The organism is Brevibacillus sp. FSL K6-2834 (assembly GCF_038592925.1).
In the GTDB taxonomy this organism is placed as follows: domain Bacteria; phylum Bacillota; class Bacilli; order Brevibacillales; family Brevibacillaceae; genus Brevibacillus; species Brevibacillus borstelensis.
Map to the genome: position 1 here is coordinate 1,508,185 of NZ_CP151945.1, position 57,671 is coordinate 1,565,855.

The 57,671-nt window shown below is 53.9% G+C and carries 54 protein-coding genes, 1 pseudogene and 1 other annotated feature (1 of these 56 running past the window's edge); of the genes and pseudogenes, 38 read left to right on the plus strand and 17 right to left on the minus strand.

The features are described 5' to 3' along the window. Positions 1–4 precede the first annotated feature (4 nt). Both NST96_RS07555 and NST96_RS07560 read left to right on the plus strand, forming a co-directional pair. A complete protein-coding gene (locus NST96_RS07555; protein ID WP_243014672.1) occupies positions 5–4,417 on the plus strand; it encodes a lamin tail domain-containing protein in 4,413 nt (1,470 codons plus the stop codon). A gap of 185 nt (positions 4,418–4,602) precedes the next feature. Then, positions 4,603–5,439: a helix-turn-helix transcriptional regulator gene (locus NST96_RS07560; RefSeq protein ID WP_003388064.1), complete on the plus strand. Its 837-nt coding sequence runs from the start codon at positions 4,603–4,605 to the stop codon at positions 5,437–5,439. A gap of 331 nt (positions 5,440–5,770) precedes the next feature. Here NST96_RS07560 and NST96_RS07565 read toward each other — a convergent pair whose 3' ends face one another. Together NST96_RS07565 and trpS are read right to left on the minus strand one after the other, a co-directional pair. Then, positions 5,771–7,483 (minus strand): hypothetical protein, encoded by a 1,713-nt coding sequence (locus NST96_RS07565; RefSeq protein WP_243014685.1) that lies wholly within the window; start codon positions 7,481–7,483, stop codon positions 5,771–5,773. Positions 7,484–7,782: 299 nt separating this feature from the next. Next, positions 7,783–8,769, minus strand: a complete 987-nt coding sequence (gene trpS / locus NST96_RS07570) for a tryptophan--tRNA ligase (RefSeq protein ID WP_003388062.1) — start codon at positions 8,767–8,769, stop codon at positions 7,783–7,785. A gap of 59 nt (positions 8,770–8,828) precedes the next feature. Then, positions 8,829–9,091, minus strand: a binding site (T-box leader). Positions 9,092–9,233: 142 nt separating this feature from the next. On the opposite strand from trpS, the gene NST96_RS07575 reads away from it, so the two are divergent. The 10 genes from NST96_RS07575 (at position 9,234) to NST96_RS07620 (ending at position 18,126) form a co-directional block, all read left to right on the plus strand. Continuing rightward, positions 9,234–9,782, plus strand: a complete 549-nt coding sequence (locus NST96_RS07575) for an HXXEE domain-containing protein (RefSeq protein ID WP_172921056.1) — start codon at positions 9,234–9,236, stop codon at positions 9,780–9,782. A gap of 128 nt (positions 9,783–9,910) precedes the next feature. Further along, positions 9,911–11,209, plus strand: a complete 1,299-nt coding sequence (locus tag NST96_RS07580; protein WP_243014673.1) for an ArsR family transcriptional regulator — start codon at positions 9,911–9,913, stop codon at positions 11,207–11,209. A 72-nt stretch (positions 11,210–11,281) separates the two neighbouring features. Then, positions 11,282–11,752, plus strand: coding sequence for a hypothetical protein (locus NST96_RS07585; RefSeq protein ID WP_243014674.1), 471 nt, complete (start codon positions 11,282–11,284; stop codon positions 11,750–11,752). A 144-nt stretch (positions 11,753–11,896) separates the two neighbouring features. After that, positions 11,897–12,172, plus strand: a complete 276-nt coding sequence (locus NST96_RS07590; protein WP_003388057.1) for an autorepressor SdpR family transcription factor — start codon at positions 11,897–11,899, stop codon at positions 12,170–12,172. Between the two features lie 5 nt (positions 12,173–12,177). After that, complete coding sequence (locus tag NST96_RS07595) at positions 12,178–12,825, plus strand: SdpI family protein (protein WP_003388056.1); 648 nt, start codon at positions 12,178–12,180, stop codon at positions 12,823–12,825. Then, positions 12,822–13,616 (plus strand): CPBP family intramembrane glutamic endopeptidase, encoded by a 795-nt coding sequence (locus NST96_RS07600; RefSeq protein ID WP_003388055.1) that lies wholly within the window; start codon positions 12,822–12,824, stop codon positions 13,614–13,616. Before NST96_RS07595 ends, NST96_RS07600 begins: the two co-directional genes overlap by 4 nt. A gap of 314 nt (positions 13,617–13,930) precedes the next feature. Further along, entirely contained in the window at positions 13,931–15,160 is a 1,230-nt protein-coding gene (locus NST96_RS07605; RefSeq protein WP_171506190.1) for a Zn-dependent hydrolase, read from the plus strand. A 34-nt stretch (positions 15,161–15,194) separates the two neighbouring features. Continuing rightward, positions 15,195–16,376 (plus strand): M20 family metallopeptidase, encoded by a 1,182-nt coding sequence (locus tag NST96_RS07610; protein WP_172921053.1) that lies wholly within the window; start codon positions 15,195–15,197, stop codon positions 16,374–16,376. A gap of 76 nt (positions 16,377–16,452) precedes the next feature. Further along, positions 16,453–16,650, plus strand: coding sequence for a DUF3311 domain-containing protein (locus NST96_RS07615; RefSeq protein ID WP_003388052.1), 198 nt, complete (start codon positions 16,453–16,455; stop codon positions 16,648–16,650). After that, the gene (locus NST96_RS07620; protein WP_003388051.1) at positions 16,651–18,126 is read left to right on the plus strand and encodes a sodium:solute symporter; all 1,476 of its coding nucleotides are present in this window, start codon (positions 16,651–16,653) and stop codon (positions 18,124–18,126) included. 131 nt (positions 18,127–18,257) lie between these two features. On the opposite strand, the gene NST96_RS07625 is transcribed toward NST96_RS07620, so the two are convergent. Next, complete coding sequence (locus tag NST96_RS07625; protein ID WP_342405913.1) at positions 18,258–18,932, minus strand: MerR family transcriptional regulator; 675 nt, start codon at positions 18,930–18,932, stop codon at positions 18,258–18,260. A 157-nt stretch (positions 18,933–19,089) separates the two neighbouring features. Here NST96_RS07625 and NST96_RS07630 point away from each other — a divergent pair, with 157 nt between their 5' ends. The 4 genes and pseudogenes from NST96_RS07630 (at position 19,090) to NST96_RS07645 (ending at position 21,945) form a co-directional block, all read left to right on the plus strand. Beyond that, entirely contained in the window at positions 19,090–19,923 is an 834-nt protein-coding gene (locus NST96_RS07630) for a sugar nucleotide-binding protein (protein WP_342405916.1), read from the plus strand. A gap of 150 nt (positions 19,924–20,073) precedes the next feature. Next, positions 20,074–20,283 carry a hypothetical protein gene (locus NST96_RS07635; protein ID WP_003388047.1) on the plus strand — a complete coding sequence of 70 codons (210 nt, stop codon included), beginning with the start codon at positions 20,074–20,076 and terminating at the stop codon, positions 20,281–20,283. Positions 20,284–20,509: 226 nt separating this feature from the next. Next, positions 20,510–21,146, plus strand: a pseudogene (locus tag NST96_RS07640) (cyclase family protein). Between the two features lie 106 nt (positions 21,147–21,252). Continuing rightward, positions 21,253–21,945: a metal-dependent hydrolase gene (locus tag NST96_RS07645; RefSeq protein WP_035989379.1), complete on the plus strand. Its 693-nt coding sequence runs from the start codon at positions 21,253–21,255 to the stop codon at positions 21,943–21,945. 4 nt (positions 21,946–21,949) lie between these two features. On the opposite strand, the gene NST96_RS07650 is transcribed toward NST96_RS07645, so the two are convergent. Then, positions 21,950–22,819 (minus strand): LysR family transcriptional regulator, encoded by an 870-nt coding sequence (locus NST96_RS07650; RefSeq protein ID WP_039071192.1) that lies wholly within the window; start codon positions 22,817–22,819, stop codon positions 21,950–21,952. Positions 22,820–23,040: 221 nt separating this feature from the next. On the opposite strand from NST96_RS07650, the gene NST96_RS07655 reads away from it, so the two are divergent. Together NST96_RS07655 and NST96_RS07660 are read left to right on the plus strand one after the other, a co-directional pair. Continuing rightward, positions 23,041–23,673, plus strand: coding sequence for an ankyrin repeat domain-containing protein (locus NST96_RS07655; protein ID WP_311068478.1), 633 nt, complete (start codon positions 23,041–23,043; stop codon positions 23,671–23,673). A gap of 86 nt (positions 23,674–23,759) precedes the next feature. Beyond that, the gene (locus NST96_RS07660; RefSeq protein WP_279041621.1) at positions 23,760–24,218 is read left to right on the plus strand and encodes a TspO/MBR family protein; all 459 of its coding nucleotides are present in this window, start codon (positions 23,760–23,762) and stop codon (positions 24,216–24,218) included. A 93-nt stretch (positions 24,219–24,311) separates the two neighbouring features. On the opposite strand, the gene NST96_RS07665 is transcribed toward NST96_RS07660, so the two are convergent. Beyond that, positions 24,312–25,091 carry a MerR family transcriptional regulator gene (locus NST96_RS07665; protein WP_003388041.1) on the minus strand — a complete coding sequence of 260 codons (780 nt, stop codon included), beginning with the start codon at positions 25,089–25,091 and terminating at the stop codon, positions 24,312–24,314. A gap of 161 nt (positions 25,092–25,252) precedes the next feature. On the opposite strand from NST96_RS07665, the gene NST96_RS07670 reads away from it, so the two are divergent. Then, positions 25,253–26,515 carry an MFS transporter gene (locus NST96_RS07670; RefSeq protein ID WP_339186467.1) on the plus strand — a complete coding sequence of 421 codons (1,263 nt, stop codon included), beginning with the start codon at positions 25,253–25,255 and terminating at the stop codon, positions 26,513–26,515. A 202-nt stretch (positions 26,516–26,717) separates the two neighbouring features. On the opposite strand, the gene NST96_RS07675 is transcribed toward NST96_RS07670, so the two are convergent. Continuing rightward, positions 26,718–28,010, minus strand: a complete 1,293-nt coding sequence (locus tag NST96_RS07675) for an amidohydrolase (protein WP_339167536.1) — start codon at positions 28,008–28,010, stop codon at positions 26,718–26,720. Between the two features lie 297 nt (positions 28,011–28,307). On the opposite strand from NST96_RS07675, the gene NST96_RS07680 reads away from it, so the two are divergent. Continuing rightward, positions 28,308–29,567 (plus strand): PQQ-binding-like beta-propeller repeat protein, encoded by a 1,260-nt coding sequence (locus NST96_RS07680; protein WP_327970089.1) that lies wholly within the window; start codon positions 28,308–28,310, stop codon positions 29,565–29,567. A gap of 73 nt (positions 29,568–29,640) precedes the next feature. On the opposite strand, the gene NST96_RS07685 is transcribed toward NST96_RS07680, so the two are convergent. Then, positions 29,641–30,525, minus strand: coding sequence for an IS3 family transposase (locus tag NST96_RS07685; RefSeq protein ID WP_155808033.1), 885 nt, complete (start codon positions 30,523–30,525; stop codon positions 29,641–29,643). Next, complete coding sequence (locus tag NST96_RS07690) at positions 30,465–30,791, minus strand: helix-turn-helix domain-containing protein (RefSeq protein ID WP_024985204.1); 327 nt, start codon at positions 30,789–30,791, stop codon at positions 30,465–30,467. Before NST96_RS07690 ends, NST96_RS07685 begins: the two co-directional genes overlap by 61 nt. Positions 30,792–30,984: 193 nt before the next feature. On the opposite strand from NST96_RS07690, the gene NST96_RS07695 reads away from it, so the two are divergent. The 9 genes from NST96_RS07695 to NST96_RS07735 all read left to right on the plus strand — a co-directional run bounded on the left by NST96_RS07695 (position 30,985) and on the right by NST96_RS07735 (position 40,015). Further along, positions 30,985–31,836, plus strand: a complete 852-nt coding sequence (locus NST96_RS07695) for a MurR/RpiR family transcriptional regulator (protein WP_024983159.1) — start codon at positions 30,985–30,987, stop codon at positions 31,834–31,836. Positions 31,837–31,853: 17 nt separating this feature from the next. After that, complete coding sequence (locus NST96_RS07700) at positions 31,854–32,900, plus strand: serine hydrolase domain-containing protein (RefSeq protein ID WP_342405922.1); 1,047 nt, start codon at positions 31,854–31,856, stop codon at positions 32,898–32,900. A gap of 38 nt (positions 32,901–32,938) precedes the next feature. After that, positions 32,939–34,261 (plus strand): extracellular solute-binding protein, encoded by a 1,323-nt coding sequence (locus NST96_RS07705; RefSeq protein WP_122958637.1) that lies wholly within the window; start codon positions 32,939–32,941, stop codon positions 34,259–34,261. Positions 34,262–34,336: 75 nt separating this feature from the next. Beyond that, the gene (locus NST96_RS07710) at positions 34,337–35,284 is read left to right on the plus strand and encodes a sugar ABC transporter permease (RefSeq protein ID WP_052259723.1); all 948 of its coding nucleotides are present in this window, start codon (positions 34,337–34,339) and stop codon (positions 35,282–35,284) included. Between the two features lie 95 nt (positions 35,285–35,379). Continuing rightward, positions 35,380–36,204, plus strand: coding sequence for a carbohydrate ABC transporter permease (locus NST96_RS07715; RefSeq protein ID WP_003388031.1), 825 nt, complete (start codon positions 35,380–35,382; stop codon positions 36,202–36,204). Continuing rightward, on the plus strand, positions 36,191–37,177 hold the full coding sequence (locus tag NST96_RS07720) for a BadF/BadG/BcrA/BcrD ATPase family protein (RefSeq protein WP_024983163.1): 987 nt from the start codon (positions 36,191–36,193) through the stop codon (positions 37,175–37,177). The genes NST96_RS07715 and NST96_RS07720 overlap by 14 nt, the downstream gene beginning before the upstream one ends. Continuing rightward, positions 37,170–38,072 carry an N-acetylmuramic acid 6-phosphate etherase gene (gene murQ / locus NST96_RS07725; protein ID WP_327927234.1) on the plus strand — a complete coding sequence of 301 codons (903 nt, stop codon included), beginning with the start codon at positions 37,170–37,172 and terminating at the stop codon, positions 38,070–38,072. Before NST96_RS07720 ends, murQ begins: the two co-directional genes overlap by 8 nt. Before the next feature lie 332 nt (positions 38,073–38,404). Further along, complete coding sequence (locus NST96_RS07730; RefSeq protein WP_003388027.1) at positions 38,405–38,737, plus strand: DUF3870 domain-containing protein; 333 nt, start codon at positions 38,405–38,407, stop codon at positions 38,735–38,737. A gap of 63 nt (positions 38,738–38,800) precedes the next feature. Then, positions 38,801–40,015 (plus strand): GGDEF domain-containing protein, encoded by a 1,215-nt coding sequence (locus NST96_RS07735; RefSeq protein ID WP_003388026.1) that lies wholly within the window; start codon positions 38,801–38,803, stop codon positions 40,013–40,015. Position 40,016: 1 nt separating this feature from the next. On the opposite strand, the gene nhaC is transcribed toward NST96_RS07735, so the two are convergent. Next, on the minus strand, positions 40,017–41,363 hold the full coding sequence (gene nhaC, locus NST96_RS07740; RefSeq protein WP_031932227.1) for a Na+/H+ antiporter NhaC: 1,347 nt from the start codon (positions 41,361–41,363) through the stop codon (positions 40,017–40,019). Positions 41,364–41,686: 323 nt separating this feature from the next. On the opposite strand from nhaC, the gene NST96_RS07745 reads away from it, so the two are divergent. Continuing rightward, positions 41,687–42,103 (plus strand): VOC family protein, encoded by a 417-nt coding sequence (locus tag NST96_RS07745; protein ID WP_024983165.1) that lies wholly within the window; start codon positions 41,687–41,689, stop codon positions 42,101–42,103. Between the two features lie 190 nt (positions 42,104–42,293). Here the strand turns inward: NST96_RS07745 and NST96_RS07750 are convergent, their stop codons facing one another. Continuing rightward, the gene (locus NST96_RS07750; protein WP_003388023.1) at positions 42,294–43,244 is read right to left on the minus strand and encodes a cation diffusion facilitator family transporter; all 951 of its coding nucleotides are present in this window, start codon (positions 43,242–43,244) and stop codon (positions 42,294–42,296) included. A gap of 289 nt (positions 43,245–43,533) precedes the next feature. On the opposite strand from NST96_RS07750, the gene NST96_RS07755 reads away from it, so the two are divergent. The 4 genes from NST96_RS07755 to NST96_RS07770 all read left to right on the plus strand — a co-directional run bounded on the left by NST96_RS07755 (position 43,534) and on the right by NST96_RS07770 (position 46,000). Beyond that, positions 43,534–44,457 (plus strand): FAD-dependent oxidoreductase, encoded by a 924-nt coding sequence (locus NST96_RS07755; RefSeq protein WP_003388022.1) that lies wholly within the window; start codon positions 43,534–43,536, stop codon positions 44,455–44,457. Between the two features lie 25 nt (positions 44,458–44,482). Next, the gene (locus NST96_RS07760; protein WP_031932228.1) at positions 44,483–44,728 is read left to right on the plus strand and encodes a glutaredoxin family protein; all 246 of its coding nucleotides are present in this window, start codon (positions 44,483–44,485) and stop codon (positions 44,726–44,728) included. Between the two features lie 42 nt (positions 44,729–44,770). Beyond that, positions 44,771–45,319 (plus strand): peroxiredoxin, encoded by a 549-nt coding sequence (locus NST96_RS07765; RefSeq protein ID WP_024983167.1) that lies wholly within the window; start codon positions 44,771–44,773, stop codon positions 45,317–45,319. A gap of 132 nt (positions 45,320–45,451) precedes the next feature. Further along, the gene (locus NST96_RS07770) at positions 45,452–46,000 is read left to right on the plus strand and encodes a hypothetical protein (protein ID WP_024983168.1); all 549 of its coding nucleotides are present in this window, start codon (positions 45,452–45,454) and stop codon (positions 45,998–46,000) included. 72 nt (positions 46,001–46,072) lie between these two features. On the opposite strand, the gene NST96_RS07775 is transcribed toward NST96_RS07770, so the two are convergent. The 6 genes from NST96_RS07775 to NST96_RS07800 form a co-directional block, all read right to left on the minus strand. Continuing rightward, complete coding sequence (locus NST96_RS07775; RefSeq protein WP_003388018.1) at positions 46,073–46,801, minus strand: hypothetical protein; 729 nt, start codon at positions 46,799–46,801, stop codon at positions 46,073–46,075. 170 nt (positions 46,802–46,971) lie between these two features. Then, complete coding sequence (locus NST96_RS07780; protein WP_003388016.1) at positions 46,972–47,442, minus strand: GNAT family N-acetyltransferase; 471 nt, start codon at positions 47,440–47,442, stop codon at positions 46,972–46,974. A 6-nt stretch (positions 47,443–47,448) separates the two neighbouring features. Beyond that, positions 47,449–48,762 carry a YheC/YheD family protein gene (locus tag NST96_RS07785; protein WP_003388015.1) on the minus strand — a complete coding sequence of 438 codons (1,314 nt, stop codon included), beginning with the start codon at positions 48,760–48,762 and terminating at the stop codon, positions 47,449–47,451. A gap of 38 nt (positions 48,763–48,800) precedes the next feature. After that, positions 48,801–50,174, minus strand: coding sequence for a YheC/YheD family protein (locus NST96_RS07790; RefSeq protein WP_003388014.1), 1,374 nt, complete (start codon positions 50,172–50,174; stop codon positions 48,801–48,803). 15 nt (positions 50,175–50,189) lie between these two features. Next, on the minus strand, positions 50,190–51,269 hold the full coding sequence (locus NST96_RS07795; RefSeq protein ID WP_039071185.1) for a YheC/YheD family protein: 1,080 nt from the start codon (positions 51,267–51,269) through the stop codon (positions 50,190–50,192). A gap of 4 nt (positions 51,270–51,273) precedes the next feature. Continuing rightward, entirely contained in the window at positions 51,274–52,689 is a 1,416-nt protein-coding gene (locus NST96_RS07800) for a YheC/YheD family protein (protein ID WP_122958642.1), read from the minus strand. Positions 52,690–52,782: 93 nt separating this feature from the next. Between NST96_RS07800 and NST96_RS07805 the strand changes: the two genes are divergently transcribed. Together NST96_RS07805 and NST96_RS07810 are read left to right on the plus strand one after the other, a co-directional pair. After that, complete coding sequence (locus NST96_RS07805) at positions 52,783–53,940, plus strand: DUF445 family protein (protein ID WP_003388011.1); 1,158 nt, start codon at positions 52,783–52,785, stop codon at positions 53,938–53,940. A gap of 207 nt (positions 53,941–54,147) precedes the next feature. Then, a complete protein-coding gene (locus NST96_RS07810) occupies positions 54,148–55,458 on the plus strand; it encodes a DRTGG domain-containing protein (RefSeq protein ID WP_003388010.1) in 1,311 nt (436 codons plus the stop codon). A gap of 443 nt (positions 55,459–55,901) precedes the next feature. Here NST96_RS07810 and NST96_RS07815 read toward each other — a convergent pair whose 3' ends face one another. Beyond that, positions 55,902–56,213, minus strand: a complete 312-nt coding sequence (locus NST96_RS07815; RefSeq protein WP_342406535.1) for a YtpI family protein — start codon at positions 56,211–56,213, stop codon at positions 55,902–55,904. 181 nt (positions 56,214–56,394) lie between these two features. Here NST96_RS07815 and NST96_RS07820 point away from each other — a divergent pair, with 181 nt between their 5' ends. Both NST96_RS07820 and NST96_RS07825 read left to right on the plus strand, forming a co-directional pair. Next, entirely contained in the window at positions 56,395–56,487 is a 93-nt protein-coding gene (locus NST96_RS07820; protein ID WP_221175480.1) for a putative holin-like toxin, read from the plus strand. A gap of 255 nt (positions 56,488–56,742) precedes the next feature. Next, positions 56,743–57,671, plus strand: partial view of a DNA polymerase III subunit alpha gene (locus NST96_RS07825; RefSeq protein WP_031932233.1) — the beginning only. 2,500 nt of this gene lie beyond the right edge of the window; 929 of the gene's 3,429 nt are visible here — the first part of the coding sequence; it begins with the start codon at positions 56,743–56,745; the stop codon falls past the right edge of the window.

Genomic DNA, 57,671 nt, shown 5'->3' on the forward strand with positions numbered 1-57,671 from the left:
CACGATGAATCCGTTGATGAGGAAGGGAAAACGGAGCTGGCGTCACCTGGTGCTGGCCGCAGTGCTCATGATTGCGACAGTGCTGCCGTTCGGACTTGCGCCAAAAGCCGAGGCCGCTGTCGCCGGGCACGTAGTGATCAGCGAGATTTACGGCGCTGGCGGGAACAGCGGGGCAACTTACCAGCACGATTACGTCGAGCTGTACAATCCGAGCGGACAAGCCGTTTCGCTGAACAACTGGTCCGTTCAGTACGCCGCTGCAGACAGGGAAAATTGGCTCGTAACGCCGTTGTCGGGCAGTATTTCCGCCCACAGCTACTACCTCGTCCGGCTGGCGAGCGGCGGAGCCAATGGAAGTGCCCTCCCCAGCGCTGATGCGACCGGCGGCACGAACATTTCCGCCACGCGAGGAAAAGTAGCGCTGGTCAGTCATGCGACAGCGCTTTCCGGCAATCCCGTGACTGATCTGGCCGTGATCGATTTTGTCGGCTACGGAACGGCAAATGCGCACGAGGGAGAAAGCCCGGCCCCCGCTCCTTCGGCTGCGAAAAGCATTGTCCGGAAAAGCAGCGAGTCCGGATTCGTGCCCGGGAAAGGCAGCGCCTGGGATACGGATCATAACGGCGCTGACTTTCTCGCCTGGGAGCCGCAGCCGCAGAACAGCCAGAGCTCCCCGGAAGAGCCGGGAGAAGGCGGCGGAGAGCCGGGAGGAGAGGTGCCGGAGGTCAAGCCGATCAGCGAGGTGCGGACGTCGTCTTCGGGAACGCTTGCATCCGTCCAGGGCATTGTCACTGCCGCTTTCGAAGCTGGCGGCAAGACGAACGTCTTTCTGCAGGACGAGACGGCGGGCATGCTGGTGCGTGCGGCGGGTCTCGGCAATATCGTTCGGATCGGCGATGAAGTCCGGGCAACCGGGAAAGTGAATGATTACTACGGGCTGCCGCAGATCGAGCCGGCCAGCACAAGCGATGTCGTGATCGTACAGGAGAACGCGGGCGTCCCCGAGCCGCAGGAGGTCATCTCGACAGACTTTAGCGCTGCAGCCGGGGAACAGTTCGAGGCCGAGCTGGTCACAATCAAAAATGTGACCGCAGGCGCAAGGGACAGCAAAGGGAATGTCACTTTGACCGATCCGCATGGGGCCTTCATTGCCAAGCCGTACGATGCTGCTCTGCTCAAGCCGGGGGCGTTTTACGAACGCTTGACCGGGGTCGTCACCTACGATTTTAACGAGTATAAGCTGGTCCCCCGCTTGGCCGAAGACGTGATCGGCGATGGTGGAAGCCAGCCGGACGCCCTGCGCATCCGCGACATTCAGGGCAAAGGGCACCGTTCTCCGTATGAGGGAGCAAACGTGTCCCGCGTGGAGGGCATAGTGACAGCAGTGGTAAACGGCAATTCGGGAACGGTCGGGTTCTACATGCAGGACCCTGAGCCGGACAACGACCCTCGCACTTCGGAAGGCATCTATGTCTACGAACCGGGTGCAAATGTCCGGGCGGGCGACAGAGTAGAGGTCAGCGGAGCGGTCAAGGAATACGTCAGCAAGAGCCGGGAAGCGACCGACCTGACGCTGACGGAAATCGACGCCGCTTCCGTAGCAGTCAAGGAGAGGGGCTTGCCGCTCCCTGCTCCGGTCGTTCTGGGCGAGGGCGATTATCCATACCCGAAAACGGTGATCGACAATGACAGCTTCTCCCTTTTTGATCCCGAAGAAGACGGCATCGACTTCTGGGAAAGCCTGGAGGGAATGCTCGTTCGGGTCGATCAGCCGCGCGTCGTAGGGGCGACCAAGACCTTTGCCAATCCGCCGAGTGTGGAATTCGTCATTCTCTCTGACAAGGCGAATCCCGATAAAGAACGCACTCCTGCCGGAGGTATCCCGATTGCGGCAGACAATTACAATCCCGAGCGAATTACCATTGCCGACAAGTTCGTTGCGGGAGCTCCCGAGGTCAAGGTGGGGGATGCGTTCGCCGGGCCGATCGTCGGGGTGATCGACTACAGCTTTGCCAACTTCAAGCTGTACAACACGGAGCCCCTGCCTGCCGTCGTAGATAGCGGCTACGAGCGGGAGGTGACCACGCTCGAGCCTGCCGAAGACCGCTTGAGCATCGCGACCTACAATATCGAGAACTTCTCCGCCCGGGACAAAGCCGACAAGATAAACGGTATCGCAGAATCTATCGTTCACAATCTGAAGCAGCCTGACATCGTAGGTGTAGTAGAGATGCAGGACAACAACGGACCGGAAGACAATGGCGTGACAGATGCCAGCCAGTCGGGCCAGGCGCTGATCGACGCCATCGTGCGGGCAGGGGGAGCAGCATACCGCTACGTCGATATTGCCCCGGAGAATAAAAAGGACGGCGGACAACCGGGCGGCAATATTCGCGTCGGCTTCCTCTACAATCCAGACCGTGTCAGTCTGGCGGACCGGCCGGCGGGTGATGCGGTGACAGCGGTACAGGTCGAAGCGGAACAGGGGACAACCCGCCTTTCCCACAATCCTGGACGCATCGACCCGCTCAACCCGGCCTTTCATGAAAGCCGCAAGCCGCTCGCTGCTGAATTTATTTTTGACGGCAAGCCGGTGTTTGTCATTGCCAACCACTTTAACTCAAAGGGCGGAGACGATGCACTGTTTGGCGTGAAGCAGCCGCCTGTTCTGGTGAGCGAACAGCAGCGCGTCGAGATCGCCAAGGTCGTCAATGGCTTTGTCAAGGAGATTTACGAGGCTGATCCTGAGGCAAACGTAGTCGTGCTGGGAGATTTCAACGATTTTCAATTCTCCCGTCCGCTGCAGGTGCTCGAAGGAGACGAACTGACCAACATGATAACCACGCTGCCTTTGAGCGAGCAGTACACGTATAACTATCAAGGCAATGCTCAGGTACTGGACCACATTCTCGTAAGCAATCACCTTGCCGAGAAAGCAGAGATCGACATCATTCACATCAATGCCGACTTTACGAAAGAGGACGGGCGGGTGAGCGATCATGATCCGGTGCTGGTGCAAATCGAGCTGCCGGGCTCTGACACGAACCCCGGAGATGTCACGCTGGAGAAGCAGAAGGCGTTGAACAGGCAAGCGGCAAGGGAAATTCTCTCGGCTGCAGATGAGGAGAGCGTCCTCAGCCAGGCAGATCTTGCTGGAAAGAGCCTGCAAAAGCTGATCGGAGCTTCGAGCATAAAGGCAGTAGACAAATGGGCAGCTATCGAGGATACGATCCAGACCGTACTGAAGGCAGTCGTCGAGCAAACAAAAAGAGGGATCGTCGACGAGAGCACGCTGTCGGCACTCACAGCGGACTTCCTGCAACGGGCTTTTGAGCCTGCCATTCGCTCAGGAGCCCTGACAGACGCCGGCCAACAGGCGCTTGGGGCCTTGCAGGCTCTCCTGGAGACAGTCGTTCTGTCCATTGACGAGGATGAACGGACTGACGACCTGCTGGAGCAGCTGCAATCTGTTGCCGATACTTTGCTTGCAAAGGCCGGCGTCATTGCTGTGGAGCGGGGCGAGGAGCTGGATGCCGGGGACGAACAGGTGAAGCTTGTTCTCTTGGTACTGGAAGCCCTCGATAAGGCGTTCGATGACAGGGACGAAAAAGTCGGATTCGAGCCATCCTTGTCCATACAGGTGCTGAAAGCGGATGAGGAAAAAGACCAATCCGAAGCTGCGGTCACGCTCGGCAAAGAGGTGACGGAGCGATTGGCCGAGATCGAAGCGACCGCCCGTCTGGAGGACGCCAGCGGAGCATGGGTGCTGCTGTCAAAAGACGCGATCGACAGCTTCGAGGGCGAGCGTCTGGGCATTACAGTAGAGCCGTCTGATTCTCCCGAGGCCCCTGCAGCTTTCAAGGCGGCAAGCGAAGTATATACGTGGGAGCTTAAGGTAAACGGAGAGCCAGTCAAAAGCCTTGACGAAGGCGCCGCCATGCTGGGAATTCCCGTGAAAACGGAAGTCTCGCGGAATGTGAAGGTGTTTCTGTATGAGAATGAAAAATGGAAACCACTCACAGACAAAAAAGGCAATCCGGCAAGAGTAACCCTGACCCATGATGTCGCCGTATTTACGACGGAAAAGGCGGGACTTCTGGTGCTGGGAGAGGAGCAAAAAGAGCAGGAAAAGCCGCCGGTGGTGCGAGCCCTGATCGTCAAGGATCGCAACTACAAGCTGAAGCCCGGCGAGGAAGCACAGCTCCAGGTCACAGCCAATCTGGGCAATGGCGGGAAACACGATGTGACCAGAGACGCCCAGATCGAGTATGTATCGGATCATCCCGAGCTCGTCGCCGTCAGCGACGAAGGATTGATCCAGGTCTCGGATTCGGCCAAGGACAAGGACAAGGCCGTGATCACGATTACCTACGGGGGCAAGTCAGTCGATGTCCAGGTCAGTGTGAAAAAGAAATAGAGTGGGAAACGCAGAGGGTGTCCCAACGTCTCGCGCAGACGGAGGGGGACCCTTTTTGCTGTCAAAGAAGGCACAATGAACGACTACCTCAAACGCAAGACAATTTGGACAATTTTTGCGGAGTGTGATAGAAATGGGAGAGAAACGATTATACTGGAACATGGGAAAATGGAGGCGGAAACCAAGTGACGGATCATCACAATGAATCACACACCGAAACGGTTACACAAGTCATCGGCGCCATGCAAAATCAAATGGATGATTCCTCCACGACTCTGAACAAGCTGGCGAAAATCGCGATGTACAGCCCGTTCCATTTCGACCGCATGTTCAGATCGGTCACCGGCGTCCCGCCCCGTCAGTTTTTGGCTGCCCTCCGGATTGACCGGGCCAAGGAATACCTTGCGACGAGCGATTTGCCCATTACGGAAATCGGACAGCGGGTGGGGTACAGCAGCTTTGGCACGTTTTCCACCCGTTTTGCCAAGCTGGTCGGCATCTCGCCGCAAAAATTCCGCCAGCATATGGACGTCTGCAAGGAGCGTGTACGAAAGCACTACGAGAATAAGCGAGAAGCCGTTTGTCCGCCATCGCCTTCGGTCGGAATCAGCGGCAGTGTATGGGCCCCTGACAGCTTTGACGGCTTGATCTGTATCGGGCTTTTCGCCAAGCCCATTCCCATGGGTACGCCAAAAGCCTGCACGATGGTGTTTCAATCCGGCTCCTTTTGGCTGCCACCGGTTGCCGATGGGACCTACTACCTGCTGGCGGCGGCGTTCACTTGGGATGAACCGCTGATGGAGTATTTCCTTCCCCGCAACAATCTGCGCGGAAAAGCGGCGGGAGCCATTCGCGTGAAAGAAGGGCAGTTCTTTGGCGACACCCGGATTTTCCTGCGGCCGCCAAAGGCGTATGACCCACCCGTTCTCGTCTCTTTGCCCCTTTTGATCACGCGATTTTTGGACGAGGCCGAGCGTCTGCCAGACGACGGAAACAGACAAGAGGCCATCGGTGCAATCTGACTAGAGGACTTTAAATAAGCCCGTAAAAGACCTGCAGTTGTAGAGATGAAACGAAAGAGAAATAAGCAAAGGTCTTTGGGACACCTACCCAGGCGGAATGGAAAAAGCGGAACACGCACTTAGCGTCCAACCTCTGAGACACCCCCAGAAATCGCTGCTTTTGGACGCGTTCCGCTTTTGGAGTGGAGCCGGCCAGTCCACTCCCCCGGCAAGTGTCCCACCGTACCCTGAGCGTTTTCTCTTTCGTTTCACTCCTCCCCGAAAGCCCGATCCAAGCGCTTTTTCTTCAAAGCCCGACTAAAGCAAATTTCTTTAAACCCGACTGAGAAGCCTACTCTTTCGCTCTCTGCCAATACTCATAAGCATGAACCGCATTCCCCTTGTAAGAAGAATGCTCCTCCAAAAGCCCGGGAAGCATGTCCAACTGCCGCCGCATTTCCGCTTTTCCCTCCTCATGGAAAGAGACATAATCCCCCTCATGGCTTTCCTTCATCTCCACAGCGATGATCATCTCCTTGCCGAGTTCATTGGCAAACCGCAGCTCATCCTGGACAATGGCGGCAATCCCTCCTGCACCCTCGGCGCGGTCGCGGAAAGCCATCAGCGTGATGTGGTCGTGCTGCTCAATCATCCATTTGCTGAAAGACGTGTCAGGATCGCCTGGCACGTGAAAGCGGTCCAGCCAGACTGCAAGGTCGCTGCTGGTCACGAGGCTGCCGCCGCCTTCCTTGCTTTCGGACACGAACGCTTCGATATTGCTCATCCACTGCTTCAATACGCCCTCCGGATCTTCCCGCCAAAGGGGGAGGACGTACGGCTCGATGTCCAGATGAATGCCGCGGAACTGCTCTTCGGGTGCGGCACTCCTGTTGTACGCTTTTACGTAGCGGACCAGCCTCAGCATTCGTTCCCTGTTTGCCTCCAGCGCCCATACCGGGTGGCCGCCCATCGCGTGGACTTCGATACCCGCCGCTGCCGCTTTTCCTGCCAGTTCGCGGTATGCCTCGAAAGGCTGCTCCAGATCGAGCCGGACATACAACAGGTTGATGCCTTCCTGTTTGGCAAAGGAAACGATTTCATCCGCTTGGGTAATGGCTACATCCGCATGCCACACGTATGTACCGAGCAAAGGCTTGTCGTGAGGCAGCGGCTGGATAGGCGGTGTTTCTGTCTGGTTCAGACTCTGCCAGTAGAGGTAATCATGAACGGCTGTTCCGGCAAAAGAAGGGTGCTTGCTCAGTCGTTTCTCCACCAGGTCTAGCTGCCGCTCCATGACCTCAGGCCCTTCTTCGTAAAAGGAAGTGTGCCGCTGGCTGGGCATCTCCTTTACGTTTACCGCGACGAGAACCTGTTTTCCGAGCCGATCCGCTATGCCAAGCTCATCTGAGACCAGCGCCTCGATCCCGTTGGGTCCATCCACACTGTCTCGATAAGCCATCAAGGTAACGTGGTCGAATGTATCGATCATCCATTCGCTAAGAGTGGTGTCCGCAACCCCGGGTACAGGGATGTTGTCGAACCAGACGGCGAGATCTGTGCTTACTTCCAGCGCCGGATCGTTCCGGGCTTGCTCGACGAAAGCTTTCATGTTGGCCGTCCACTGCTTCAGCACCTCTGCTTGATCGGTGTTCCACTCGGGCAGGAGGTAGGGCTCGATGTCGAGGTGCACCCCATCGATTCGTTCTTTGGCGTCGGCCTCGCTGTTGTAGCGCGATACCCAATCCAGCAGGTCCAGCATGCGTCCGCGGTGGCTGGCAAGAGCCCAGGCGGGGTGTCCTCCCAAGGCGTGCACTTCGATACCGGCTGCATGCGCCTCTTGCAGAAACGGGCGATAGTAGTCGAACGGCTTTTGCCTTTCGATGCGAAGATAGATCGTGTTGATGCCGTTTTGCTTGGCAAATCCGAGAATGTCCTGCCGCTTGGCATCGATCAGCTCTGCTTGCCAAATCCACGTCGCTTTTTTGGTTTTGTCGGGAGAGGAAAAGCCGAAGAGAATACTCGCTGCTACACAGAGAAGCACGTACAAAAACCGGGACTGTCTCATCATTTTGTTCCTCCATCAAAAATGCGTAGTAGGCTGTCATCAGGTGAAGTTCTTGCCGTGTCGGCCGAAACGAATAAGAGTCTCGGCAACAAATTTTTACCATCGTAGTACAGGGAGGCAATGGCTCACAAGCACAGAAAAGACTAGTTTCTTGTGAAAAAGAACCCAAAGAGCAGACGGAACAAAAAAACAGGGCCGACCCTCCCGGATCGCCGCGACAGCAGTCACGGCGAAGGAAAAGAGGGGCAGCCCTGTATCTGAATGATTCAATCCGGTTGTCGTATACGGAAAATGGTCTATTACAGACGGGCCATGCCCATCGCTTTCTCTGCCTTGTACAGCATCTCGTTTGCCACATCTGCCGCTTTTTTGGCGCCAGCGGTGAGAATATCGTCCAGCTCCGGCGAACCAAACAGCTTGTGGAAGCGATCCTGGATCGGTTTCAGTGTTTCGACCACTACTTCGGCCAGTTCGGTTTTGAACGCTCCATATCCTTTGCCGTCATACATGGCTTCCAGCTCCTGAATCGATTTGCCGGAGCAGAGGGAGTAGATGGTCAAGAGGTTGGAAATTGCCGGTTTGTTCTCTTTGTCGAAGCGGATCGAGCCTTCGGAATCCGTCTGCGCCCGTTTCACCTTTTTGACGATGGTGTCGGGATCGTCCAGCATCGAGATGAAGCCGCCCTGGTTGGGGTCGGACTTGCTCATCTTTTTGGTGCCGTCCTGCAGCGACATGATGCGAGCGCCGACCTCGGCCACCCGAATGTCCGGAATTTTGAAGACTTCGCCGTAGCGGTTGTTGAAGCGGGCAGCCAGATCGCGGGTCAGCTCCAGATGCTGTTTTTGATCCTCGCCGACAGGGACAAAATCGGTGTTGTACAAGAGGATGTCGGCTGCCATCAACGGCGGATATGCCAACAGGCCGCCCGGGATCGATTCGCCCCGTCCCGAAGCTTTGTCCTTGAATTGTGTCATGCGCTCCAGCTCTCCGACGTAGGAGGTGCAGAGCATGATCCAGCCGAGCTTGGCATGAGCAGGAACCTCGGATTGAACAAACAGGGTGACCTTCTCAGGGTCCAGGCCGACAGCCAAATAGAGCGCGGCCAGACGGCGCACATTGTCCTTCAGTACGGCAGGCTCTTGCGGCACGGTGATCGCGTGCTGATCGACAATGCAGTAAAAACAGTTGAATTCATCCTGAAGCGGCACAAAGTGCTTCATCGCTCCAAGATAGTTGCCTAGCGTGAGGATGCCGCTGGGCTGAATGCCGGAAAAAATCGTTTTCATGTCAACATTTCTCTCCTTTCCAAAATGGGAACGAAAAATAAAAAAGGTCCATTCGTCCGAATAGGGACGAATGAACCGTGGTGCCACCCTTGTTATTCCGGGCAAACACAGACCGTGCTTGCGTGGAATCTCTTTACCCGTACCAGTGATACGGTGCCCGTTGTAACGTGTGGACTATTCACGCCAGAGCCTACTGCCGGTAAGCCCGGGTTCGGTCTGGAGCTCGGAAGCCCATTCAACATCCATTTGACACTGATTCGCACCAACCATCAGCTCTCTTAAGTCTCCTGTGATGTCTACTCTTCTTCCTCATCGCCGAGTTGTCATCCTTTGAGGAGTTATTTTACTCTCAACTGAAAAAAAAATCAACCGGATTATTGACAGCAAGATTCATCAGGTATAAAACTAACTCATAAGTTATATAGCTCAAAAGTTAGTTTTAAGGAAGTAAAGGGGGAAAGGACATGATTGCGTGGCTTGATTCCATATGGGAGCTATCCGTTGTTTTATGGCTGCTGCCGATCGCTTTTATTTGCCACGATCTGGAGGAGATCATCACGGTAGAAAAATGGCTGGCCGGAAACAGGGAACGAGTGCTCAAGGTGCTTCCGCCCAAAGCAGCCCGTTTTTTAGAGCCGTCCCTGTCGATGAATACCGCGCAGTTTGCTGCCGCAGTGGCCTGTATCTTTCTCGTCATCTCCAGCGCTACGGTATTGGCAGTGACAACGCTGTCGACCGGAGCTTATTTGCCCTTTTACCTGGTGTGCGTGCATGTCATGTTCCTGCATGTCTTTACCCATGTGGGGCAGTCGATCCTTCTTGGCAGCTATACCCCCGGAGTTGTGACGGCGGTAGTGGTCATATTGCCGTACTCCTTGTACGCCTATTATCGCCTGCTGGCATCGGGAGCGGTCAGTTGGGAGCTGTTGTTTTCCACCCTGCCGTTTGTCCTTTTGATCATCCCGGTTTTGTTCTCGGCTCACTGGCTAGGCGAGCGTCTGGTGAAGCAATAAGCGATTATCAATATTCATTGTCCATTGTTTATTGTTCATTGGTCTTTGACTTGATTCCCTCTCAGCCGCAAATTTGCTATGGTAAGAGGAAGGATAAAAAGACTGCCAGCACGAAAGAGGGAGCTTACTTGAAGCTGCGTTTGGGGATCATGGGAGCCGATGATTCACTGGATATCATCCGTTCCGTCGTAAATGACTATGCCGAGATCGAATGCCTTCCCATCGTTTATTGGACGGAAGAGGAAATTTTTGACCTGCTCGAGCCTCATGTGGGCCAGGCGGACATGTGGCTGTTCTCCGGCCAGGTGCCGTATTCCATGGTAAAGGAATGGGGCAGGATCAAGACGCCGATGGCCTATGTTCCGCATATCGGCGCCAGCCTGTACCGGACACTGCTCCATATTTCTCACGAGAAAAGCATTACTGTCAGCGAGCTCAGCTTTGATACGTTTTCGTCTGACGAGTTTTCGCGTTTGCTGGAGGAGGCGGGTCTTTCCACTTCCCGAATCTGGCTGAAATCGTACGCGGGAGCGATTCATGCAAGCGAGCTGGCTGACTACCACGAGACGCTGTGGCGGGAAGGCAAGACGAAGGCGGCCGTCACTTGCCTGCGAACAGCCCAGATGGAACTGGAAAGACGCGGGGTGCCGGTTTACCGCGTATTGCCGACCCGCGCAGGCGTAGAGGCCGTCCTCAGTATGCTGCTGCGGACCTATGAAATGCTTCAGTTCAAGGATACGCAGATTGCCGTCCAGATGATGGAGATCGATTCGTTCAAAGGCTTGACCAGCGGAACATTTTCTACAGACGAGCTGTACAATCTGGAGATCAAATCGACGGAAAAGCTGCTGCGCTACGCAAAGCAGCTGCAAGGCTCCCTGAAGATTGCGGGGCCGGGCCGGTACGTCATTTTTACGACAAGAGGCATCCTGAGAGACTTTACCCGTGACTTTGTGGCGGCTCCCCGCCTGGAAGAGCTGTCGGGCATCCAGGACGAGATGGTCACCTGCGGCATCGGGATCGGCAAGACGGCCTACGAAGCGGAAATCCACGCAGGAACGGCGCTGCTCCACGCCAAGGAGAGCGGACCGGGCTCCTGGATGGTGTTCTTCGACGACAAGCGAATCGCCGGACCTCTGGGGAAAAGCGAGCAAATTACGTTTAGCGGCGCTTCCGGCCAGATCCAGGAGATCAGCCGGCAGACGTCGCTTAGCGTCCAGACGCTCAGCAAGCTTCAATCGATTTTGAAGAAGCGCGGCTCGGCCGAGATCAACGCGCATGAGCTGGCCATGCACATGCAGATCATGCCGCGCAGCGCCCGCCGCATCCTGATCGAGCTGGAGACGAAGGGTATTGCGACCGTCGTCGGAGAAGAGAGTCCGCATCCGCGAGGAAGGCCGCGAAAGGTGTATCGGATCGAGCTTTGAGAGAGAGTTTGAGCGTGTTTTTGAACAGGTCCTCACGAGACTTTCGGCGGAAAGAGGAAAGGGGGAACGAGGGTGGGCACGTGGAAGGGGAGCAAGTGGCGGCGTTTTGTCAGTTATTTGGCGTATTCGATTTTCTGCGGCATTCTTATTTTGCAGATGCTGCGTGTGCAAGTTCTTCTCCAGGAGCAGGTCAGAGTGACATTTAAGTCGATGCCGCTTCTTGTCTACTCTGCGTTTTTTCCTGTCATCATCGGGATATTGCTCGGGATACCCGGCTTTGTCCGCACCTGCAGACAGCCAGCGGCCTGGAGCTTTGACTGGGTGAAATTCATTGCTGTCGGAGTCCCGTCTCTGTACGGTTCGCTTTTTATCTGGCTGTATTTTTCTCCTGTCGGAAGCAATTTGCCATTTGCTTCCATCGTACTGGGCTTCGGCGGTTCGACTTTCCCGGCGATCTGCGGGATCGTTTTCGGCTATATATTTATCGGGTGTTTTCGGAAAGCGGAACGGAAGGATGCGAAGCAGAGCGCGCCAATCTCTTAAACAAAAAACAGATGCCATTTCCTGGAGGAACAAAACAGCGATTGACAACAGCCGAGAAATGGCATACTTTTAAATTAGATATTTAGATGATTGTCTAAATGTCTAATAACCAAGATTTTATGTTCCCAAAAAGGTCGTGGTTTTGTGAATGATACCTTTAAAGCGCTGGCTGACCCTACGCGCCGACAAATCATCCGGCTGTTGAAGGAGAGAGATATGACAGCAGGCGAAATCGCCGATCACTTTGCCATGACAAAGCCCAGCATCTCCCATCATCTCAGTTCATTGAAACAGGCGAAGCTGATTTTGGATGAGCGGCAGGGGCAGAACATCGTGTACTCCTTGAATACGACAGTTGTGCAGGATGTCATGGGCTGGTTTTTGGAGATTATTGGGGACCGGAAACCTGAGAAGGAGTGAAAGGCATGAATCAAGCGGTCAGTATCATGATCCTGTTGGTACCCATCCTCATCGGATTGTTTACGTACAAGGACTTGCCCGAACAGATGGTCATCCACTTTGGGCCGGGCGGGGAGCCGGACGGTTTTCAAAGCAAAGGAACGTTCTTTTTGACCTACATTCTGATCAGCATCGTGATTTTTGCAATCGTTGCATATACCCGCAAAATTGACCCGAAGAAGCAAAATTACGAGAAATTCGAGAAAGCGTACGGCATCATCCGGCTGCTCACCGTCCTGATTTTGAGTGCAGCCTTCAGCCATCTGCTGGCTTATAACCTCGGGATGCGGGCGATAGGCGCGGACGTATTTGCCAACCTGATCATCGGGGTCCTCTGGCTCGTGATCGGAAACTATCTGCCGCAGGTGAGAAGCAATTATTTCATTGGAATCAAAACGCCATGGACACTGGCGAGCGAAGAGGTGTGGCGCAAAACCCACCGGATGTCGGGGCCGCTCTGGGTAATTGCGGGACTGTTTGCGATCTTGTCGGCATTCCTCCCTGCCATGCGTGACGCGAGCTGGCCGCTGCTGGTCGTGATCGGCTTGTCCGTCGGGGTACCGGTCATTTACTCTTACATGGCGTATCGCAGGCTGGAGGGGACGAAGGGATGAAAAGTGGAAGCATGCACGGCTACCCCTCATACGGCAAAGCATATGTGCCCCTGTTTGTTGCCGGACTGATCGGCGTGATTGCACTCGTTCCCACATCTGTCAGGCAGCTTCAAAATGTGCCCGGATTGCCTGACATGCCGGTAGCGGTGCTGGCCGCTCTGTCCATGCTGCAGCCTCTGATCCTGCTGGCGATCTCGGTTGCTGTGGGAACATGGCTGGCTCCACGGGTCGGGCTGACATCGCTTGTCGCCGACAAGGCGACGAAAGGCGAGCCGTTTTGGAGCCGATTGCGTCCGCAGATGCCTGCTGCCATCGTTTTTGGCATCGCGGCAGCGGTCATTTTGCCTCTGCTCGACATTTTCTTTCAGCCGTGGCTGCCCGCAAGCCTTGCGGGCGGGGCGCCTCCGCGGGATCTCTCCTTTACCATCAGCGCCATGCTGTACGGAGGCATTACGGAAGAATTGCTGCTGCGCTGGGGCATGATGTCGCTCCTGGCGTGGCTCGGCTGGCGCCTGTTCCAGCGGGGGAGAGAGATTCCGGGAGCTGCGGTTATGGTCACCGCTATTGTCATAAGCGCTCTGCTGTTTGGCATCGGACATCTGGGAGCGGTGGCCGTCCTCGCTCCGCTTACGCCTATGCTGATCATCCGTACCATCCTGCTGAATGCCGTGGGCGGAATTCTTTTCGGCTGGCTGTTTTGGAAGCATAGCCTGGAAGCAGCCATGGTCGCCCACGCGGCGGCACATGTCGTGATGACGCTTATGGCGCTTGTGCTTGCTGCTCTAGGATGATTTTGCCTGCGGAAGGGCTGGGAGCGCTCGTGAAGAGCAGTCCCGGCTCTTTTTTTACTATGTCCAAACCGTTTTTCTTCCTCAGCCGTTTTCATCTCCTCCACCAAGGCCTGATTGACCGTTTTTTTAAACCACGACTGAAATCAAGAGGACCGCTTTTTCCTCAGTCGCCAGGAAGAACACGCAACACCGGAAGGGACTTCCAATAATCCCCAAAATATTTCCCTCTTTTCAAAATTGACAGACTATTATACAATTATGGACACAACCGTAAATCAACCGTTAATTGCGTAAAGAAAAAGGGGTGAAAGCGTATGATCAATCCGGACAGGCTGTGGGATCGGTTAATGCGTTTGAGTGACATCGGCAAACAAGAGTCGGGCGGCATTACCAGACTTTCTTTTACACCCGAAGAGAGAGCTGCAAAAGATCTCGTTCGCGGTTTTATGCTTGAGGCGGGGCTTGCCGTACGGGAGGACGAGGTAGGCAATTTGATCGGCAGAAAAGAAGGCGGCAATCCGGAAGCGCCTGTCGTCCTGGTCGGTTCGCACATCGATTCTGTGTTCAACGGCGGAAACTTCGACGGTCCGCTTGGCGTTTTGGCTGGCGTGGAAATCCTGCACGCGATGAACGAGCAAGGCATCGCCACCGAACATCCCATCGAAGTGATCGCCTTTACCGATGAAGAGGGGACCCGTTTCAGCTACGGCATGATCGGAAGCCGCGGCATCGCCGGTCTATTGGAGGGAAGCGAGCTGGAGCATTGCGACAAGGACGGCATCTCGATTGCCGAGGCGATGAGACAGAACGGTTTGGATCCCGATGCGATCGGCAAAGCCGCTCGTCCGAAGGGGAGCGTAAAGGCGTACGTCGAGCTGCATATCGAGCAGGGCAAGGTGCTGGAGAGCCGCAATCTGTCGGTCGGGGTGGTAAGCGGTGTAGCCGGTCCTTTGTGGGTGAAGTTCATCCTCGAGGGGGAAGCCGGGCACGCGGGAGCCACACCGATGACGCTTCGCCGCGATCCGCTGGCGGCGGCAGCAGAAATCATGCTGGCGATCGAGCAGGAGGCGGGCAAAACGGGAACAGCCGTCGGTACGGTAGGACAGCTGCAGGCATATCCCGGCGGCGTGAACATCATCCCGGGAAAAGTGGAGTTTTCGCTGGACCTTCGCGATGTGGATCAGGCGGTACTTGACCGCGTCGAAGCCGAAATTGTCAGAGTTGCCAAGCAAATATGCGAAAAGCGAGGCATTCAGCTCGCGATCGAACTGTTGCAGCGCATACCGCCGGTCATCTGCTCCGAAGAAATTCAGCAGGCTGCCAAAGACGCGTGCGAGTCGCTTGGCTTTGAACCGTTTACGATGCCGAGCGGTGCCGGACATGATTGCATGCAGTTGACCGGCCTCTGTCCGGTTGGCATGATCTTTGCCCGTTCCCAAAAGGGCATCAGCCACAATCCGGCTGAATATACCACCAAGGAAGACTGTGCAGACGGAGCCAATGTGCTGTACCGCACGGTTCTCTCACTCGCCGGGAAGGCGTAGGAAGGCACGAATTTCATTAGGGAGGCGTATTTGAATGACGACGACAGCGACACTCAATCAAGAAGCGGAACAGCTCAAGGAGCAGGTAATCGCGTGGAGGCGTTATTTGCACCAAAATCCGGAGCTTTCGTTTCACGAGGAAAAAACGGCCCAGTTCGTCTACGACACGCTCGTTTCGTTCGGCAGCCTGGACGTGACCAGACCGACCAAGACAAGCGTGATGGCGCGGCTGATCGGTTCACAGCCCGGGCGTGTTCTGGCGATGCGGGCCGACATGGATGCCCTGCCGATCACGGAGGAAAACACCTTTGCGTTTGTCTCCACGAATCCCGGCGTGATGCATGCTTGCGGTCACGACGGACATACGGCGATGCTGCTCGGCACGGCGAAAATTCTCTCAGGGATGAAAGACCGGATCAAAGGCGAGGTCCGCTTCCTGTTCCAGCACGCGGAGGAGCTTTTCCCCGGCGGGGCGGAGGAAATGGTGCAGGCAGGGGTCATGGACGGCGTGGACATGGTCATCGGGACCCATCTGTGGGCGCCAATGGAATTTGGCAAAGTGGGGATTTGCCCAGGTCCGATGATGGCCGCACCGGATACCTTCTACATTACCATCACCGGCAAGGGAGGGCACGCAGCACTGCCGCATCAGACGGTCGACAGCATTGCCATAGCGGCACAGGTGGTCACCAACCTGCAGCACATCGTCTCTCGCAATACCGATCCGCTGGACAATCTGGTCATTTCCGTCACCCAGTTTATCGGCGGAACGACACACAATGTCATCCCGGGATCGGTCAGCATTTGCGGCACTGTTCGCAGCTTTGACCAAAAGCTTCGCGATTCCGTTCCGGCTCTGATGGAACGCGTCGTCAAAGGAATTACCGAGGCCCACGGAGCCACCTATGAATTCAAATACGAATACGGCTATCGTCCTGTGATCAATGACGAGGAAGTGACCCGTCTGATGGAGAGCATCGTCACGGAGACGCTGGGAGAGGAATGGATCGACCACATGAAGCCGAACATGGGGGGAGAGGACTTTTCGGCATTCCAGCAAAAAGCTCCGGGCTGCTTCTTCTACGTAGGCGCAGGCAACCAGCAGAAGGGCATCGTCTATCCGCACCATCACCCGCGCTTCACGGTAGATGAAGATGCGCTGGAGGTAGGCGTGAAGATCTTCGTCAATGCCGCCCATAAAATCGTCATGGCATAGATTTGCATGAAAAAACCGAAGATTCCGAACGGTTGCAAATCGCAGGAATCGACAGACAAAGGGGGATCTGCTGCCCATGAAACTGATTCATCTATTAGCCTTGCTGCCGTTTATCGGAATACTCGGTTGCATCGGATTTGTCAATAAAGTAGAGCCTTACGTGCTCGGACTGCCCTTCCTTCTGTTTTGGATCGTCCTCTGGGTCGTCCTGACCTCTGTCATTATGGCGATCATCTACAAGCTGGACCCGGCGAACAAGAGAGGTGACTCCTAGATGAATGCAGCGTTGATGATCATTTTCGGATTCCTGGCACTGTCTCTCTTTCTCGGGATTCAGGCAAAACGCGGCAAGGATATGAACCTGGAGCAGTGGACCGTCGGGGGACGCGGCTTCGGAACGATATTTGTATTCCTGCTGATGGCGGGCGAGATTTACACCACCTTTACGTTCCTGGGCGGCAGCGGCTGGGCATATGGCAAAGGCGGGCCGACCTTCTACATTCTCGGCTATGGCTGTCTCGCCTATATCATGTCGTACTGGCTGCTGCCCGCCATCTGGCGCTACGCAAAAGAGAACAAGCTGATGTCGCAGTCCGACTTCTTTGTCAGCAAGTATAAAAGCCCGTACCTGGGTGTCCTCGTCTCAATCGTCGGGGTAGTGGCGCTCATCCCGTATCTGGTCCTCCAGCTAAAAGGCCTGGGGCTGATCGTGGCAGAGGCTTCTTACGGAAGCATCTCAAACACGGCGGCGATCTGGATCGGGACCATGGCTGTCACGGTATACGTGATGATCTCCGGAATCCACGGCTCGGCGTGGACCGCTGTGGTCAAAGACATCATGATTCTGTTTGTGGTTGTGTTCCTCGGTCTCTATCTGCCGTTCCACTACTATGGCGGCATCACCGAAATGTTTCAGGCTGTCGAAGCGGCCAAGCCAGGATTTGTCGCTCTGCCGGAAAAAGGCCTCAGTCCGTCCTGGTTTGTCTCTACTGTTCTGCTGACAGCGCTTGGTTTCTATATGTGGCCTCATACTTTCGGTTCGGTCTACTCTGCTCAAAATGAGAAGGTCTTCCGGAAAAACGCGATCGTCATGCCGCTTTACCAGTTGGTGCTGCTGTTCGTCTTCTTCGTAGGGTTTGCCGCGATCCTGCAGGTGCCCGGACTGGAAGGGGCGGATGGCGACATGTCACTCTTGCGCCTGTCTATCCAAACCTTCGATCCCTGGTTTGTCGGGGTGATCGGCGCGGCGGGGCTGTTGACAGCGATCGTGCCGGGGTCGATGATTCTGATGTCCTCGTCGACGCTGATTGCGAAAAACGTGTACAAGGTATTCGCACCGAAGACGACGGACGAACAGGTATCCAAGCTGGCCCGTTATCTGGTGCCTGTAGTCGCGCTCATCTCGCTTTACTTTACATTCAAGGGCGGAGATACACTCGTCACCCTGCTGCTGATGGGCTACAGTCTCGTTACCCAGCTCTTCCCTGCGCTTCTGTTCAGCCTGTCCAAACGCAATTTTGTCAGCAAGCAGGGAGCGGCAGCCGGTATCATCGCCGGTGTGGCAACGGTTGCGATCGTCACGATCAGCGGCATCACGATCGGCACCCTCTTCCCATTCCTGCCGCAGTCCATTCAAGATCTGAACGTCGGCATTATCGCACTGGTCGTCAATCTTGCAGTGACGACGGTTGTGAGCCTCGCTACAAAAGGCAGCGCGAGGGCAAACGACGAGACTATCAACGCAGCGTAGGCACTGGTTTTCCGAGACAAACAACAAAACAGGGCTGTTCCGATTGGAGATGACTGTACAATCGGAGCGGCCCTGTTTCTATGCGGGTCGGCAGCGATACGGAGGGACAAAAACAGCAAGAGGTTTTCGATTCAAAGCGACGAATCATACTGTGTCCGAAACAAGCGGTGCCAGATCGATTTTTTTCGCTGCTCGTCACGGAGCTGGGCCAATTGCTGCTTGGCTTCGATGATGTCGCTCATGGCTTTCATCAAGCGGCGGTCGCGTTCCTTCAGACTATTGCGGATGTACGCTTCCTGCTTTTCCAAGCGTTCCATCAGCTCCATCTGAGCTGCATCCTGATGCTGTACATGCTGGGCGAGAGAGTGGATTTTCTCTTCCAGCCGATCGACATGGGCGCTGGTCCGAAGAGCCAAAGCAGCGGATGTGCTCGCAGACAGTGCAGCCGAATGGTTTGACGGGAAAGGTGCAGAGCCGGCAGAGGGCACGACCGGGGGAACAAGGCTGAGCGAAGCGGCAGTTTCCCGCTTGGTCTGTTGAAAGGAAGTGCGTCCGGCTACGGTCCGCGCCGCTTCCTCGAGCGGCATCAGGTTTTCCTTTGTCAACTGATAAAACGAGCGCAGTGCGTCGACATCCGACTGTCTGTATTCCCGGCGGTTTTGACTGTCCCGCAAAAACCGGTACCCCTGCTGCTCCAGGAGCATGCTCCACTTGCGCAGCGTGCTGGCTCCGACTCCGAGAATTTCGGCCAGTTCACGTCCGGAGTAGGTTTTCTCCTTGGCAACCAGTTCGATCACGTTCTTCATATGACTTCCCTCCCGTTCTGACAAAAGTATTCCGAACATTGTGAAATGATTATGCTTGTACACTTCGCTGACACTAAGTAAACTCCTGTTTGCAAACGTACGACAAATTCTATCAGGGTTCGTCCCATAACCCATAAAGAGAGGAACGAAAGGATTCATGTCACGACTATTGATCCTCGGTGCGAGCGGTTATCTTGGTTCCAAGATCGTTGAAAACGGAAAAAAGCAAGGATGGGAAGTGACGGGGACGTGCTTTCAAAACCTCCATGCGCAGTACAGTCAGGTAGATTTGAGGGAAAAAAGCGCCTGTGCAGAGCTGCTCCGGCAAGCGAATCCTGATGTGGTGATATGGGCAGTGATGAGCGGAGAGAACGAAACTGCCCTGATTCAGAAGGGGCTGTCCGGAGTTCTCTCCCATATTTCGCCAGCGACAAGGCTGCTGTTCGTGTCGACTGATGGCGTTTTTGAAGGGGCTCAAGGGCCGTACCAGGAACGGGACGCTCCTTCCTTCTGGAACAGGGACAGCAGCTTGGCGGCTTATTGCAATGCCAAGCTTGCCGGCGAGGAGATGGTGAGGAGCGGCCATTTGGATCATGCTATCGTCAGATCAGGTCCCATTTACGGGCCGGATGCGGACGGGCGCTGGGACAATCGCGTGCGCCAGTTGACAGAGGCATGGGAAAAAGGGGAGCGGGTTGTCCGCAGCAGCAATGTCCTTCGCACGTTTATCCACGTGGATGATCTCGCGAACGCTTTGCTGGAGCTGGCCGGAAGCGAGTGGACGGGCACTTTGCATGTGGGACCGAGCAGCTTTGAGAGCTATTACACCTTTGCACAGAAGACAGCGCTTCGCTTTGGATACGACCCGGCCCTGGTAGAAGAAGACCAAATAAGTAGGGAAGACGCGGCAAACAAAGGGATCAAGCTCGACCTCAGGCTGGATACATCATTGGCCTGCCGCAGCTTGCATACGTCCTTTCGTTCTGTATAGTGCCGAACGTCCAGCAAGGCAGAGTAAACGGCCAAATGTCACCCGGGATCATTGCCAAAGGGTGGCTGCACATTTTGGAGAAAAATCCACGTTTGCTTTGGTTGAATGGCGTTGCATGTACATAGGATGCAGGTAAAGGAGGGATCAACCATGGCATTTCGTGATCAGGCCAAAAAGCTCGAAGGGGAAAAAGTGAAGGTCGATACAGTGAATGGCACCTTCGTCGGCAAACTGGTGGATGTGAAAAACTCTACCTTGATTCTGCGGGACAATGAAGGCAAGCGCGTTGTCATTCGGGACTCGAAAATCATCGCGCTCGTCGAATTGAAGGATCCCCATCACAAAGACAATCTCCTCTAGTAAGCCGGTAGTGTCAAACGCAAGCCGGCAAGGAATGGACTGGCTGCGAAAGCCGTGAAGGAACGGACTGGCTGTCGGCTCTCGCAGCCTTTTACATAATCGGACGGAAGAGCAAAAACATACGCGGAGGGCAGAAAAAACACTTGCGATAGCGCTTTTGGGATTGGATAATATTAGCAAAACACATACTATTCCGACTTGTAAGGTTGGGAAAATGGAGGGTCTCATGCGCATTATCGATCTTTCGCAAGTGCTCGAGTCAGGAATGCCCCAGTACCCGGGTCAGCAGGTTGCTGAGTTCAAGCAGGTTTCTCAAGTAGAGTCGGACGGGTTTCAGGTGACCGACTTTCACGCAGTCGTTCACGTTGGAACGCATTGCGATGCACCAGCCCATTTTATTCAAAATGGCGAGACCATCGAGGCAATCCCGCTGGAGCGTTTTGTCGGCGAAGCAGTGATCGTGGACGTCCACCTCGACGGACAGCGGGAAATGAGTCCGGCTGTTCTGGAAGGCGCGGACATTCGCCCGGGAGACATCGTTTTGTTCCGTACGGGCCTCAGCAAGCAGTGGGGGGACGGATGCTTACGAAACCGACTACCCTTACTTCGGAGAAGAACTGGCCAAGGAGCTGGTGGAGCGCGGAGTTCGGGCAGTCGGGCTCGACTTCATCTCTCCCGACCCGATCGAGACTGAAAACTTCCCCGCTCACCACATTTTTCTCGGCAACAAGCTGGGGATCGTGGAAAACCTGAAAAACCTGGAGCAAATTGACCGCAAGCGCGTCTTCTTCGCGGCTGCGCCGCTCAAGATTAAAGGGAGCGACGGCGCTTTTACGAGAGCCTTCGCGGTTCTGTTTGACTGATTATTCAAATGTTTGAAACAACATGCGCCAACTGATTTGACATGGCTGACATTCCCACCTATCATCAGGAATGAATAGTAGATTGCGAAGAAGGAAGGGAATGCACATGTTGGAAATCCAGTATCACGGCCATTCTTGCATCCAACTGACCAGCGAAGGACATTCAATCATCATCGATCCGTTCATCACCGGAAACCCGCTTGCTGCCACGAAGCTGTCCGATATTCGGGTTCAGTACATTCTCTTGACGCACGGACACCAGGATCACATTTTGGACGCCGTAGAATTGGCGAAGCAAAATGACGCTACCATCATCGCTACGTTTGAACTGGCCAACTACCTGGGATGGCAAGGTGCCAAGACGATGGCGTTAAACCTAGGAGGCTCCGCTTCCTTTCCGTTCGGTACAGTAAAAATGACCCAAGCATTCCACAGCTCGGGCATGGTTTTTGAAGAAGATAAGCGTATCGTTTATTTGGGAATGCCGGGCGGCTTTATCGTCACGATGGGCGGAAAGACGGTTTATCATGCGGGCGATACCGGACTGTTTGGAGATATGAAGCTCCTCGGCGAGCGCCACGACATCGACGCAGCTTTCCTTCCGATCGGGGATGTGTTCACGATGGGACCGGAGGATGCCAAAACCGCGGCCGAGTGGGTAGGAGCCAAGTTCGTCGTGCCGATGCACTATGATACGTTCCCCCCGATCAAGCAGGACGGGAAGGCATTTGTCGACAGCCTGAAAGAAAAAGGAATCGACGGGGCCGCGCTGAAGCCGGGAGAGTCGACACGTCTGTAAGGCGTTACTTTCTCAAAAGATCGAGGAAGTTCTGTGCCGCCTTTGACAAGTAGTAGTCCTTCAGCCAAATGACGCCGGATGAAGCAGCCATCGTCGCATCCGCAATCTCGTACACCTGCAGATCATGCCCGGGGTGCATCCTGAGAACGACTTCCGGTACGATCGTCGCCCCAAAGCCGGAAGAAACCAATTGCAAGAGGACCGCGATATCCGAGCATTCGCCGAGGATGACAGGCTCCAATCGGCGCCGGGAGAATTCCTCGAGGATCAAGTGGTACACGCCGAGTCCTTCGATGCTGGGCAACAACAACGGATGATGGCAAATCTGCTCATAGGTGATTGTCGCGGATGAGCCGGGAATGCGAGTGGAGCTGGCGAAGCGCAGCGGTTCCGTCTTTAGATGCAGGATCGAAAAGTCATTGAGTTCAAGCGGCAGCCTGATGATCGCGAGCTCAATGGCTTTTTCTTTTACCATTTTCAGAAGCTGATCGGATTCATTCTGCTGGATTTTGTACGTTACGTGGGGATAGCTTTCCTGAAACCGCTTCAACAGTATGGGCAAAAGCTCAGAAGAAAGCGTGTTGACACCGATACTGAGTGTCCCTTTCGTGCCCTCGCCTACCTCTTTTACCTCGATCTCCGACTCTTCCACAAGGCTGGCAATTTTGACGGCGTGCTTGTACAGGATGCGTCCCGCCTCTGTCAGCTCCAGACCTCTGGCGTGCCTGACGACCAGGGCGACGCCCAGCTCTTTCTCCAAATTGATCAACTGCTGGCTAAGCGGCGGCTGCGCGAGATGAAGCCGCTTGGCAGCCGCCGAGATTTGTTTCTCCTCTGCAATGGCGATAAAGTAGCGAAGCTGTTTGATATCCACCGAGACACTCCCTTCAATGATATATGGGAAAAGTAATTATTTATAATGAAAATAATATTTTTCGTATATCAATTGCCATGATAGCATTAAGCAAGAGAACGAGCAAAGGGAGGGGAGGATTCGTGATCCGTCTGGCTGTGACCTTCTTTTCTTCTTTATTGATACTGGCAGGCTGCGAGGAGCCTGCCAGCACAGGGGAAGTTCTGCAAGATGCACAGAATATGGCAAAGGAGAGTGTGCAAAAAGTGATGCAGGAAAAAATGGGCCAGGAGCACATCAAGGCGGCGGAAAAAGGGGAAACGGCTGCGGTGCTGGAGCTGCTCAAAAAAGGTGCGGACATCAATGCTGCGGATGAAAAAGGACGGACGGCGGTGCTGGCAGCTACGCATGGCAATCACGCGGAAACGGTCAAAGCGCTCATCGATGCCGGGGCCGATATTCATATCCGGGACAACCGCCTGGATAACGTGTTTTTGTATGCGGGGGCAGAGGGACTTCTGGATATCGTCAAGCTGGCCATTGATGCGGGTGCCGATCCGAAGCTCACCAACAGATACGGCGGGACAGCTCTGATCCCTGCGTCGGAAAGAGGGCATGTAGAAGTTGTACAGGAGCTGCTCGCCCGCTCTGGTGTAGATGTCAATCACGTGAACAATCTGGGCTGGACAGCGCTGATGGAAGCGATCGTGCTCAGCGACGGAGGAGAGGCCCATCAGCAGATCGTGCAGCTGCTGATCGATCACGGAGCCGACGTGAATATTCCCGACAAGGACGGGGTAACGCCGCTTGCCCATGCGAAAAAGCGCGGATACCGCGAAATCGAAGAGATGCTGATCAAAGCCGGAGGACGTTAAAATCCCGTTGGACAAATCGTGATGAAACGAAGGCACGTCTCATAAACTATGGCAAGAAGATCAGATGTCAAAGGATGGGATGTGCGGTGAAAATCGGTACCTCCGCGCTGTTGTTTTTCGCCCTCTATGCGATATACTCATGGGCAGGCTTTCTTTATCCGGAGGGTGGGGCCTGGTACGAGGCGCTTGCCAAACCGCCAGGCACTCCACCCGCCAGCGTCTTTCCCGTCGTGTGGGGAATCTTATATGCACTTATATCGTTATCGATTGTCCAATTGGCCAGAAGCCGGCAAATGGATGGAGAAACCCTGCTGCTGTTTTTTATCAACTGGGCGGTCGTTCAGGTGTTTACCTGGCTTTTCGTAGAGAAGCATCTGCTCTTGCCAGCGGCGGCAGACACCGTGCTTGCCGCTTATTCCACCTGGCTGCTGATCAAAATGATCCGGCCCCGCAAGCGGGCGGCGGCCTATCTGCTCATCCCCTATTTGCTGTGGGCATTGTACACGGTGTATCTGTCTTGGGGGGTCTTTTTGCTCAATCGATAGGTGGATGTTTCTCACCTTGTTTGAATATTGCATGGATGCTTGGAAGCATGGAAAACCGCCGCAACGATCAGTCGTTGCGGCGGTTTTTTCGCTTCAGTCGTACTTTTTCGCTTCAGTCCCACTTTTTTCCTTGGCTGCAAATGATTCCGCAGCAGTGGATAAATAGTAAGCAAGACCTGTCTGCTGTTCCTCAAGCATCTTTCGGTGAAAGTCGTCATCCAGGAAAAAGCGCGTTCGTGCCGCAAAATCGTCAGCGCTGGTCGCATGTCCGCTCTGATTCAAGAAGGCGATATGCTCGGAAATCAGCCTGTGTACACTCTCATCGTCAAATTTGACGCCCTTCGCCAGAAAATCCGCCATTCCATCCGTAAATCGCTTCGCTTCCCGCGCCATTTGGTTCATCGCCGGGACCTCGGACGAGTCGATGGAAGGAAGAGAAAAATCATAGGTCTCCTCCAAATACCGTTTTTGTTCGGCCAGTGCCTCCATCCACTCCTCTTCGTCACAAAACCCCTTGAACATCTCTGCCTGATTCATCTGTTCACCGTTCTCGGCATGTGAAATCGATTCGTCCAGCGTTTGAATGACTCTTTCCAGCCGTTGCTTGCGGGCGAGCAGAAGCTCCTTCTGACTGGCCAGAATGGACAGCCGATCAGGGGCGCCTTCGAGCAGTTGCTTGATTTTTTCCAGCGGGAAATCAAGCTCCTTGTAAAACAAAATATGCTGCAGACGCTCCAGCTCTTTTGTTCCATACAGGCGGTACCCCGCTTCGCTAATCTCACATGGCAGCAGCAGGCCGATGGAGTGATAGTGATGCAAAGTCTTTACCGTTACGTTTGACAGCGCGGCGATTTCTTTTACCGTGTAGAGCATTTTCATCCCACTCCTCTCTGTTCATAGCGTAAAGGCTCCTCCTAGGTCAGAGTCAAGACATTCTGAATACGGAAAAAAACGTTTGACTCTCCTGCTGCAGGAGGAGGTAGAGTGAATGCGACATTCACCTGCCTGATGGCAGCAAGGGGAGGAATATGAACATGCCGACTTTCGGAATGCTGCAGCGCAACCCGTTTATACGGATGGTCCTCATCGCAAACGTGTTTTCCCAGCTCGGAATATGGATACGAAATTTCGCCATCCTCTTTTATGTCATGGAGAGAACCGGCGGAGACGCTTTTGCCGTATCCATGATCTCGGTTGCCGAATACGCGCCCATCTTTCTTTTTTCGTTGATTGGCGGGGTGCTGGCGGATCGGTGGCGTCCGAAAAAGACGATCATTTGGTCTGAACTGGCAAGCGCCCTTTCAGTTGGCGTCGTGCTGCTTGCACTCGAATCAGGGATGTGGGCGGCTGTGTTTTTTGCGACATGCTGCTCCGCTGTCCTATCGCAAATCACGCAGCCTGCCGGGATGAAGCTGTTCAAGCTGCACGTGCCGGCCGAACAGGCCCAGGCTGGCATGTCGCTATTGCAAACCGTATTTTCCATCTTTATGGTTCTCGGGCCGATTCTCGGCACAATCGCGTATCAAGCTCTCGGAATCTACCTTTCTATCCTGCTGACGGGGATAGCCTTTCTTTTCTCGGCGTGTGCGATGGTTTTTATCCCGCCTGACAACCAGGCTGGCGCTGGCGAGAGGGGCATGCAGACATCGGTGATGCAAGACATGGTGGACGGTATCCGTTACGTCGCGGCGAAAAAAGTTCTCGTCTCCTTAAACCTGTGCTTCTTGGCAGTTGGACTTGGCGTCGGTTTGATATCTCCGCTCGGAATCTTTCTCGTCACGGAAAGACTGGGTTTGTCCGCACAGGATTTGCAATGGATGACAATCCCATACGGTGTCGGCGAAATCATCGGAGGGCTGTTGACCTTTCGCTTGGCCGCCAAGATAGCGCCTCAGCGATTTCTCATGCTTGGGCTGGCTGTGAATGCGGCTGGCATCATCCTGTCTGGCTTGTCTACTGTATTATGGCTGACGATGGCGGTCCAGTTTTTGATCGCGCTTCTGCAGCCTGCCATTTTCATCGGGAACAACGCTCTGGTCATGATGCACACCGAACAAGCATACATCGGCCGGGTTACCGGCATTCGGACGCCGCTGATGACCGGTTCGATGGTAGTGATGATGAGCGTATCCGGCATAGCAGCCAGGACGCTCCCGCTGGAACTCATCTATGGCGCGGCAGGGATATGCTTTCTGTTGGCAGCACTGATCGTTTTGCCGTTTTGCAAAGCGAGGCCTGCCACTGCAAATAGAGAAGATGGACGAGCAGCTTCAGCACCATGCCGATCCCGAGAATAACGACGGGAACAAGCAGATCATCGGAGTCAAACAAACGTCCGTGCAAAAGCAAAACCAAAAAACGGGATATCGAGAATAGCATGGCCCGAGCCGGTACCGTCGGGAGAGAGGAAAAGGGTGAGGCCATATATTAATACCGCCATCATAAATGAAAAAAGCCGTCCCGCGACAGGACGGCATTGTTTCGTTCTCCCGTTTTCCCCTACAGCCCTTCTACCAACCGGGCAGCCCGACTGGCGGCTTCCCGCTGAATCTCCTCCCGGGAGAGGGTCGTCAGTTGGTGCTGTCTCATCAGAATTTGTCCGTTTACGATAACGGTGTCGACGTCTGAGCCATTGACGCTGTAGGCAACTAGTGAAAACAGATTGTGAATGGGCTGCAGGTGCGGCTGATTCAAGTCGATCAGGATCAGGTCGGCCTTTTTCCCCGCTTCCAGCGTCCCAACCTCATGGTCGATGCCGAGCAGCTTGGCGCTCTCAATCGTCGCCATGCGGAGCGCTTCCTCTGCCGAAAGCTGAGTCGGATCGCCGTAGTCGAGCTTTTGCATCCAGGTGGCTGCCTTGATCTCGGCGAACATGTCGAGTGTCGTGGCACTGCCCGCCCCGTCTGTGCCCATCCCGACCGTGATGCCTTGCCGCTTGAACTCCATGACTGGCGCGATGCCGCAGCCAAGCTTGAGGTTGCTCACCGGATTGTGGGCGACACCGCCGCGCATGCCGCGCAAATACCCGATATCCTTGCGGGTGAGATGGACGGCGTGGGCCAACAGGACGTGCGTATGCTCGAACATGCCGAGATGGTAGAGGTATTCGGTAGGGGTCTCGCCGTAATTTTCCCGAATCTTCACGGTCTCCTCCTTGGTTTCCGCGAGGTGGATGTGAAGCGGGATGCGCCGCTGACGCGCAAGCGCAATTACCTCGCGCAAAGGTTCAGGAGGGCAGGTATAGGGGGCATGCGGACCGAACATGGTGGTGATGCGGCCATCACCGGCACCAGACCATTTTTCCACCAGATCGATTCCTTCCCGCATTCTCCTGCCTCCGTCATCCTGCAGGAACACCAGCCCGCGAGTGAGCGAGGCCCGCATGCCGCTTTCCACGACCGCATTCGCTACAGCATCCATGCAGACGTACATGTCGGCAAACGTGGTGGTGCCCGAGCGGATCATTTCCGCGATCGCCAGCTTCGTCCCCCAATAGACGTCTTCCTCCGTCATCCTCGCTTCGGCCGGAAGCATTTTTTTGTCCAGCCAATCCATCAGCTTCAGATCGTCGGAAAAGCCGCGCAGAAGCGACATCGCCCCGTGATTGTGGGCATTGACCAGACCGGGCATGACTGCCATGCCTTTGGCGCTGATCACTTGATCCGCGGGTTGGTCGATCATCGGGGCCACCATCGCGATTTTATCCCCTTCAATCAGCAGATCGCCGGTAAAGGCCTGCTCGCCTTCCTTCATGCTCAAAATGGTGCCTTCTTTAATCAAGATACGTTTCATTCCATTTCCTCCTTCGTCCATTCTGCGAGCTCAAGTGTAAGGGTTGACGCGGCGGAAAGGTCAAGAGTATCGGAAAAATCGGGTTTTTGCGCCGGGTTAGCCGGCTGGGATAAAGCAGGGACAAATAGGGACAAAGCAGGAATAAACCAGGAGCAAACCAGGAAAAAAACGGGAGCAAACCAGGAGGAAAGAAGCGGAAACGTAAAAGTAAGAGGAAGCAAAGCAGGAATAAAGCAAACCGGAAGGAAAGTAAGATGGAGTAGGGAACGGAAATTTTTGGCATTGGGGGCTGCGTTGATGAACATAAGGACAGGGGCAAAGACAAAAGTCGCACTGCTCGCGCTTGCACTCGCCTTGATTCTGCCGACTGCTGCACACGGCCAGACTCAAGCAGGGCAGCCGCAAACTACGGAAACGGTCTCTTTGCCCGAGGTGAAGACCTCCGTTATCGTCTCGCAAAATGGAGAAAGCAAGGCGCTAATTCTCAAGGGTGGGGACAAGTACGAAGTAAAGTGGCAAAACTCGCTGGAAAACGAATATCTCTCCAACGTGGTTACCGACGAACAAGGGATCATGTATGTGACCGGGGCGGACGGTTTTCTCTATCGTCTCGATCAAGAAGGAAAGCTGCTGGGCAAAAGCGATCTGTGGATGTACTGGGCCCATTATCTGGAGATGGGGCGTGACGGACTGCTGTACGTCATCTGGGACAACACGCTGGAGTACGAATGGGAAGCGCCCGGCTATGTGATTGTAGTGGATAAAACAGGAAAAGAGCTTCGGGCGATCGAGTTTCCATATATGCTCAGCCGCAGCTACCGGGATTTCGATGTGGCCAGTAACGGCACGTTCTTTTTGCTCACCGATCAAGGCGTCACGGCAGTGGACAAGGAAGGAAACGTACGCTGGAGCAACAAAGAAATTCTGAGTACAGTCCCATTGCAGGAGGGAGCACTGTTCCCAAGCGTGCACAGTATCGACTGGGTTGAGTCCAAGCGCACGCTGGTCGTCGGGTTGGACGGGCGAACGTTTATCGGGTTGGACGAAGCTGGCAAGATCAGGTGGAAAAGAGAAGGGCTCGACTGGGGAGACCAGTACTATTCGTCCGATGGTATCGTTTACGTACTGGGGGAAAAAGGACTTCACTTCTTTAACGCTGCCGACGGCAAGGATATCGCTGAGGCACCCGTAGATCATGACATCCTGTCCAAGCTGGGCATCCCGAATGATGGAACGGGCGGTTACTACATTCCCCTCAGCAATAACACCATAGGAAAAATAGACCGGACGGGAAAGGTGTTGTGGAGCTATCACACACCTGAGGGAGAGACAGGGTTCGTCAGTTGGGAACGATTTTCGGATGCAGAGGGAAATCTCTACTTTGCCGATTACGGCGGAAACTTGTACGGACTCGACAAGGATGGCAAGGAGAGGTTTATTCTGGAGCGAAACGATCCGGAGTTTGTTTTCAGCAAAGTCTGGCCCGGGAAAAACGGAGCGGTGCTCATGACTGCGGATGGCATGGGGATCATTTCGATCCAACAAAAAAGAAACTAGCATAGCGAAAAAATGTCCCTCTGCGTTTGTGGTCAAGACCCCATTTAGTGGACAGTAAGAAAAAACCCGACCGTTAGACCGACAGCTGACGTCTGAATTCAACAGGCGTCAGCCTTTTTAATTTTCGTTGTGGTCGACTTTGGTTGTAGAATTGAATATATTCCTCAATTCGCCTTTGTGCCTCATCCACACTTCGGATATCATAAGGGTAGAGCCCTTCCGTTTTGAGATGCGAGAAGAAGCTCTCCATCGAGGCATTATCATAACAGTTGCCTCTCCGAGACATGCTGATTTGGGCGCCAACCTTCGGCAACATGTCGTGGTAAGCGTAGGACGTGTACTGGAATCCCTGATCGCTGTGAACGATCAGTCCAGTCACGTCTTTCGTCTTTTTAAAGGCTTTCTCAAAGGTCCGTAGGACCAACTGATTGTCGTTGCGAACTCCAATGTGGTAAGCCACAATCTCATTATTAAACAAATCCTTAATAGCAGACAGGTAGAGCCACGTATCCGCGACACGATACTGTGTGACATCGGTTACCCATTTTCGATTAGGTGCATCCGCTTTGAAATTCCGCTGCATCACATTCTCAGCGACTCGTCCACCTTCGGTTGAAGCATAGTGACCTCGATATTTGCGGCGTATTCGAGAACGGAGCTTCATTTCTTGCATCAGACGTAGTACCTTCTTATGGTTGACCCATACCCCGTGATCTCGTAAGAGAAACAGCTGGGTTTGTCGATACCCATATTTACCATCATACTTCTTATAAACTACTTTGATGAGGTCTTTCACGGGCTTGTCCCGGTCCGCTTGTTGCCGTTTCAAGTATGCATAGTATCCACTTCTTGAGACTCCAAACAGCTTGCAAAGTTCACTAGTCGTATACTCACCAGCTACTTGCTTGATCGCCTCATACTTATGGGCTGCACCTCCCGCATCCAGATTTTCAAACACTTTTTTAGCATCGAGTTCTCTCGTTTTAGCTTTTTAACATATCGATCTTGATCAACATATTCTTCACGTCTACCTCGTTGATCCATCAACCCAAATTCGCCTAACTGTTTATATTTTTTCATCCATACTTTAAGCCGGTGGCGGTCCGGAATCCCCAGATGCTCCATGATTCGACGGTATGTCCATCCTTCTTCGATATGCAGTCGTATGGCTTCCACCTTTAATTCGTGAGAATAACTTCTAAACGTTTGCCCCTTTTTCACCATAAAAAATGCACCCCTTAAATTTCATCGGATTTACCAGGGGTTTAATCCAATGTCCATTCTAAGGGGTGCACTTCATTGATAAAGAGGGACATTTTTTGTTCGGTGCTGTAATATTATTTATTATCGACTAATTGACGATGGAAATAAAATTTCATACAATGTAGGTAAGATTTGGTAAAAGGTCGGTGTGAGGATGCTACATGGAGGTCTTGTCAGTTTGCAGGCCATTTTGGAGGACTTGAAGCCATCCGAACGGAAAGTGGCGGATTTTATTCTCGCCCATCCGGAAGAGGTGGTCAAGCTTTCGGTACAAAAGCTTGCGGAGTTGAGCGGTGTTTCGGAGGCGACGATTATCCGGCTGGCACGTTCTCTGAACATGAAGGGCTACCAGGAGTTGAAGCTGCGCATCGCCGGTGATCTGAATAAACAGACGGCGACGGGCAGCTATAAGGAAATCATGATGGAAGGCTCGGTAGAGTCGATCATGCAGGCGGTCAGTTGGAACAATATCCAGTCGATTCAGGATACGCTTTCCGTTCTGTCGGGAGAAGAGGTTGCCAGGGCCGTCGATGCGCTGGCGAAAGCCCGCAAGATTGACGTGTACGGAGTCGGCGCATCTGCCGTCATCGCCGCTGATATTCGGCAAAAGTTTTCCCGCATCAATCTGTGGTGCGAAGCATACTCCGATTTTCACGCGCAGCTGACCTCGGCAGTCACACTGTCCGAGAGGGACGTGGCCTTCGGCATTTCCTATTCGGGACAAACAGAGGACATCATCCAATCGCTCACGGAGGCCAGGCAGCAGGGCGCGACGATTATTACGCTGACAAAATTCGGTCCCTCGCCGGTCGCGGAGCTGGCCGATATCCGGCTGTTCACCAGCTCCGTGGAGAAAAGCATCCGCAGCGGGGCCATGGCGTCCCGCATTGCGCAGCTGAATGTGATTGATATTTTGTTTATTACCCTCGTCAGCAGACAGCAGGAAGAAGTGATTCCACTACTGGAAAAGACCCGGTTGGCTGTCAGCCGTACCAAGCGGTCGTGAGAAAAGGGGAGCAGAGGATGGAAGCGGTTGGACAATTGCTGCGGACGTGGGTGGAGGAAGGACTAGTGCCGGGCGCTGCCTTGCGCATTATGCGAAAAGGACGAGTAATCTATGCCGCCGATGTCGGCAAAACAAGCTGTACCCCGCAGGGGCGGCCCGTTTCAGCGGATACCTTGTTCGATTTGGCGTCCCTTACCAAGGTGACGGCGACGCTACCTGCCGTACTGCTTTTGCTGCAGGAAGGATTGCTTCACGAAAACGATCCGCTTTCCCGATACTTCCCTGATTGCCCGGAAGAAAAGCGGGAAATTACGATCGCCCAGTTGTTGACGCATACGTCCGGATTGCCCGCAGACCTTGCGGAGCGCAGGCGTGACGGCTCTATCGCGTTGCCGGACTTGCTCTATGAAATTCCGTTGGCACACGCCCCGGGAGAGTGCGTCGTCTACAGCGACATTGGCATGATCTGGCTGGGGCTGTTGATCGAGAAGATCACCCATGAGCCTTTTGACCAGTTTCTCGAGAAAAGGGTATGGACGCCGCTCCAGATGAGACAGACTTGTTTCCGTCCGTATGCCAATTTTTTTCCGAATATTGCGTCTACGGAGTTTTGCCGTCTGACAAACCGGTACATTTCCGGTGAGGTTCATGACGAAAAAGCCTTTGTCATGGGCGGGGTAGCAGGCCACGCCGGCCTGTTCGCGACGGCGGATGACCTTTGCCGCTATGCACAGATGTGGATGACCGGCGCACCGCCGCTAATCTCCCGGGAAATCCGAAGCCAAGCGATCCGCAATCACACGGAAGGCAAGGGAGGAAACCGCGGGTACGGCTGGGAGATAAACGGTCATGAGGGCGGCAACAGTTGCGGCTCCGGCTTTTCTCCCTCCAGCTACGGGCATACGGGATTTACCGGAACGAGTCTCTGGATCGATCCGGAACAGGAGCTGGCAGTCGTCTTTTTGACCAATGCGGTTCATTTGGGACGGGACCACAGCCTGCGCAAGCTTCGTCCTGTTCTGCATGACGCAGTCACGGCTCAACTCAAAAAGAGCCTGACCTAATAAAGCCAAAGCAGTGGAAAAAAGGGGGATGAAAGAGGATGAGGAGGTACCGATCTCGCGCATTTGTTTCCGCTATGCTGACTGCTATGCTGGTGCTCGCCGGATGCAGCGGAGGGACGAATAGTTCGCCTGCCGGAGATGGACAGAGCGGGGGGCAGACCGGCAATCCAGGCAGCAGCGCTGGCGGCGGGGCTGAGCAAGTGACGTTATCCATGCACAGCTGGCGCGTGGAGGACGCTGAGGGCTACAAAAAAATCATTCAGGCTTTCGAAGCAGAGAATCCCGGCATCAAGATTGACTTCAAGCCGTTCAAGGCAACGGAGTACAACACCATACTCAACACTGCTCTGCAGAGCGACAGCGGCCCTGACATTTTGCAGCTTCGCCCGTACGCTCCCGGAATTTCTCTTGCCGAAGCAGGGCATCTGGAGCCGCTGGATCAACTGCCAGGCATCGAGAATTTCTCGAAGGACGTACTTGCAGCTTCTACCGGCAAAGATGGAAAAGTGTACGGCGTTCCCCTCTCACTCAACTCGACACAAATTTATTACAACAAGAAACTGTTTGAACAGAACGGTTTGAGTGAACCGAAGTCCTGGGACGAACTGATCAATACGGCCAAGACGCTGAAAGACAAAGGTGTGGTGCCATTTGCCTTCGGAGCCAAGGAAGGCTGGCTGCTCTCGCTCAGCCACGGCGTCATCGCTCCCGGAACGTACAATGGCAATGCTTTCGTAGGTAAAATCCTGAATGGAGAAGCTGACTTTACCAGCCCTGAATTCGTCAAATCCATTCAGCGCATGCAAGAGCTGGTTCCTTATTTCCCGGAAAATTTTGTTGGACTTGATTTGAATGACACCCGGACGATGTTCTTCACGGAGAAAGCCGCTATGTTCATTAACGGAAGCTTTGAGCTGGAAGGATTGCAGAAAATGAATCCCGATCTGCCGCTCGATTTCTTCCCGATGCCGACGGATGACGGAAAAACCGTTTTGACGACGTGGGTAGACGGTTCTTACGCGGTCAACGCAAAGTCCAAGCATAAAGCGGAAGCGCTCAAGTTTCTCGAGTTTATGGCCAGCAAGAAGTTCGGTGAGCTGTTTGCCAACGAATTCAAACGCATCAGTGCCATCCCCGGTGTAACGACAAGCGATCCGCTCGTCAACAAAATGGCGGAGCTGTCAGCCAGCAGCTCGACCCCTTACCTGATGGTGGTCCACTTTGCAGAAGGCAATCCGACGACCAAGCAAACGCTTGAAAACGCGCTGCAAGGCATGTACTTGAACAAATTGACACCGGAGCAGGTGAGCCAAGAGGTGCAGAAATCGGCGGCGAGCTGGTTCCCCACATTCAAAAAATAACAAAGAGAATGGATTCGGCCGGTAGAGGGGCTGGTCACTCAGCCCTTTGCCGCCGACATACAAGGGGTGGTCGTCATGGGCGTACCCGAGCGGGAGCATGTACAGCCAAAAAGGAAATCGAAGGCGCGCTGGCTGCTGCATCTGTTCCCTCTCCCTGCTTTCATTTTGTATACACTGTTCGTTGTCTATCCGATCCTTTCTGCCTTTACCTACAGCATGTACGAGTGGAAAGGGATAGCCCGGGGAGCGTTTGTCGGCCTGCAAAATTTCCTGACGCTGTTTCAGGTGGAGCCGTTTAACAAACTGTTCTGGAATGCCTTTGGACACAACGTCATCTATTTTCTCGTCGAGATGGTCGTCCAGAACGGAATTGCGTTTATCCTCGCCTTTCTGATTTATCGCAAAATTCGCGGAGCGGGCTTTCTCAAGATTGCGTACTTCATGCCGCGGCTGCTTTCCGTCATTGTGGTTGGGTTTTTGTGGAAATTGATTCTGAATCCGAACTACGGGGCGCTCAATACGTTCCTGGCAAAGCTGGGGCTGGAGGAGTGGGCCAAGCCATGGCTGGGGGACCCGGATACAGCACTGCTTGCGATTATATTGGTCAATTGCTGGTTCGGGATCGGCTTTGCCGTTCTGATCTTCCTCGCGGGCCTGCAATCCATCCCGGAGGAGCTGATCGAGGCGGCGAGGCTGGATGGAGCCAAGGGGATCACTATGCTGGGACGCATCATTTTGCCGCTGATGATGCCGTCGATCACGATCATGACCATTTTCACGTTTATTCAGGCGTTTGAAGCTTTTGAGCTGGTATATGCGATGCAGGGCTCGATGGGAGAGCCGTTCCACTCTACCGATACGCTCGCGGTCTACTTTTATCGGCTCGCCTTCAGCGGTTCGGGAGGAGCAGGGGATGTTTCCATCGGACTCGGCTCTGCACTTGCCGTCGTGCTGTTTTTCATCGTAGCCTCCGTATCGGCTCTCTCGCTCAGGGTGATGCGTAAGCGTGAAATCCAGCACTGATCCAGACAACCAGGAAGCAGGCCTTCGACTACAAAAAAGCGGCGTGATTCAAAGCGGCATGTAGCAGATATGCCGCCCAAAAGGAGGAGAGCGGCATGAGAGCTGGCATCGGCAGACGTTCCCTGCAGTATCTTTTTGCCTACCTTTTCGTACTGGTAGCCCTCTATCCCATCGTGCTCATGGTCAGCTCGTCTGTTAAAACAAATGCGGAGATTTTCACAAGTCCGCTGGCATTGCCGAAGACGTTCAGTCTGGACACGTACCGGAAGCTGTGGGAGGTCGTGCCCTTTGCCGATTTTCTAATGAACAGCGTCGTGGTCAGTGTCACATCCGTGCTTCTGATCACGGTCACGTCCGCCATGGCAGCTTTTTATCTGGCGCGTTTTTCGTACAGATGGACGGGATTGCTCTACTTCTTCTTTCTGCTCGGGCTGATGATTCCGATCAAGCTCGGGATCGTCCCGCTCTTTTTGCTGATGAAAAAGCTGGGGCTGCTCAATTCGCTCTGGTCGCTGATTTTGATCTATACGGCCAGCGGCATCCCGATCTCCGTGTTTATCTTGACAGGCTTTTTTCGGACGCTGCCTGTGGAGCTGGAGGAAGCGGCGAGGATCGACGGCTGCAATCACTTTCAGGTATTTTGGCGAGTCCTGCTGCCGCTCATCCGCCCCGCTTTGGGGACGGTCGTAATCATTAACTTTATTCATGCCTGGAACGACTTCTTTTTTCCGCTGATCTTTATTCAGGATGAAGCGCTGAAAACGATTCCGGTGGGGATGATGGTGCTGTTCGGCGAGTACGAGACGGACTGGAGTCTGCTGTTCGCAGGCTTGACCCTCTCTGCCTTGCCGATGATCGCGGTATTTTTGATGGCATCCAGGCAATTTATGGAAGGGTTGACGGCTGGTGCAGTTAAATAAGGCGCGACGTTTATTTATCGGAATGGATGGAGGTGGCAGCAAAACCAAGGCTGCGATCTGTGATGAAACGGGAGAGATTGTCGGTTTTGCCGTCGGAGAAGGTGCGAACCCGCTTTCCCGGCCCTGGCCGCAGGTCGAAAACACCTTGCGTCAGCTCATAGATGAACTGATCGTACAGGCTGGCGGTACGGCGGATGACGTGGAGGGGATCTTCCTCGGCATAGCGGGTGCTGACCGGCCAGAGGTAAAAGGCTGGATTGAGAGCGCATTCGGACCGTCGTGGGGAGGACGTCTCCACATCGACAATGACGCTGCAGGTGCCCTCTATTCCGGTACGTGGGGCGGGCCGGGTATCGTGTTGATTGCCGGTACCGGTTCGATCGCCTACGCGCTGACACCTGCGGGAGAGCGCCATCGGGTCGGCGGTTGGGGGTATCTTTTGGGGGATGAAGGCAGCGGCTATGATCTGGGCAGACAGGCGGTCATTGCTGTATTGCGGGCACTCGACGGCCGCGGGGCTCCGACGCTTTTGAGCGAGCTTTTGAATCGCCACTTTGGAATCGACCGGCCCGATCAATTGATCGCCCGCTTGTACGGCTCGCCAAACCCCCGCAAGGACCTGGCTGAAGCGAGCGTCCTGGCTGAGAAGGCGGCTGCATGCGGCGACGAAGCAGCGATTCGTTGCATCAACCAGGCTGCCCGCTCGCTTTTGGAGCTGGTCGAGACATGCCGGACGCGGACTTCCAGCAGCATGCCTGTCGTTCTGGCAGGCGGGCTGCTGGAGTCAGATACGATGCTGAGAAGACGACTTTTGGAAATGGCCCGCTTTGATGTAATCATTCCGCAGGCAACTCCCGTATCGGGATGCCTGGCTGCAGCTTTGCTGCGGGCCGGGCTGCCAATCGATGAGCAGATGAAAAAAAGACTTGCAGGGAAGCAAACAGAAGGAGCAGAGGAGGACGCCCATGGGTGAAAACTTGCATGAATTGACTACGGAAATGCGAAATGCAGCTAGTGAAGCGTTGGACCAGATGACCAGCCTGGAGATTGTGACACTGATGAACGAAGAGGACAAAAAAGTAGCGCATGCCGTCGAGCAGGTTTTGCCCCAGGTGGCCAGGGCAGTCGATTTGATTTCGCGTGCGCTGGAGGACGGAGGGCGACTCTTCTATTTTGGCGCCGGTACGAGCGGACGGTTGGGAGTCCTCGATGCTTCCGAATGCCCGCCGACGTTCGGCACAGATCCGCAGCTTGTCCGGGGCGTGATCGCCGGAGGGGTTGATGCGCTGGTGGAGGCGATCGAGGGAGCGGAGGATTCGGCAGAACTCGGAAAAGAAGACGTGATGCGCAGCGGTGTCCGCGCGGGTGATGTAGTGGTGGGCATAGCCGCCAGCGGAAGGACACCTTATGTCATCGGAGCACTGGAGGCAGCCAAAGCGAGACAGTCTGTGACGATCTCGCTGTCCTGCAATCCTACCCCCGACATCAGCCAGGGAGTCGACGTCTCGATCAACATCGTGGTCGGACCCGAGGTGGTGACCGGCTCAACGCGGTTAAAGGCAGGCACGGCCACAAAAATGGTGCTGAATATGCTGACGACAGCCAGCATGGTTCACCTCGGCAAGGTTTACGGCAATCTGATGGTAAATGTCCAGGCGACCAACCAGAAGCTCAGGGAGCGGGCCAAGCACATCGTCATGGAGGTGACGGGGGCCAGCTACGAGGAGGCGGAGCGGCATATCACGCTCGCAGGCGGAGACGCCCGGGTAGCGATCGTGATGAAGCAGACCGGACTTTCGGCAGAAGAAGCACGGGAGCGATTGAACCAGGCTGGCGGAAAGCTGCGGTTGGCCATGGAAAAAAGGTAGAGAGATAATTATGAGTGAAATACAGGCTATGCGTTTGAGGCATCGATATCGGTGCCTCTTTTTTTCGTTCACTGTAAACGAAGCTGAACTGCCAGCGCATGTGCAAGTTGCGACTTGGGAGAAGATTTCGCAACGCAAACTGCATTAGGGATGGTAAGAACAGAGGGAATAGGGTAATATTGGTTGTACTTAGTAGAAGAAAAGGCGATAGGCTATTTCCAACAACCGGGGTAGCCGTTTTCTCGTCCCACGGGGGAAGGAACACGACAAATAGATGCATCGAACAGGCGGGAACACTCCTGGACACGGAAGTAAAAGGGAGGCAGAGGCAGATGACCGACTGGTCTCAAGCAAAAACTGTACTTACGGCTGGGTTTGCTCAAATTCCAAAAGGAACGACTCTGTATGAAGTATCTTCAGTAGTTGGCTGCGTGCTCATCATCGATGTAGAGAAGGAAGTCATTTGTGACGCCAGCTTTACCTTTGTGATGGATAAGACCAGCGATTTTTTAGCCGGCCTGCTTCGCGGCAGGTCGGTTGCAGGCGGGATGACGGAGATCACCCAGGTCGTTCAGGAGCGTTTTCTGGCGCCGGGACAAGGGGCTGTATTGCAGGCGATAAGGGCTGCGGTCGAACGCTTTCTGGAGACAAAAAGGCAGTCCTGATTCCGAATTCCTAGATTGCAATGAAAATTGATTGGATTGCCCGAGTGTACGAGGGGGTAGTGCATGGTAGAGAATACGTGGTCAAGGGAAGAGTCCGTAAAGCGATTGCTCGATCGGTACAACCAATGGCTAAACCATATCGAGTCTGTTGACCGGGAAGAAATATTCGCAATCTCTCGGGAACTGGGAGGGATATTGGGTGTTTCCGAACTGGAGCAGCACGAGCAGATTCTGGACAAAATAGTCAAACTAAATGAAAAAGTGGCACATTTGTCCTGGCTATCCGAGCATTTGAAAATACTGCATGACCTCAGCCACACGTTTTCCAGAACCTACGATGAGGAAGAGATACTCACGAAGGCCTTTGAGCTGGTTTCCCGTGTAATGAGGACGGATGCCTTTTTTATCGCGCTTTACGAAGAAGGCGACAGTGAAATTCAAATCCCGATCAGTATCGATTCAGGAGTCAATTACGGTCCGATCACGCTTCCTTACGGGGAAGGGATTATTTCCAAAGTGATTGCGACTCGTGAAACCGTACATCTCCGAACCTCCCGGGATGAAACAGTGGGCGCCTCTGCCGTTCGTTGGGGCAATCCCGAAAGCGACACAAATACGTGCATTTTTGTCCCCTTGATGCTGGGGAATCAGATGAAAGGCGTCATTTCCGCGCAATCGTATCGGGAGTTTGCCTACAAAAAAGAGCACGAGGAACTGCTGAAAATCATCGGCTCTCAAGTAGCCAGCGCGGTCGAGACAGCGAGGCTGTACGATCGGATGTACCAGATGTCCTTTCGGGATGATTTGACCGGAATCCTGAATTATCGGGCTTTTCACCGCGATCTGGAGAAGCTTCTGGAAGAGGGGCAGTCATCCGTAGCACTGATCATGCTGGATTCGGACCATTTGAAAGCAGTGAACGACCAATACGGTCATCACGTAGGAGACGAGTTGATCCGCTGTATCGCCGAGGCGCTGAAAGTGAACGCGGGAGCAGGGGAGAGCGTCTACCGATACGCCGGCGACGAATTCATGCTTCTCTCTCCCGATGCAACCCTGCGCGAAATGATGGACAAGGTGCTCGCCATCCGTGAATACCTGTACAAACACCCGCTGGTTTATCAAGGGCGGCTCATCCCGGCAACAGTGAGTGCCGGGATCGCGCTTTATCCCGATCATGCCGACAGCGCGGACGGATTGAAACGGGCCGCGGATGAGGCGCTGTACCGCTCCAAGAAAAGAGGAAAAAACTGTGCGACCGTTTACGGAGCGGGATAACTTATCTCCTGATCCAGGCAAACAAAAAGGTAAAGAGCGGCGACAGCCAGAGGAACAGGGCGTACGGCAAATAATCCAGTGTTGCCACATGCAGGGTGGAAGTGAAAAATGCACCGCTTACGCCCCACGGGATCAGGGGATTGATCAGCGTACCGCAATCCTCCAGCGTGCGGGAGAGCCTTACGCGAGAAATGCCTCTGGATTCGAAGGAATCACGAAACATCTGCCCCGGCAGCAGGATGGAAAGGTATTGCTCGCCAGTCAACCCGTTCACGAGTATGGAGGACGAGCCTGCCATGGTAATGATGCCGCCCTCGTGCCTGATTCGCTTGAGCAAGGAACCAAAGAGGGCATGAAAGACTCCGCTTCGCTGCAACAGACCGCCTAGCGAAAGGGCGATCAGAATCAACGACAGCGACCACGTCATCGACAACAGCCCGCCGCGGTTCACGATCGAGCCGACGATTTCATTTGAAAACTCGCCGTGGAATCCGTTCTGCATCACGGAAAGCCACGCAAGCGGCGAGTGTTCTCCCTGGAATATGGCTGCGGTAACAATTCCGCTGGCGATACCCGCGATCAGCGTGGGCAGGATCGGTTTGCGCCAGAGGGAGCACCCGATCACGACCACAGCGGGCAGCAGTGTAAAGACCGACAGCGAGAAGTGCTTCTCCAGCTCCGCCTGGATAAGCGCGATGTTGGACAGATTGACGGCGTCAGGCTGGCCCTGAAAGGCAAAAAAGACAGCCGTCAAGACAATCGCAGGTACCGTCGTTCGGGTCATGAAACGGACGTGCGACATCAGGGGAACACCGGCTACAGCCGCAGAAAAATTCGTCGTGTCGGACAACGGAGACATTTTGTCCCCGAAACAGGCCCCTGAAATGACGGCACCAGCCGTAACAAGCGGGTCCATCCCCAGTGCAGTGGCTACCCCCATCAACGCTACCCCGACCGTACTGACAGTCGTAAAGGAGCTTCCTGTGGCTGTTGAGACGAGAATGGTCAAAAACAGAGCGCTGATCGTAAAATACTCCGGCGAAATCAAAGAAATCCCGTAATACAGAATGGTCGGCACCGTCCCGCTCATCATCCAAACACCGATCAGGATGCCGATGAGAGACAGGATGAGCAGGGGGGCGACAGCTGACTGAACGCCTTTGATAATGCCCTCCTCCATCTCCTCCCACGTCACTCCGAAAAGGCGGATAAAAACCGCGGATGCTACGAGTGCGGTCAATAATGGCATATGAGGCTCTGCTTTTCCGAAAAACAGGGCGGGAAACAATATGGCAAAGACAACAAGCAAAACAGAGAGGCTCTGCCCAAAGGTGATCGATTTGTTCATGGCAATAACGACTCCTACTCGTCTGCACCGCCGCTTTTGTGCGGCTATGCTTTTGTGCTTTTTCGCTTTTTCGCGTTCAAGCGATAGGGGTACTTTAGCTTGAATGGTTGAATACGTCAATGCGTTCGGCAGTTTTCGCAATCGCAAAATAATTATGTAAACAGTATATTCGTCTAATTGGCAGAAAGTCTCGAATAAAGGAAACGAATTTGTCTGCAGATTGCAAACATAGCAATTCATAAGAAATGAAGCCAAAAGGCACATGCTAGAATAGGCCTATCTTGCCAAACCAACCGCAAAAAATAACGTAGAGGTGATTGATCGTGGGACTTCAAGCGAAAATGACGTTTGTGAATCTTCCAGTAAAGGATCTGAACAAATCCATCGACTTTTTTTCGAAAATCGGATTCGAATTCAATCCCCAGTACACAGATGAGAATGCTACCTGCATGATTATCAATGACAACACCTTTGTCATGCTGCTGGTCGAGAGCTTCTTCCAGACATTTACCAAAAAAGAGCTGTCCGATGCAACAAAAACGACGGAAGTGATTATGGCGTTATCGGCCCAGAGCAGGGAGCAGGTCGATGAGATTGTGAACAAAGCGCTGGAAGCAGGCGGAAAAGCTTCAAATGACCGCTTTGACCACGGCTTTATGTACGGCTGGAGCTTTCAGGATATGGACGGCCATCTGTGGGAAGTCATGTATATGGATCAAAGCGGCGGCGAAGCCGTTTAAGAAGCGAATAAGCTAAAAAAGCAAAGAAGCGAAGAAGCACGAGCACGCTATCGCCGGCAGCTTGGCGGGCCATTTCCACACGCAAATATGAACAGGTGCCGACTCGCACAAAAAGCCGCTTTCCCGGAATCCCGGAAAAGCGGCTTTTATTATTGACAATGGCTGCCAGCCAGGACGCAAAGCAATCGGATCAGGAAGAAAACTGCCCCTCCCGCTGCTGCAGGAACATCTTCCCGTACTCTCCGTGATCGTGGAATTGCGCATGCTCCACCTGGATCGTGGAGTGATTGATGCCGTACTTGTTCTTCAAAGTCTCATTCACTGCCAGGATAACGCAGAACGGCTGAATATCTTCGCGGACAAACACGTGGGCGGTAATCGAATAATGGTCAGTCGAAATTGCCCAAAGATGCATTTCGTGCACGTCCTCGACACCCTCCACCGCCGCTATGTCCTGGCGGATTTCTTCGAGGTCAAACTTTTCCGGAACGGATTCCATAATAATCAGGTACGATGCCCGGATGATCTTGGCTCCACCGGTAAAGATGATCGCGCCGATCACCATACTGATCAACGGGTCAAAAATGGTGAAGCCGGTAAAGTAAATGATGACGGCGGACAGGATAACCCCGACCGAGCTGAGCAAATCCCCGATGAAGTGCCACAGGGCGCTCTGGATGTTCAAATTTTCCTCTTCTTTCGAACTGCGGCTCAAGACGACGGTCAGGATGATGTTGACGACCAAGCCGATGGAGGCGATCGTCAGCATCAGCTTGAGATCCACGTCCTGCGGAGTGATCATCCGTTTGATCCCCTCGATGAAGATTCCTACCGCGATGACGGCGAGCGCCGCTCCGTTGAGAAAGGATGCGATGATTTCAAAACGAAGGTATCCAAAGGTATAGCGGCTGTTCGGTTTCCGCGAGGCCATGTAGATGGCTGTCATGCTCAGTCCCAGCGCCAGGACGTCCGAGATCATATGTGCGGAGTCCGACAGGAGCGCGAGCGAGTTGGAAAGCAGTCCGCCAACGATTTCAACGATGGTGAAGAACAGGGTAATGAACAGCGTAATCCACAGCGTCTTTTTGGACGTCTGCTGGTCTTTGACGTGATCGAGATGATGATAATCCATGTTTTTCATCGGCATGTCTTCCTTTCATATATGAAGTGAGAAACAGTTTCATCCCCTGTAAAGCGCGAAAGCTGCCATCTAGTGGCAGCGTTCGTTACCTGGATTTTCATTTTAGGTGATTTTTGAACAGTTTCCTCCTTTAAAAAGTAATGCATCTTTTGGAAAGAAGCAAGAGCAATTTGCCCTTTATTTAAAATAATTACAAAAAGATATTGACTTTTATATTGTATTGGGTAAAATGATAACTGTTACTAGTTAATAATAATTATAAAATATGGATCGTGAGGTGAATGCGTGCATGTACGATGTAATCATCATCGGCGGTGGACCAGCAGGAGCATCTGCAGCGATTTATACGGCGCGCGGCAACTTAAAGACACTGGTGATCGACAAAGCACCCAATACGGGGGCCTTGGCGCTGACACATAAAATCGCCAACTACCCAGGGGCGGAAGGCGAGATGACGGGAAAAGAGCTGCTGGACATTATGCGCAGGCAGGCGGAGAGCTTCGGTGCGACATTCCTGCAAACAACGATTACCGCTGTGGATGTGGAGGATGAGGTCAAAAGCATCTACACCGCAGACGGCACATTCGAGGCTAAGGCCGTGATTGTGGCAACCGGCTCGAAAGGGCGCAACCGCATGCTCCCTGGCGAAGAAAAGCTGCTGGGCCGAGGCATCAGTACCTGCGCTACGTGCGACGGAGCTTTTTACCAAGGAAAAAGTGTTGCGGTGATCGGGGATTCCGAGGAAGCGCTGGAAGAGGCGCATGCACTGACCAAGTTTGCAGACAAGATTGTCTTCATCGTTCCCCGGGCTGAGCTCCAAGGGGTAGACGAAGTACCCGAGCTGCCCAAAACGGAATTTTTGTTCCGCACTCGTCCCGTGGAAATTGTCGGAGAGCAGTCTGTCGAAGGTGTTCAAATACGCCACGCAGATGGCAGGGAAGAGCTCGTCTCGGTGGACGGAGTGTTTATTTTCCTCTCGGGAAGCAAGCCCGGAACGGATTTTCTCGAAGATCAGGTACCGCTTGATGATGAAGGCTTCATGATCCTGGATGAATTTATGCAGTCCTCTGTGCCGGGAGTATTCGGCGCGGGCGAAGTTCGCAAAACGCCTGTCAAGCAAGCAGTGGTGGCAGCCGCTGACGGAGCGATCGCGGCCATGGCTGTCGACAGGTATATCAACAAACGGAGCAAGATCGTTCCCCAATACAAATAAAACCCTCGGCAAGGAGAGAGTGAACATGGCACAAGCAATCGTATATTCCAGCACAAACTGCGGTTTTTGCAAGCAGCTGAAAACGTATCTGGAAGAACAAAACATTTCCTATGATGAACGCAATATTGACGAGAATGAAGTCTACCGCGAAGAGCTGGCCCGTCTCGGAATGATGTCTGTTCCGTTGACACTGATCGGCGAAAAGCAGATTCTCGGCTTCAACCCGAATCGGATCAAGAAAGCGCTGGCTGCGCTAGAAGCTGCCGAATAATCAGGAACAGACATCTGTAAAAATGAGAGGAGCTGGACATCAATGAGCGATCGCGTACAACTGCAAGTAGGAAAAAAAGCACCTGATTTTAATATGGTGACCACAAAAAATCTGGAGACGCTGGAGGAGCGCGCGACTCTGGCGGATTACAAAGGGAAGTGGCTGATCCTGTTCTTCTGGCCGTTTGACTTTACCTTTGTATGCCCGACAGAAGTGACTTCCTTCAGCGACAGCATCGCGGAATTTGAGGATCTGGATTGCGAAGTACTGGGTGTATCTGTAGACAGCGTGCACACTCACCGCGCATGGATTCGCACCCCTCGCGACCAACAAGGCATCGGAGAGGTCAACTTTCCGCTTGCCAGCGACATCACCAAAAAGACTGCGGAAGCTTACGGCGTTCTGGATGAAGAGACCGGTGCCGCTCACCGCGGACTGTTTATCATCGATCCGGAAGGCATTCTCCGCTATCAGGTTGTTACCGACATGAACGTCGGCCGCAGCGTTGACGAAACGCTCCGCATCCTGCAGGCGCTGCAGGCTGGTGGCCTTTGCCCGGCAAACTGGAAGCCAGGCATGAAAACCCTGTAAGCAGTACCCATAGTAGCAAACCCCTGCCCGCTGACCGCCATCAGCGGGCTTTTTCTCTTTTTAGCTGGTAGGGTACAATGAGAGAAAGAAAAGCCGTCAGCGAGAATAAGGAAGAGAAGAGGCGAGCTGCTTATGCGAGATGTACAAAACCGGTACCAGGGGTTGCCGCCGCGCACACCGGAGATGCTCTACAACATCGTCCGCAAATTTTACCGGGGAGCTGTGAACCACTACGATCTGATCCAGGAGAAGAAAGCGGATGTGAAGCGGGCGCTGGCAGAGTGGACAGGCGCAAAGGAGGATGAACGGCAACAGCGGCAGCAGGCGGTTAACGGGGCGTTGACGACGCTGTTTTTGGAGTTTCACTTCTATGTAACGTGCTGGCTGCAGATCGAAATGGCGCTCTACCGTCTGGCGAAAAACGATGAACGACACGCCCGGATCATGGAGCAGTTTCGGGGCGTGCTGGAAACCCATGTCAACGTCCGCCATTACCTTGAGCAGCCGGAAAAATGCGTAGATGCCCAATGGGAAGGCGATCCCAAAAATCGGCGACTGCCGGGAGCAGAACGGGATTTGTACCAGTTTGGAGAGATCCTTTTTACAGTGGACAATCAAAGCCTGGAGAGCTTGCATGCCCTGTACGAAGCGATTGCGGCAGTACGTGCCGAAAGCGAGTAGACGTAAAGCGCAAAAACAAGACCGTCGGACTTCGCATCCAGACGGTCTTGCTCGCTATAAGCGTAGTTTCATTTAGAAGCCAGCGAAATTATAACCGGCATAGGGGGCTTGCTGGCCTGCATTGAGAGCGCGTACTTCTTGCACGTTCGTGCCTGCGAAGCCTGGCTGGAACACAGCTTGTACACTGCCGCCAAACGGCGCTGCAAACGATTGCTGCGGCTGCGCCTGGAAGCCAAAGCCTACACCGAACGAGGAGTAGCCTGGCTGATTCAGATGGCGTACTTCCTGAACGTTCGTACCAGCGAAGCCGGGAGAGAAGATGCTGCCGACATTGCCTGCTGCGGGTCCGGCAAAGCCTGTATAGGCATTGTTGAAGCCTCCGCCAAAGGAGGTGTTATTCCGGGCCTGCACTTCTTGTACATTCGTACCGGCAAAACCAGGAGAGAAGATCGATTGTGCCGATCCGGCGAATTGCTGCTGATAGCCAGCCTGGGCTTGCGGATAGCCAAATGCGGCTTGCGGATAGCCTGCGCCAGGACCAAAGGAAGCGAATCCGACTTGGTTCTGTTGACGTACCTCTTGGGCGTTCGTGCCGGCGAAGCCAGGTTGGAAAACAGCTTGTACCCCGCCAAAACCGCCTTGCACAGGAGCTCCGTATGTAGATGCTGCCGGAATTTGTCCACCGTTATTCAAGTAGCGGACCTCTTGTGCATTCGTACCGGCAAATCCGGGTTGAAAAACGGCGTTGGCAGAGCTGGAAAAAGGAGCTTGTTGGATCGGCAAGTAATTTTGAAAGGTCATTTTGACCACCTCCATTAACTATATTTTCCAATGTTTAGTAGCTGATTCATCCCCCCCTGTTAAAAGAGAATTCGGATTTGTGCTGTTTGTGAAAATATCTGCATAACAAAAAAACTCTCCCAAGGTACCGGTCAAAACGGTCAGCTTGGGAGAGTAAGGGCAGAAGGGCACTACCCCGCAGACACCTGCAAATCCTCGGGAGTCCATTGGCCGTATGCGAGCCATAGAGTAGGCTTGCCGGTAGGGCCGATACATGCTTTTGCCGGCGCAAATCCGAGACTGCGGAATAAAGCAAGGCTCGGTTCGTTGTCGATCGCGATCCTGACATAAAGCTTGGGCAGCAGCCTGCACATCCGGGAAGCCATCGCCTTGCCGATTCCGTGCCCTCGTCTCCGCCTGTCGACGACAAGGAACGAGTGGGCGAGCCCGCACTTGGAGACGGCGAACAAGCCGACCAGACGCTTTCCTTCGACAGCTGCAAGCAAGACGGCTTCCTGTCTTTTCAGTTTTTCCGGAGTCAGCTCTGCCAGCCAGTCGCGCGCCTCTGCCGTAATCCGGCGTTCACCCTCCAGCCTGACAAAGCGGAGCAGGGTAGCTTTGATTGATGTCAAGGCAATGGGGGACACCTTGATGATTTTCATTGTGTGCTACCCCGAAGCAAGCTCCCGATTGTTCTGGAGCCGGGAGACGTATTGCGAGTAGTGGATCAGATTGGAGAGCGAGGTCCGTCGGATCGTTGGTTCGTCAAATTTTTCCGGCTTTGCATTTGCTTCGAACAACCAAAGCTGCCCTTCCTTTGTCAGCCCCATATCCATCGACATTTCTGCAAGTCCCTCAATCGCATGATTCAAAGCGGAGGCAATGGTCAAGGCCGTCTCCTTTATTTTGCCTTCAATCTTGCCGGCATCCTCCTTGAAGATCGCTCGCAGGACGGTTCCCAGAGAGTGGATCGAGCCGCCGCGCGGGACGTGGGTCGTTATGCTCTGGATACCTGCCCGGCGAATGCCGATGCCAGTCACTCCCCATTCCCCTTTGCCGTTTTTTTGGACCAGAACGCGGACGTCAAATGGCTTTCTCAAGTAATGCGCCCGATGGATTCCCTGCTGCATGATGTAATGCTTGCCGCGTGTGTGCCCTTTTACATGCTTCCAAACACCTTCGAGAGTAGAAAACTGGCGTGTAACGGCTTTTTGCTCCTTGAGCCGCTGTACGAGCCAGTGGTCTCGTTTGTGCTCCACCCGCATGATTCCCTCTCCTGCTTTCCCCAGTACCGGCTTTAGATATACGAACCGATGCTGGTTGCAAAACAGACGGAAGCGTTGGAGAGAATCAAACTTCTTTGTCTCCGGAAGAAAAGGGGTTACTTCGGTATAATTGCTCAGCGTTTGAAACAGTTTTTGCTTATCGAAAAAGCAGCGGTTGAACAACGTCACATTTTGCAAGCTGTCGATCTGGTTCAATGTCGCCTGCACATCCGAGCGTTTTTCCGCTTTGCGTGAAGGAATGCGGTTATACACCACATGGGGAAAGGGAAGGTCTGCCTCCAGCCAGTGATCTTGTTGTTCGTCGTAGAGGAAGCCGCGGACGCTTTTTTTGTCCCAGTTGATGCTTTGCGGAGTGAAGACATACACGAGAGCACCGAGCTTTTTGCCGGAGAGAGCAATGTCTTTAAAGTTTTGTCGATTGCCAAAAAAATGTTGACCGTTTCCCACTGTCAAAATCCCGATCAACGGGCCCAGCTTCAGGGTGTCATTCACTGTTCTCCAGTTGATGCGGGTGCGAATGCGGCCTGGCTGCCGTTTGGGAAGGCCGAGGTACACGCGTTTGGGCGTATCAAACGCTCCCAGTCTGGAGTACAGCTGTTTGCGTCCGCGCAGGATATGAAGATTTTGACGCGGTAACTGCAAAAACCAACGGCCGCCGGGGAAGATGGTCAACCACCCGGAGCGCAGTTGAGGCATGGGTGTTCCTCCTTCCTGTACGGTGGTTTGGTCGTCTGTCAAAAGTTGGCGAGGTAGCAGCTGTAGTCGACCAGCAGGTTTCTCGACTCAATGTCCGCTTGTTTGAGCCGGGCATGCTTAAAGATGGAGCGTCCAGGCTTGGAGTTGGCCTCGAACATCCAAACATGTCCGTGCGTATCAATGCCCATATCCAGACCCAGCTCGCCGAGGTCCATCCCTTTTGCCTGTTCGATGGCAGTCGCCAACCGGATCGCTGCTTGCGAGACGCGTTCTTTCATCAGGCCTTTCTGCTTGCCGAACAAGTAGTTCAGCAACTCGTCTCCGGGGATTACCGTGCCGCCTGTACGGACATGCGTCGTCACACTGCCTGAACCGGCCACCTTTGCGGCCATGCAGGATACGACCCACTCATTTTGCAGATTTTTGTGGAGATGGACCCGGAAGTCAAAGGGACGGCCGTGGAATGTCAGCAGCGATATTCCCTGTTGGGCCAGGTAGGCGCTGGCTCGGCGCGTACGGAAGACATGCTGGTACAGTGCGGACAGGGTTGTGAAGCGCCGTTTCACATTTCCTCCCCCGTTGTGATAGGACACGTCATATCCTTTGCCGGGAGAGTGAACGATCTTGACGATGCCGTAGCCCAAGCTGCCGTTTTTCGGCTTGAGATAGACGATCGGGTACTTGCGCAGCAGCGAGCGGACAGTGGCTAAAGACGGGGAAGGGTACGTTTCGGGTATAAATTCGTTTACTTCCGGGTTGGGATAGAGGAGCTGGTGGACTCCCCATTTGTTGAAAAATCCTTGATTGAACATCGGCGTTGAATAATTGGCCAGCTTCAGCTTGAATTCCTGAACTGCTTCATGGCGCTCGGCTGACCGAGACGGTATCCGGTCGTAAACCACATCTGGAAGAGCAGTATTCATCTTTTTCCAGATGTATCCGCCTTGCTTGCTCGGCCGCAAAAACCAGGCATTCACGCGATTGGTCTCCCAGTCGACTTCATTTGGCGCAAAGATGAAGTAGAAGACGCCTTTTCCTTCCTGGGCCTGGAGCAGTTTTTGGAAAAATGATGTGCGCTGGCCAATCGGTTGGCGGGCGTTTTGTTTGAGGCCAGTGGTGACGATGCCGATTGCGGGACCAATCCGCAGGGTTTCTCCTTCCTTCTTCAACTGAATCAGACCACCGTGCGGGATGCCCAAATTTGTTTTCAGCATGCTGGTTACTTTGACGACATTGCCTTCTTGATTACGACGGTCTTGAAAAATGGTAGCCACCACTTCCCGTTTCCCCAGAGAAATCCTGATTTTTTGCCGTGGACGAAGCTGCAGCTTCGTAACAAGTGCAGACGGCAGGATAATGCCGGATACATGGGGATAAGACAGGAAGCGGAGCCGCACTCTGATCGATTCCATGCTTATATTTACCTCCTACGCATGTTTCATAAGATAACGGGCGTAGCGGACCGGTTGAGTAATGGAATGAAGCCTTGCCTTGGGATCATCAATCATTCGGAAAACCGTACGCCCCGGCCTGCTGTTCACCTCGATGATCCAGATATTCCCTGACGTATCGATGCCGACGTCAATCCCAAGCTCGACAAGTCGGCCGTGTTCAAGCTCCAAAAAGGGAGGCAGTTCTGCTACTAACTGATCGAGCTGCATCTCAATTTTGCTTCTGGTCTTCTCGGAAAAGTGCTTGGCGAGAAAGATCGGCAGCGGGGCCGCCTTTCCTCCGCCGTGTAAATTGGACGTGATGCTTTGCTTGTTTCCCAGCCGTACGGCTTTTCCGGTCGTTTCCCATTCGCCGTTTCCATTTTTCTGTACCAGCACGCGGACATCAAACGGCGTGCCGTCTGGTGTATGCAGGGAGAGATAGGGCTGTACGAGAAACGTCCGTCCGCCGATAAATCCGGCCAAATAGGTGTTTAACCCATTCTGGGTGCGAATCGTTTTGGAGAAAGGCTGATTTTCCAGATTGCGGCCAGTGAGATGGTAGCTGTCTCCGGTCTGATCGATCCGCACCACACCGATTCCATGTGTGCCGGCAATCGGCTTGATGATGGCAGAGCCGTGCCGCTTGAGTGTCTGCTGGAGCTTGGGGAAGGAAAAGAGGCTCGTAGGCGGAAGCCATTTTGCAAGCAGAGGCGATTTTATCAGCATCTGATGCACCTGCCATTTTCCCGACAGCCCATGCCCCAAAAACGTGATGGATGGATCGTTTTGCAACTTCTCTACGAATGGTTTATAGTGGCGGTAGGAAGGACCAACAAAGCAGCGGTCATAGATATAGGCGGGCAACGGAAAGGTTCCGCTCCGCCAGCTGCCGTCGCGATATTCAAACCCTGTCACCGTGCGTGTGGAAAAATCCACCTGGCGCGGAGAAAAGACGAACACGCGGATACCGGCTTTGCGACCGATCAAGGTCAATTTTTTGTAATACCCTTTTTCGACAAAGGAAGAGCCGCGGCAAATCGTAATGATGCCCAGGCTTTTTTGGTTTGCCAACATAAGGTCACCCTCGTCTTGATTTCTTGCGTGCTTCTGATTTGCTTTTCCCTGACCGCGGGAAGCCGCTCAGGTAGGAGGAGTAGTCAAGCATCCGCAATACGGATGGTCGCACCCGTCTGGACGTTCCGTCTTCTCCGCCTTGCATCGGGAGGGAGTTTGTCGTCTTGGAAGGCTTGCTGTTCACTTCGAGCAGCCAGACGTGTCCGCGGACATCTACTCCCAGATCGATCCCAAGCTCCGCGTAATGGCCACTGAGCGATTGTTCCAGCAGCTGTGACAGCTTGAGTGCAACGCTGCGCAACGTTTGGACGGTCGGGCGCGCACTTGTCATCCAGGGACCGCATATCCGAAGAGCATAGGCGGGTGCAGCCATGGAGCCGCCGCGGGATACGTTGGATACGACCCGGTTCTGTCCCAGCCTGGCGACCATCGAAGTGATTCCCCAAGCACCCTGCCGGTCCTTTTGCACCAGCACTCGAAAATCGGTTGGACGCTGCTGGATGCCGATGAGGGAAAGCCCTTGCTGAAGCAAATATTTCTTGCCTTTGGTTTGCTGATACAGATGACGGTGCAGGTCGCTGATGCTTCCAAACTGTCTGGAGCCGCCGCCGGAGCGGCTTAGCTGATAGCCGCCACCTGTACGGCGAATGCGTACAATTCCCCGCCCCATGCTTCCGTTTACCGGTTTGGCATATACCGTCTTGTGGGACTGGAGCATGCTTTCCAAGTCTTGTTTGCTTTGATAGAGGATGGTGCGGGGCAGATGCTCGGAAGCACCCGGCTCGTTTTCCAGAGCGGTATGCACGTGCCACTTATTCAGAAACTGTTCATTAAAAAACGGGATATTTGCTTCCTTGCACCGCTGCATCCAGTCGCTCATCGCTTCGCTGCGCTCTCGCCGGCGAGATACCACGCGGTTGTAGATGCACTGCGGAAGCGGCAGAATCACTTGCCTCCATTGCCCATTTTGCCGTACCATACCCCTTACAATCCCGGTATTCCAATTGACGTCTTGCATCCGGAAGATGCAAACGATTCCCCCGCGTTTGCGGCAACTGTCGGCCACCTCATTGAAGAACGGGGTGAGTCCGCCAAAAGGGGATAAAGAGTACTGGGGATTGTACGCGGATACGAGTATGCCCAGATAGGGTCCAAAAACAAGACGCTGCTGGCTCGCTTGATAACGTACCAGCAGGGGAACTCCCTTGGGCAGATGAAGCATCTGGGCAAGAGACGGACGGATCAGGGAATTTCGGGCTTGCTGCAGGCCGCTCACTTTGGCCCTGGCAGTTTTGCTGCCAAATTGAACGGTGACCGAAGACGGTGTGAGATTCCATTTGCGCATGTGCGCCTGGGGCAGGTACAGGTCGGTGTCTGTTTTGGGTTCGTACGATTGCAAAATGACTGGAACATACGACATGGCAATCCCCTTCCCATCAGGCATGAAGTTGGTCTATTTTATGAGCAGGCACTTACTTTGGTTCCATGCGGAAAAGAGAGGTTGTTAATGTAGATGAACGTTTGGATGCTGGCAATAAACGTAATCGTGGGCTCCGCCATCGGCGGCATTACGAATGAACTGGCTATTCGCATGCTGTTTCGCCCCCATCGCCCATGGCGAATCGGCAGGTGGCAAGTGCCTTTTACGCCTGGGCTGATCCCGCGCAGACGGGATGAGATCGCGGTTCAGATGGGACGATTGGTCCAAGAGCATCTGTTGACCAAGGAGGGTGTGAAAAGGGCTCTCGCCCAAGCAGAAATGGAGCAAAATCTGAGCTTGTGGCTGGAGAAAGCGGCCCGGGGATGGATGGAGGACAGCCGCACCCTACACCAGTGGACACAGACTTTGTATCCGCAAGCAATCGATGAAAATGGGCGTATCAGCGAGCATATTCGCCTGCCGGTAAAACAGGCCTGGGAGAAGTGGCTTCAATCCCGGCTTGCCGAATATCGGGAAAAACCGCTGCGCCAGATGATTCCCGAAGCGGGGATGGCCAAGCTGGAAACGGCTTTGGAGGAAGTGAGCCGCCTCTTTCTGGAAAAGTCACGCGCCTATCTGCATTCCCCGGAGGGCCTGCAAACGCTGCAGCAGATGATTCGCGGACTCGTCGGCGGTGGCGGGGGGATGTTCGGCGGTCTGGTCAATATGTTCCTCGGAGATGAAAAGATCATCGGAAAGCTTCTGCCTGCGCTGGACGAGCTTTTGACCAATCCGGCCCTGGCCCGGAAAATATATGAGGTCCTGCGCGTAGAAGCCGACAAGCTGCTGGACAAGACAGTCGGAGATGTGGAGAATTGGATCGGGAGCGAGCAAATCCAGTCATGGTCGGATGCAGCCTTCTACAAATTGGAGGAGCAAGTGCTCCGCTGGGCAGACAAGCCTCTGTCTGAGTTGTTGGCCCCGCTCCGCGGGACAGTCACTACAGTGCTGATCCCCAAGGTATCCGGCTGGCTGGTAGAGACGCTTGAGAAAAACGTGGAAAAGCTGTTTGACAGGCTTCCGATCCGCGAGATCGTAACACGGCAGGTGGAAGGTTTCCCGATCGAGAGGATTGAAGAGATGGTTGTCGGCATTTCGGGACGGGAATTTCGCATGATTACGGTACTCGGATTCATCCTCGGAGGCATGATCGGGCTTGTGCAGGGCCTGTTATCCCTTTTGTTTGGGTAGTTTTGTCACATTGAAACGAAACTGTAAACGGCTTGTAATCATCCTGTAATATTCCAGGGGTAAGATAAAGACACGATGAAAACCCCCTTAATGATATACTTTCTGCCGGAGTAGCCGAAAAGCTACCCTTTTTTTTTGCCCGCTCATCGGGTATATTGTTCCAAGGAGATTGCGTGTATGGAGAAAGGGGAGGGGGGCACGAAACAGATGGCAACCAAACATGAACAAATCCTTCAATATATAGACAAGTTACCGATCGGGTCAAAAATTTCGGTGCGCCAAATCGCCAAAGATCTGGATGTCAGCGAGGGAACGGCTTACCGTGCCATCAAGGAAGCGGAGACACAAGGATATGTAAGCACGATTGAGCGTGTCGGGACGGTCCGGATCGAGAAAAAGCAAAAGGAAAACATTGAGCGGCTGACGTTTGCCGAAGTCGTCAACATCGTCGATGGCCACGTACTCGGGGGCCGGGAAGGACTGCACAAGACGCTGAACAAATTCGTCATCGGCGCCATGCAGCTGGAAGCGATGATGCGCTATATCGATGCGGGCAGCCTTCTTTTGGTCGGCAACCGCTATCAAGCACATAAAATCGCGCTGCAGCAAGGGGCTGCTGTCTTGATTACCGGCGGCTTCGATACAAGTGAAGAGGTAAAGCAGCTGGCGGACCGCCTGGCGCTGCCGATCATCTCGTCGAGCTACGACACATTTACAGTCGCCGCCATGATTAACCGGGCCATTTACGACAGGCTGATCAAAAAAGAGATCGTAATGGTCGAAGATATTTTGAAGCCGTTGGCAGAGACGCCGGTATTGCTGCCTACCGATCCGGTAGCCAAGTGGCATCAGTATACGGAGCTGTACCACGATACGCGTTTTCCGGTCGTGGACGAGCAGATGCGCTTGATCGGAATCGTGACGTCCAAGGACATCATCGGCCACGATCAAACGGCCTCTATCGACAAGGTGATGACGAAAAATCCGATTACCACTTCGCCGCGAGTCTCTGTTGCGTCTTCCGCCCATACGATGGTGTGGGAAGGAATCGAGCTGTTGCCGGTGGTGGACAATTACCGCAAGCTGGTCGGGGTGCTGAGCCGCAACGACGTGTTGAAAGCGCTCCAGTACACGGCCAAGCAGCCGCAGATGAGCGAGACCTTCCCCAATTTGATCATGTCCCATTTCCGCGAAGAGCGGCAGGGTGAGGATATCGTCTATACGGGAGAGGTTACGCCTCAAATGACCAACCATCTGGGGACAATCGCCAGCGGCATCATGACGACCGTGATCGCTGAGGTCGGCTGCAACCTGCTGCGCATCCACCGAAAAGGGGATATGGTGCCGGAAAACATCACCGTCTACTTCTTGAAGCCGGTTCAGATGGAGAGCCGGATTCACGTCCGTCCGCGTCTGCTCGACATCAGCCGGCGCTTCGGGAAAGTCGAAGTGTCCGTCTATCAAGGAGAGCAAATGGTAGGGCAGGCGATGGTGACTGCACAGATTATTGACCGGTAGGATCGAACCGAATAGATGAAACAAAAAGGAAGGGAGCCTACATGCTCGCCTTCCTTTTTTCTCGCAAATATTTATCTGGCGCTGCTGAGGAGGAAGTTGATGATGCCAACGAGTACCAGAAAGCCGAAGAAACCGATCAGTCCATACCCCAGGTAGAGCAGTAAATGATTCGGTGATTGCTTGCGCATACAGTCCAAGCCCCCCTGCATAACAGTTTCGTTTTGCTATGTATTACGAACGAGAGTGGAAATCGTTTCCAAGAAAATAAAAAGGACAACCGTCGGCACAGCTCTCCGGTTGTCTGAAGCATAGAATGTCACACACGCCCATTATAGCGCAAGAAAAAAACGTTTAGCCAGAAAAAACGGATGGGAATAAAGGAAAAGCTTCCCGTTTTAAAAGGATAAGGCGCGCAAGCCCCAAAGCTTACAGCTCCACCATGGTCAGGAGCTTTTCTTCACTTCCGCCTGCCAGGCAGCCCGATAGCGGAGATAGTTGCGTGTGCCCAGGACCAGGTTGATCACTCCGACGAACAGGAGCAGCAAAGCGACAAAGATCCGAATCTGGTCCAGCTCATCAAAGGAAAATTGGTTCAACCCGAACAAGGTGACCAATACCCCGAGCGATATATTCATTTTGCCGAGCATCATTCTGGAGACGAGCGGGTGAATGCCTCGCTGACGGGCTGTCACGCTGTAATAGACGCTGGCCACCAACGATGCGATCACGCCCGTCATATAGGTAGCAAACCACATAAATGGATTCATCCTCTCCTGGAATCTAGGATAATCCTACTAAAGTTTGCAAAACAGGTCAAATCGGGTATGGGAATGTTTGTTCTGGTTATACTTTGTGGTATAATTTTCTTGTACAATCCGGACAGCTTGCCAGGGGCAGCGAGCTCATCCCCACTTTGGAAGGAAGGGGGGTGATGCCATGACTGTATTCGAAGCCATCAGTCTTATGCTGTCTTTCGGTTCCCTGGTCGTTCTACTCGTCACCCATGATCTGAGCAACAAAAAGAAGTAGCTCGCACCTGACGGATCTTTTCGGCGAGCTACCTCTTTCCGGCGGGCCGCTCCTCTGCGGGCACCGATTGTACTTGACCGGAGCGCGGCAACGCTTCGGTCCTTTTCTTTCACTATACCTTCCGCACGCGTGATTGTAAAGGCAGGCCGCGCGGATGCGGGGTCTTTGACCGAAGCGTTTTTTATCGGGAACCACTTCGTTATAATGAAGAGAGAAAGAAAAAGAAGACGGGAAAGCAGGAAAGGGAGAATCGAGATGACCCCCTTTGTGCATTTGCATGTGCATACGGAATACAGTTTGCTCGACGGGGCGGCACGAGTGGAGAAGCTGGTGCAGCGAGCCGCAGAGCTGGGAATGAAAGCGTTGGCTGTGACGGACCATGCCAATTTGTATGCGGCTGTCCCCTTTTACAAGGCCTGTAAAGAAGCGGGGATCAAGCCGATCATCGGGATGGAGGTCTATGTAATAGAAGGAAACCTTCAGGATCGGGTCCGGAGTGCGCCGCCGCCCAGCCATCTGGTCTTGCTGGCAGAAAATCAGGAAGGGTACGCCAATCTTTTAAAGCTGGCCACAATCGCAGGCACGGATGGTCATTTTATTTTGCCCCGTTTGAATAAAGAGGCGCTGGCGAAGCATAGGCAAGGCTTGATCGCTCTTAGCGGCTGCAGGGAAGGAGAGGTGGCCAGAGCTCTGCTGTCTGGCGATGCGGAGGAGGCCAAACGGGCAGCTTTGTGGTACCGGGATGTATACGGCCCGCAGCATTTTTATCTGGAGCTGCAGGATCACGGGCTGGAGATCGAGCGCCGCCTCAATCAGCGCCTGCTCAGACTCGGTCATGAGCTGGGACTGCCGCTCGTGGTCACGAACAACGTCCATTACGTCTACCAAAAGCAGCACCGCGAGCATGATATTTTGCTGGCGATCGGACAGGGAAAAACGGTCGATGAAGAAAACCGTTTCCGCTACGAGACGGACCAGTACTATCTGAAAAGCGGCGAGGAGATGGCCAAGCTGTTTGCCCATGTGCCTGGTGCACTGGCCAATACGGTAGAGATTGCGGAGCGCTGCCAATGGGAATTGTCGTTTGGACAGCACATCCTGCCGAAATATCCGCTGGAGGAAGGACAGGATCCGACAGCATATTTGCGCGAGCTGTGCGAGCGGGGCTGCATCGAGCGTTACGG

Coding starts and splice junctions, on each gene's coding strand:
- NST96_RS07600 (WP_003388055.1), top strand. CDS start 12,822: ATGAAAAGTGGAAGCATGCACGGCTACCCCTCATACGGCAAAGCATAT.
- NST96_RS07770 (WP_024983168.1), top strand. CDS start 45,452: ATGCGAGATGTACAAAACCGGTACCAGGGGTTGCCGCCGCGCACACCG.
- nhaC (WP_031932227.1), bottom strand. CDS start 41,363: ATGAACAAATCGATCACCTTTGGGCAGAGCCTCTCTGTTTTGCTTGTT.
- NST96_RS07680 (WP_327970089.1), top strand. CDS start 28,308: ATGAACATAAGGACAGGGGCAAAGACAAAAGTCGCACTGCTCGCGCTT.
- NST96_RS07775 (WP_003388018.1), bottom strand. CDS start 46,801: ATGACCTTTCAAAATTACTTGCCGATCCAACAAGCTCCTTTTTCCAGC.
- NST96_RS07700 (WP_342405922.1), top strand. CDS start 31,854: ATGGAAGCGGTTGGACAATTGCTGCGGACGTGGGTGGAGGAAGGACTA.
- NST96_RS07695 (WP_024983159.1), top strand. CDS start 30,985: ATGCTACATGGAGGTCTTGTCAGTTTGCAGGCCATTTTGGAGGACTTG.
- NST96_RS07820 (WP_221175480.1), top strand. CDS start 56,395: ATGACTGTATTCGAAGCCATCAGTCTTATGCTGTCTTTCGGTTCCCTG.
- NST96_RS07670 (WP_339186467.1), top strand. CDS start 25,253: ATGCCGACTTTCGGAATGCTGCAGCGCAACCCGTTTATACGGATGGTC.
- NST96_RS07630 (WP_342405916.1), top strand. CDS start 19,090: ATGTCACGACTATTGATCCTCGGTGCGAGCGGTTATCTTGGTTCCAAG.
- NST96_RS07635 (WP_003388047.1), top strand. CDS start 20,074: ATGGCATTTCGTGATCAGGCCAAAAAGCTCGAAGGGGAAAAAGTGAAG.
- NST96_RS07785 (WP_003388015.1), bottom strand. CDS start 48,762: ATGCCTCAACTGCGCTCCGGGTGGTTGACCATCTTCCCCGGCGGCCGT.
- NST96_RS07595 (WP_003388056.1), top strand. CDS start 12,178: ATGAATCAAGCGGTCAGTATCATGATCCTGTTGGTACCCATCCTCATC.
- NST96_RS07815 (WP_342406535.1), bottom strand. CDS start 56,213: ATGTGGTTTGCTACCTATATGACGGGCGTGATCGCATCGTTGGTGGCC.
- NST96_RS07555 (WP_243014672.1), top strand. CDS start 5: ATGAATCCGTTGATGAGGAAGGGAAAACGGAGCTGGCGTCACCTGGTG.
- NST96_RS07705 (WP_122958637.1), top strand. CDS start 32,939: ATGAGGAGGTACCGATCTCGCGCATTTGTTTCCGCTATGCTGACTGCT.
- NST96_RS07620 (WP_003388051.1), top strand. CDS start 16,651: ATGAATGCAGCGTTGATGATCATTTTCGGATTCCTGGCACTGTCTCTC.
- NST96_RS07625 (WP_342405913.1), bottom strand. CDS start 18,932: ATGAAGAACGTGATCGAACTGGTTGCCAAGGAGAAAACCTACTCCGGA.
- NST96_RS07780 (WP_003388016.1), bottom strand. CDS start 47,442: ATGAAAATCATCAAGGTGTCCCCCATTGCCTTGACATCAATCAAAGCT.
- murQ (WP_327927234.1), top strand. CDS start 37,170: ATGGGTGAAAACTTGCATGAATTGACTACGGAAATGCGAAATGCAGCT.
- NST96_RS07730 (WP_003388027.1), top strand. CDS start 38,405: ATGACCGACTGGTCTCAAGCAAAAACTGTACTTACGGCTGGGTTTGCT.
- NST96_RS07575 (WP_172921056.1), top strand. CDS start 9,234: ATGATTGCGTGGCTTGATTCCATATGGGAGCTATCCGTTGTTTTATGG.
- NST96_RS07645 (WP_035989379.1), top strand. CDS start 21,253: ATGTTGGAAATCCAGTATCACGGCCATTCTTGCATCCAACTGACCAGC.
- NST96_RS07565 (WP_243014685.1), bottom strand. CDS start 7,483: ATGAGACAGTCCCGGTTTTTGTACGTGCTTCTCTGTGTAGCAGCGAGT.
- NST96_RS07755 (WP_003388022.1), top strand. CDS start 43,534: ATGTACGATGTAATCATCATCGGCGGTGGACCAGCAGGAGCATCTGCA.
- NST96_RS07760 (WP_031932228.1), top strand. CDS start 44,483: ATGGCACAAGCAATCGTATATTCCAGCACAAACTGCGGTTTTTGCAAG.
- NST96_RS07675 (WP_339167536.1), bottom strand. CDS start 28,010: ATGAAACGTATCTTGATTAAAGAAGGCACCATTTTGAGCATGAAGGAA.
- NST96_RS07665 (WP_003388041.1), bottom strand. CDS start 25,091: ATGCTCTACACGGTAAAAGAAATCGCCGCGCTGTCAAACGTAACGGTA.
- NST96_RS07800 (WP_122958642.1), bottom strand. CDS start 52,689: ATGTCGTATGTTCCAGTCATTTTGCAATCGTACGAACCCAAAACAGAC.
- NST96_RS07805 (WP_003388011.1), top strand. CDS start 52,783: ATGAACGTTTGGATGCTGGCAATAAACGTAATCGTGGGCTCCGCCATC.
- NST96_RS07605 (WP_171506190.1), top strand. CDS start 13,931: ATGATCAATCCGGACAGGCTGTGGGATCGGTTAATGCGTTTGAGTGAC.
- NST96_RS07690 (WP_024985204.1), bottom strand. CDS start 30,791: ATGGTGAAAAAGGGGCAAACGTTTAGAAGTTATTCTCACGAATTAAAG.
- NST96_RS07710 (WP_052259723.1), top strand. CDS start 34,337: ATGGGCGTACCCGAGCGGGAGCATGTACAGCCAAAAAGGAAATCGAAG.
- NST96_RS07735 (WP_003388026.1), top strand. CDS start 38,801: ATGGTAGAGAATACGTGGTCAAGGGAAGAGTCCGTAAAGCGATTGCTC.
- NST96_RS07750 (WP_003388023.1), bottom strand. CDS start 43,244: ATGAAAAACATGGATTATCATCATCTCGATCACGTCAAAGACCAGCAG.
- NST96_RS07790 (WP_003388014.1), bottom strand. CDS start 50,174: ATGGAATCGATCAGAGTGCGGCTCCGCTTCCTGTCTTATCCCCATGTA.
- NST96_RS07795 (WP_039071185.1), bottom strand. CDS start 51,269: ATGTTGGCAAACCAAAAAAGCCTGGGCATCATTACGATTTGCCGCGGC.
- NST96_RS07715 (WP_003388031.1), top strand. CDS start 35,380: ATGAGAGCTGGCATCGGCAGACGTTCCCTGCAGTATCTTTTTGCCTAC.
- trpS (WP_003388062.1), bottom strand. CDS start 8,769: ATGAAAACGATTTTTTCCGGCATTCAGCCCAGCGGCATCCTCACGCTA.
- NST96_RS07765 (WP_024983167.1), top strand. CDS start 44,771: ATGAGCGATCGCGTACAACTGCAAGTAGGAAAAAAAGCACCTGATTTT.
- NST96_RS07610 (WP_172921053.1), top strand. CDS start 15,195: ATGACGACGACAGCGACACTCAATCAAGAAGCGGAACAGCTCAAGGAG.
- NST96_RS07655 (WP_311068478.1), top strand. CDS start 23,041: ATGGCAAAGGAGAGTGTGCAAAAAGTGATGCAGGAAAAAATGGGCCAG.
- NST96_RS07810 (WP_003388010.1), top strand. CDS start 54,148: ATGGCAACCAAACATGAACAAATCCTTCAATATATAGACAAGTTACCG.
- NST96_RS07615 (WP_003388052.1), top strand. CDS start 16,453: ATGAAACTGATTCATCTATTAGCCTTGCTGCCGTTTATCGGAATACTC.